The organism is Methanomicrobium antiquum (assembly GCF_029633915.1).
GTDB lineage: Archaea > Halobacteriota > Methanomicrobia > Methanomicrobiales > Methanomicrobiaceae > Methanomicrobium > Methanomicrobium antiquum.
This window is the reverse complement of record NZ_CP091092.1, coordinates 1151430-1209100: the sequence shown is the minus strand read 5'-3', so window position 1 is coordinate 1209100 and position 57671 is coordinate 1151430. Positions and strand designations below refer to the sequence as shown.

Below are 57671 nucleotides of genomic sequence, written 5' to 3'. Positions count from 1 at the left end.
CAACAAGAAAAATCCGATGGAAGAGGTTGATGACGACTTTATCCAGGAGAAGTTAGCCCCTGTTCTTCCGGAAATTGATCCACTGCTGTTTAGAAAATATATTGCATATTCAAAGAGGAACTGCTTCCCGCTTCTAAGAAAGGAAGCCAAAGAGAAACTCATTGCGTATTACTTAAGTTTAAGAGACATGGCGTCTGATAACAGTAAGCCCGTTCCTGTAACTGCAAGACAGCTTGAAGCGCTTGTGAGACTTGCGGAAGCCAGTGCAAGAATCCGCCTTTCAGATGAGATTGATGAGTCTGATGCCGAGAGGGTCATACGCATTGTTGACAGATGTCTTCGCGATGTTGCATACGATCCTGAGACCGGCAGTTTTGATATTGACAAACTGGTAACCGGCATTCCAAAGCAGAGGCGTGACATCATCCGTGAGATAAAAGAGGCTGTTAAATCCCGTGCCGATGATAACGGCTATGCCCAGATTGACGATGTAATTCAGGTATTAATCCAGAAAGGGCATGAAAGAGATGATATCAGAAAGAGAATTGACGATCTGTTAAGAAACGGTGAGGCAATGGAACCGCGTCACGGTTTAATCAAGCTCATCTGATAGATTAAATATTACTTGCAAATATTTTTTGGTTCTTCTCCATTTTTCTGAAAGTTAGGACTATCCAAAAAGAGAAACAACTTAGAGAATAACCTCCAAATATGATGATATGTCCAATAAACATTACAAATGGAGGGAATGCATTTCTGCATTCACATCTATGTTCTCATTTGTGGGCTTTTAAGATTATTGATATGGAAGATTTCATCAGTTTCTTAGGTTACTGGCCTTGACTGGAAGACAATCAAAGATAATCGATTATTAGCAAGGGAGGGGACAGGCCCCTCCCTTAAACCCACCCCGCTTACGATAGGTCACCGGAGGGGGGCTAGGCCCCTCCGGTTCCCGGGGATATTGTGTACATCGCGACAAATCAATTCCAAATTAGGGTGATCAGAAATATGGCGAAGAGTCTATTTTTTTTGTTTCATTTATTTTTCCGTTTCATTTTTTTTAGTTTTATCACTGTTGCATTCCAGTATAATGTCCTGAAATTATTTTAGATATAGAAGTCAGGATACCAAAACAAATAATCTATAACTCACAAATAATTTCTCTATGGATAGCAAGGCACAGGCAGTATTTGAGGCAGGAATAAAACTGGGCGCACTTTATCACCAGTTTGTTGGAACACCAATATCTCCCAAAACTGCACCTTTGGTAGAAAAGACAATAAAAGAAGCTGTAAGCCTCCAGCCTTATGTTAAAGAGATTACGGTTTTAATAAATACAGATTTGATGGTTTTGAATTCTTTTGGATATAGTGAGCTTTCCGGAAAGATGTTTGATGTTAAAATAACAACTCAGGTTGAAGATTCGGTCTGTGTTGCAGGTTTAAAACTTGAAAATGAATATCCTATGATGAAGATTCTGGAACTCAGATGATTTTAAAAGACCTTTTTGTAACCGATGATCATATTCACATAAATCCTGTCAGTGGACGGGGAGCAAAAGCCGTAAAAGACTTTATGAATGCAGGAGGAACTCATATGTTCTGCGTTACCCTTCCGTCATGGTCTTTTGGAATTGTTCCTTTGAAAGGTAGTGATTTTAGAGAAGTTTTTGACATAAATCTCAGGGCATCAGAGATTGCATACGAAACCGGAGTGCGTGCATTTCCAATAATGGGTGTTCATCCGGCAGAGCTTACAAAACTTTGTGAATTAATGCCTCTTTTTCGTGCTGAAGAGATATTAAAAGAAGGACTTACTATTGCTTCTGAATATGTAAAATCAAATAAAGCGGTGGCACTAAAGAGCGGAAGGCCACATTATCCTGTTTCTGATGAGATCCGGGATGCATCAAACCGGATTTTAAAGCATGCACTTTCTCTTTCAAAAGACCTTGACTGCGCACTTCAGATTCACGCTGAATCAGGCCCGTGCACAGATATTTATGAATTGGCAAAGGATATGAACATAAATCCATCAAGGGTTGTAAAGCATTTCGCAACGCCTGACACTCCTCTTATGCCATCTTTGATTGCAAAGCACGAGGATATACCAAAGCTTGCAAAAATGAAGCGTGAATTTACAATGGAGAGCGATTATATGGACGATCTCTCCCGTCCCGGTTCTGTAATCGGTCCAAAATCTGTTCCAAGATTTACAAGAAGAATGCTTGAATCAGAAGAAATTACTATAGAAGATGCATTCAGAATCCACAAAGATACTCCTGAGAAGGTTTATGGCGTTGAAATAGACTAAAATCCATGAAAAAATTATTGGATGAAACATTAATCCAAAAAATTAAATTTTATTTTCATAATAACGTGCATGAAAAATTAGTTTCATGGACCTTTTTTAAACACTTTTTTTAAACTTTTTTCTGCACAGACATACATTAGTATTATCTATGAAAGCCAATATTATAGGCAATGTACCTTAAGATTTACAGGATAGACGGGATAGAAAAAATTGTTGCTGCCTGTGATCAGGAACTTATCAATAAAACAATAAGCGAAGGCGATATTGAAATAACAGTCTCTGATAAATTCTATGGCACAGATATAGCAACCGAAGATGAGCTGATAGGTGCCTTAAACAGAGTAAACAACGCCAACCTCGTTGGTAAACGTGTTATTTCAATTGCGTCAAAATGTGGCGCGATATCAGAAGAGAACTGTTTGTACATAAATGGAATTCCCCATATACAGATTCTGTAAATTTTAATTAAAAATTTGATTGTTATGGATATAAAACAAAATATTTGTCCAAAATGCGGCGGTCCAAGCGAGGCGGGCCTTTGCAACATCTGCAAAGCAAAGGAGCTCTCCTGGGTAACATATGATAAACGTGTCCAGTGTATTCACTGCCCGACATGTGGATCATTAAAACAACAAAACACGTGGACTGACTGTCATCTTGAGAGAGAAAAATTAATTGAAGAGATTGCTTTAAACGCAATTCATATTCACGAAGATGTATGTGCTATAAGTATAGTCTTTCGTTCATATGATCCAAGTCCGAACAGAACATCAGTTAACGTAAATATTCAGGGAAAGCTCTATGGAGTTTTGGTTGAAGAGGACTGCAGAATACTTATTCTCTGGTCAAAAGAGCAGTGCGACAGATGCAGCCGCTATTCAGGCGGATATTATGCCGGAACAATTCAGCTAAGAGCAGATGGGCGAAAACCTGATGAGTTTGAAAAGGACAGGGCACTTGCTATTGCCCACCGGCATGAGGAGGAGGTCCAGGAGATGGGTGAGCGGCTTTCATTCATAACTGAAGTCCAGGAGAACAAGGATGGGGTGGATATTATCATCTCAAGTCATAATCTGGGCGAGGCTATCTCCAAAAGCATAACAAAAGAGCTTGGTGGGAAAATTACAAGACATCCAAAGCTTGCCGGTGAAAAAGACGGAAAGACAATTTACCGTATGACATATCTTGTGCGACTGCCAAGATACCAGAAAGGTGATGTTTTTGAAGAAAAAGACCGATATTATGAGATAAGAGGCATTGATTCAAATCTTATCAAATATTTTGACCTGCAGGATGCAGGCATCAAGAATACAAAGGATGAGCCTAAAGGAAGGTTTATTGGGAATGTAAGGGATTCTGAATCAGCATTTATAAGTTACATAACTGGAGATACGGCAGGTATTCTTGATCCTAAAACATACGAAACAAAAGAGTGTATCATATATCCCTGGATTGAGGCTGTAGAAGGCGAAAGTGTCCGTTTTTTGAGGGATAATGAAAAAGAAAGAATTGTCTTTATAGGATAATCTCTGAATGAGAGATAAATCTTTATTTATTATCATCTGACTGATTTTTCTTTTTAATAAACAGGAAAAATTACTTTGTGGTTTAAATGAAATTTTATCTGAAATATTTACATAAAACAATTACATAAAACAATTACATGAAATATCTGTTTCATTGAAATGTTTATAGAGAAATGTCTGTCATCTGATATACCGGGAGTTTGTTTCAATGCGCACGAGAGTTATGCCAAAAGAATGTTTGAAAAGCGTAACCAAAGAGGACTGGGTGGACATAAACAGGCGGCCTTATGTTAAGGGAGATACTGCATGGATTCCTGTAAAGGATGGCTTTTTTTTTGACTGCATACTGGATAAAAAAAAGGGCTACCTTGGGCGCGGTTATCATATGGCCGGTGATATCGCAATTTTTCATGGTGACGTTCCTGACAAGAAGGATTTGGATGAACTTATCCGCTGGGAAAACCCGTCGTGCATTCTTCATATCCACAGTTATGAGGGTGTCAGAAGAATTCCAAAGATAAATGTGCTTTATGGAAAACCCAAAGAAATTTGCTTAAAAGAGAACGGGTGTTTCTTTATCTTCGATCCGTCAAAAGTTATGTTTGCAATGGGAAACCGTGAGGAGAAGAGGCGGATTGCAGAAATTGTGAAAAAAGGGGAACGTATTGCAGATATGTTCGCCGGAATCGGATATTTTACAATTCCTGCCGCTGTTTCAGGAGCAGATATTCATGCAATGGAGATAAATCCGGATTCTTTTTTATTCCTTAAGAGAAACATTGAAAAAAACAGAGTTGAAGAGAATGTTATCTCTGAATGTGGAGACTGCAGGGATCTTTTGAAGGGGGAGTATGACAGGGCTTTTATGGGTCATTTTGAGTCATATTCTATGCTTCCGGATATTTTGTCACACATGAAAAGAAATTCAACTCTTCATGTCCATAGTATAAATGATATCTCTGCTAAAATATCAAAAGAATGTAAAATAGCAGGGTTTAAGCCGGATATTTCGTTACACAGAGTAAAAAAGTATGCACCTCATAAATGGCATGTTGTGCAGGATGTGGTTTTATTATGAGCGGTAATATGCAGACTTTAAAAGGTAAAAAAATTGTGCTTGCGGTAACAGGAAGTATTGCCGCTGTAGAGGATATTAAGCTTGCGAGAGCGCTTAGGAGAAAAGGGGCAGAGGTATATGGTGTAATGAGCAGTGCCGCGTGTGGAATAATAAATCCCGATGCTCTAACGTATGCATGCGACAATGAGACAATTACAAAGATTTCCGGAATGATTGAGCATGTGAAATTCTGCGGAATCGGAGGATTGGGAGATGTTTTGTTAATTGCGCCTGCAACAGCAAATACAATCTGTAAAATTGCCGGAGGAATTGATGACACACCGGTTACAACCTTTGCGACAACTGCTATTGGAAGGGGCATGCCTGTTGTGATTGCGCCGGCAATGCATGAGAGCATGTACCGCCATCCTGCTGTTACAGAGAGTATTGAAAAACTGAAACGATGGGGAATTGTTTTTGTAGATCCATATTTATCTGAGAATAAGGCAAAGTTTGCATCGAATGACGAGATTGTAGCCGCGGTTGAAAGAGAGGCAGGGGATAAGCCTCTTTTTGGAAAAAAAGTCCTGGTGACAGCCGGACCCTGCAGGGAAAAGATTGATGATGTGAGAATTATGACTTCGCGTTCATCAGGAAGAATGGGTGTTTTGACTGCACTTGAGGCATACAGGCTTGGAGCTTTTGTAACACTTGTTCACAGCGGGGATGATGTGCCTCTGGTTGAAAACATTAAAACTGAAAGTGCAGAGGATATGAGAGAAGCTGTTCTTTTTGCTATTAAATCTCAGAGATACGACTATTATATAAGTGCCGCGGCGGTTTCTGATTACAAACCCGATGCATCTGATGGAAAAATTCCAAGCGGAGAGGAGATCTGCATAAAATTAAATCCTCTTCCAAAGATTCTTGATGAAGTTCTTTTAAATTTCAGCGGCATTGTTGTGGCATTTAAACTTGGTGAGGATTCGGTTTTAAAAGCAGAAGATATGCTTAATCGCGGTGTTTTTATGGTAGCCGCAAATGCTCCTGAAACAATGGGTGCAAAGACGGGAAAATATATTTTATGCACAAAGGCGGAAAAAACCGAAATCAGCGGGGATAAGGAAGAGGTAGCAAAAGCGATATGGATGAAACTTCTTTAGCATTTTGTCCCGGGCATATATCCGGGTGGTTTAAAAAAACCGGGAGTGAAAACAGTTTTTCCGGGAGTATCGGCGGAGGGATTGTAATAAGTGAGGGTGTTTTTTCAGAAGCCATAAAAGCTGATGAAACTGTCATAAATGTTTGCAGAATTGACAGGACAGGGAATTTAATTTCTTGTGATGTCGGCTCTCCTCCGATTGAGTATGCACTTTTAAAATTAGGAATTTCTGCTCAAATCACAACTAAAACCATTCTTCCGGTTGGTGCGGGTTTTGGACTGAGTGCGGCCTCGCTTCTTTCATCAATAAAGGCTGTTAATGAACTTTACAGCCTTGATATCTGCGATGAGGAGATTGCACAAATTGCTTATGAAACCGAAATAAAATTCAAATCAGGTCTTGGAGATGTTTCGGCATGCACCGGCGGCGGATATATCTGCCGTAAAAGCCCGGGAATGGCCGGTGAGATTATCAGAAGGTATGATATGGACAAGACCATTTCTGCAATCAGTTTTGGTCCTCTGGCAACTGATAAGATTCTAAAAGACAAATATATAATGGAAAAAATATCATCTGCATATAATGAAATCTGTCCGGATACTCCTGAGGATTTCTTTAAGGCATCCCGTGAGTTTGCAGAGAGATCAGGCCTTGTATCAGAAAGGGTAAGAGAAGTTCTTAATGAATGCAGTTTAAGAGAAATTCCTGCTTCTATGACCATGCTTGGTGAAGGAGTGTTTGCCTACGGAGAAAAAGCTCCTGCAATCCTTTCAAAATTTGGAGAAGTATATCTGATGAAAATGTCAGATTCAGGTTTTTCATTCAGAAACAGAAGAGAGTAACATGATACCTAAAGATCATCCCCGTTATCACTCGCTTGTCAGAAGAGAAAATATTGCAAATGCGGCATTGGCCGGAATTGTTGCAATGGAGGGCGTTGGAGCTCATGGGAGAGGAGAAGCGTTTGACTATCTTATTGGTGAAAAGACTACAAAAAGCGCTGAATTAGCAGAAAAAACTGCCGCCGCTTTATTTTTAACTGCCAAAAAACCTGTTCTGTCAGTCAATGGAAACACAGCGGCACTTGCGGCGGATTTAATTAAGGATTTTCAGCAGGCAACAGGTGCACTTGTTGAGGTAAATTTATTTCACAGAACAGAAGAGAGGATTGAAAAAATTACAAGACTTCTGGAAGAAAAGGGAGTTTTGGTTCACAAGGGCGAGATTAAACGCCTTTTGCCTCTCTCACATGACAGGGCGCTTTGCAGTGTTGACGGGATTTACTCTTCAGATGTAATTTTGGTTCCATTAGAAGACGGCGACAGGTGCGAAGCTCTTGTCAGTATGGGAAAGACAGTAATTGCGATTGATTTAAATCCGCTTTCAAGAACTGCCAAAACTGCTTCGCTTACAATTGTTGATGAACTTACAAGAGCCCTTTTAACTATCACAAATGCCTGCAAAAGTCTCGGTGAAGATGAGATAAACAGACTGGCCTGTGATTTTTCAGATAAAAAAATACAGAATAAAGACATACTGGATAATGCGGTAAAAGACATTTTGGAGAATCTGTCAGATGCTTTGGATAGAAAAGTACAGGCCTGAAAAGTTTGAGGATATATACGGGCAAAAAGAGGTAATTAATCATATCCGCAGATTTGCCGAGGATAAAAACATACCTCATATGCTTTTTTTTGGCCCTCATGGAACAGGAAAGAGTGTTTCAATGGAATGCCTTGCAAGAGAGCTTTATAGTGAAGATTCAGGAATTAATTTAAGCATAATTCCGGCAGGAACACTATTTAATCAGGGCAGGGCATGGCTTGAGAGTGAGGAGAAATTCAGCCATTTATACCAGAAGGATGAGAGTGTAATCAACAATTTTAAGCATATTGTGAAATGGTATGCTTCTATGAAGCCGTTTGATGCTGATTTCAAGATTATTGTCTTTGAGGATGCAGGTGAACTTTCATTTGATGCACAGGCGGCTCTAAGGAGGATAATGGAGAGGTACAGTAGTACCTGCAGGTTTATTCTTATTTCAAGGCAACAGACTGCAATTATTCCTGCTATTGCATCAAGGTGCCTCCCGCTGTTCTTCGCGCCGGTTGAAACTTCAGATATTATTTTAATTTTAAAAGATATTCTTCAAAAAGAGGGTGTACTGCCCGGAGTTGTATCTGATGATGATCTTGAAATAATTGCTGAAATCTCAAAGGGCGACTGCAGAAAGGCCATTACATATCTTCAGATTACAGTTTTAAATGATGGTGTCCTTGATTCATCAGAAATTACCGGTTCTGAAACTACAGATATTTCGACATCGCTTTTTTCATCTCTTATGCGAAATGAATTAAGAAAGTCCTGTGAAATTGCTGAGATGCTCATGATAGATTACGGTCTGTCCGGAGATGAAGTAATAAAAGAACTCTCAAAAGCTGCAAGGCGCGAATATAATGATAAGCGCATTGCAATTGCTCTTTCAGATGCAGACTATAAGCTTTGCAGTGCAGGTAATGAATTTATCCAGATTAACGCACTGCTTGCAAGAATTATTGCGGAGGTATTTAACTGACTAAAGTTGCGACCCATTACGATCAGGTTGCTGATGTTTATGACAACCAGTATGATCAGAGACAGGGCAGAATATATTACGGCCATATATGTACAAATGTTTCAAAAAACCTTCCAAAAGGTGCAAAACTTCTTGACCTTGGTTGTGGCACCGGCCTTTTCATGCGTAATTATCTCAAAACCGGCGGTGAGGTAATTGGGATTGATATCAGTTCAGGTATGCTTAAAAAAGCTAAATTAAGAAATGATTCTGAGGTTGCTGTGGGAAATGCTGAAAAACTGCCATTTAGGGATGAGTCATTTGACTGCATTTCAAGCATTCTTGCATTTTCATACCTTCAGAATCCGGATTATATGCTTGAGGATGCATTTCGGGTGTTAAAGCCGGGCGGCGCAATTTCTCTTTGTACACTTGGGAGAAATATCTTTACGGCAATTGTTCCTGCGGCTTATAAGATAGGTGAGAAATTAAAGGTTTCAAGAGTTGGCTGTGGCAGTTTTGGTGAGCATTACTACTCAGAGGATGAATTATACGGGCTTTTTTCAGATGCAGGATTTGTTGACGTTTCTGTAGAGAGACGCTCTTTTGCCCATGTTGATTTAAAACCGCCTCTTTATTCGATAACCAAAAAAATTGAGCCTATTGTAGAGGACAAATTTCCCTATCTTGCTTTTAATATATGTGCCAGTGGAAAAAAGCCGGAATAATAAAACCTGTATAAAACCTGTATAAAAACGATATAAATATGATATAAATGTGGTATAAAACCCACATACAACAGAAATAAAGATCTATTAAATAAATTTTTTTGCTTTTACAAAAATTTTCATGAAAAAAAATGCCTCATGTAAAAGTATCATCTAAATCCCAACATGTTTTTCTCTAAAAGTATAGATTATTGATTAAAGTTATTTTGTTATGATAAATTCTTCTTTAAATGCTCAATTACCCGTATTTTCTTCTCTACTGCGGCATCGGCCGCGGCTTGCACACGCAATTTCATCTCTTCGAAGTTGAGTTCAGGTTTGTCTGCCACTTTTTTGACCGGAGTATATGCAGACTCCCTGAAAGCCGGAACAAAGTCTTTTAACTCTCCGTTAACAAGCAGTTTTGAATCAGAAGGACCTTCTGTGACATATCCTATTTTTTTCATTAAAACGCCTGCTTCTGAGACAACTTTAATAATATCTTCTGCCACATCAGGCGGTGCTACAACAAGGAGTGCATCAAGTGAAACTCCAAGGTAGTCAATCTCAAGTGCATCAAGCATTTTTAAGACCTCAGGCTCTACAAGACTTCTTAAGTTCTCCTCTTCGATTACTATGCGGCATTTTGCTGTTTCTGCCATCTCATAGACATCACCTCTAAGACCTCCGTTTGTGACATCTGTCATTGAGTGAATTTCGTTTAGGACATCACTTATCAAAAGCGCTTCGCATGCTTTTAAAAATGACAGATTGATTGTTTTTTCTACAACTTCGGAGAATCCTGAATAAATTGCAGCGGTTGCAATCGTTCCTCCGCCTGCACCTGTTGTCATTAGAAGAACATCGCCGGGTTTTGTTGATGATCTTTTCGTTAAATGATTTGCAACACCTACACAGCCGACACAGCCGGTCATCCGTTCTCCTATTACCATGTCGCCGCCGATCCTAAGAGTTGATCCTGAAACGAGCGGGATGTTCATCATATCACTTACAACGGAGATTCCTGCGGTATAATCAAATATCTTTGCGACATCTCCGTCATCTGCGACATGAATGTCAGATATGAGTGCAACAGGTTTAGCACCCATTACATATGCATCTCTTAGTGTAGCACGTGTTACATGAAACCCTGCAAGAAATGGAAAGTCTGAGAGCCTTGAGTGCATTCCGTCAACAGTTGTTATGATATATTGTCCGTTTGCTTCTACAACACCTGCGTCATCCATCTCGTCAACACCGACACTGGCATTGCTTTTGCCAATAATCTTTGGAAACTGGCGGTGGGCAAAAAAATCTCCTGTTCCTCTTGAGCCTACACCGAATTCTCCCATTCGCACACCTGATTTTTGATAATCAAAGTAGTCGCCTGTGTGTCCTGAAGAATTTTTGACCTCCAAAATTACAGCTTTTGCAAATTCGGATGCATATTCAGGAGTACATTTTTTTATTTCAAGTATATTTTCAACAAGCCGTTTTATTACAGCTTCTTCATCCGCACCTGTAGCAAGACCACGCCGTGCGAATTCTTCGACATCCATACATTATTGTTGCCTGTCATATACAAAAAAAGGTGCTGAATTTTGTTTGTAAATTTTTTTCATATTGTGTATTTTTTAATTTTTTATTTTCAAATTGTGATTTTTTTATATTGTAATATTTCTTTGATTAATTTCAACATGAATTAAGAAGATATGATGAGGTATGAATTTCTCACATATGCCCTGTGCATGCACTATTGCCGGTTCTGATTCGGGTGGAGGCGCAGGGATTCAGGCTGATTTGAAGACATTTGCGGCACTTGGTGTATGGGGATGTTCGGTTATAACCGCAGTTACGGCACAAAACCCCGAATCTGTTAAGGGTATATGGAATATGAACAACAGTGCTGTAGCCTGTCAGATGGAAGCAGTAATGGAAGATTTTAATATTTCAGCTTTTAAGTGCGGAATGCTTCCGTCATCTGATGTCATAAAAGTAGTATCTGATTGCCTCCCGGACGATGTGCCTTTTGTCCTTGATCCGGTGATTGTTTCAACGAGCGGAAAAGCTCTTTCGGATGACAGCGCATTTAATGCGTTAAAGAATTTTTTAGTTTCCAAATCTACGCTTATTACTCCTAATATCCCTGAATCATGTGCACTTTCAGGATTTGACAGAATCGAAGATACTGAGGATCTGATAGCGGCGGGAAAAATTATCCTTGATATGGGTGCCGGAAATGTTCTTTTAAAAGGCGGACATATGGGAGGTAAAGTCTCAGAAGACCTTTTATTGTCTGAATCAGGAATTATCAGATTTTCTGCTGAGAGGATGCCTTATGATGTTCATGGTTCGGGGTGTTCTCTTTCTTCAGCAGTGACAGCCGGACTTTCAAAGGGACTTTGCATTGAGGATGCATGCAGGGAGGCTAAAATATTTATCAATTCGGCTATAAAACATGCTTTTATTTCCAAAAGCGGGCGGCATAGCATAAATCCTCTTCCAATAAATCTATTTTTATCAAATAATAACAATTATATCCCAAAAAATCAGAATTAAGAAAACTGGTAAGATGTTGGATAAAGTTGATAATTCGATTTTGAGTGAACTTGCAAAAGACGGCAGAACGTCTATGGCAGAGTTGGGGAAGAAGCTTAATATTGCCCCCTCAACAGTTTTTAAGAGGATTGAAAAGTTAAGATCCAGTGGTATTATTCAGCGTTTTACAATTGTTGTTAATCCCGAATTTTTCAAGAATTCAATTATTGTTTTTTTGACAATCGCTGTTGATCCTCTTCAAAAACCTGATGTTGAGCACTATCTTTTAAGAATGGATCATGTGTTGGAAGTCTATGAAACTCTTGAACCAAGTGATTTTATAGCGAAAGTGCGTGTTCATGAGATTGCCGAGCTTAAATCTGATATTCTGATACCTTTAAGTGAGCTTTCAGGAGTCAGAGAGATAAAACCGATTTTGACTGTTAAGAAAGTAAAAGAGCAGTTTTGGAATATGGAGGAGTACGATTTACATGGATATTGAAGTTTTGCAGCACATTCTTGCTATAATTACTCTTGGACTTGGTGCGGCGCTTATAATTTATCTTTTTGATGCATACAAAACACTTAAGCAAAAAAGCCTGCTTCTTTTGATTTACGGTCTTTTTATTCTGATTATAGGTGTTGTTCTTCCGGATATTACAGGGATTTTAGCGGCAGATATATTCTGGCAGTTCTGGTCAGCGCTTTTCTCCCGACTTTTAATCATCATAGGAATATGCGTTATAATATATTCGATTGTAAGGGGGTAAGAGCTAATGGCTGATACCCGCTCCTTTGCACGAGACTGGCAGCTTTTAAAACTTTCGCGTGACTGGAAGCCTGCAGACAGGTCTGGAGAAATATTAAACCGGCTGATACAGGACCACGATACTTCTGTAATTCAAAAGATAGAAAAAATAGTTGCTGATATCGGGAAAAAGGATGCTGAGGAAATCTTAAGAAGAATGCACTCCATGATGGAGATGAGTACAATTCTTGAGGGTGTTTTGTTGGTTTCGGGTATGATTTACGAGACTGAGAAAGAAAATGGTATGAAAAAAATAATGATTAAAAAAGAGATGAAGAGTTGTTTTTCAGAAGGTATTTCAGATTCAGGAATAAGCGCTGTTTATGTTAAAAGTTTCATAGAAGCACTTGTGCCTGATATAGAAATTACTGATAAGGGAGATCATTTCACATTATTTATAAAGTAACCTTATAATTCAAAAATAAACTCCTATTTTTAAGTAAACTCTTAGTTAAAAAGAAACTTATATTTTTAAAGTATACTTATATTTTTTTGGATTTTAAATTCATTTGTTGTTATTTATTTGTTGTTATTTATTTGCTCTAAAAGTCAAAAATCAAGAAAATTAAGACTTAGGATCCTGTTATCGCCAATTGCTTCAAGTACTCTGTAAAGGGTTCTTTCACTAAATGATTCCAGATCAAATATTTCAAGAACTTCGTCCCTGTTAATCCATTCATGAGCTTTTTTAATACTGAAGTTCTTACTCAGTTTGTAACTAACAAGTGCTTTGACTAATTTGTTGATGTCAATTCCATTGCGCTTATGTTTTCCAATAATATCAGAGAAATTCAGGATGTTGTATAATCTATAAATTGCTGATATGGTACCAATAGGAAAGGATATATTTTCATTCGGCACAATTTCATAGGTTCTTAGTTTGGTCTGCATTTTGGTCAATTCAAACTTAACTAAGAACACACTTATTATTTTGCACTGGCAAAGTCAGGTTAGGATTTAAGATTAAAGCTTAGGACTTTCATTGTTTTTGGTGTGATGACCATTGGTAATATTTGGGTTTTCGGGCATGTTATGAAATTCAGAATTCCAAAACGATTTTTCATTCTTTCTATGTGATATCGTTGGCATCATGCAGGTTTTTAATGAGGTTTTATTATGAAAATCTCGTTGTGATTTACAAAAAAAGAATGATTTAGATGAAAAATTTCATCAGACATCTGTTTTTTTTATATTTTTGTAAAATCTCATTAATTATTTAGAAATTATTCAGCAATCTTTTATTTCTCGTGGGGGTGATTTTTGAAATAATATTTCGTGCAAATACATTATATTATCTGTATCAGTATATTTTCAAAATGACTCACAATGTATTTAAATATGAGAATGGGATATAATGATGTTAAACTTATTAGATTGCGTGGACCTTTTAGTGGTACACACGCATTTTAGGTGATTTAAATGAGATTTACAGAAAATGAAGAGGCAGTATCACCGGTTATCGGTGTTATCCTCATGGTCGCAATCACTGTTATTTTAGCAGCAGTAATTGCAGTATTTGTGTTTGGTCTTGCAGGCGATCTTGAAACAAGCGCACAGAAGGATGTTACAGTAAAAACAGGAACAAATGCAGATGGAAATGTCACATACACTGTCTTTGCCGGCGCAGATGTTAGTAAAATAACAGCAATTGAATGGACAAATGGAGTAGGATCTGAAGGTGACAACTCCACAGATGGTCCTTCAGGAACTCCTGCTGTAATTATAAAAGTAGGTGCATTTGGAACTACAACAGCTCCAAAAGCTGACGGACCTGTGACATTCACAGCAATATTTACTGACGGTTCATCACAGGTTGTAGCAACAACCAACTAAATTAAATAAATTTTTATTTTTAGCTTTTGCAATTTTAATCAGTATTTATCATAGCTATTATAACAAGTTCTAAATCAAGAAAATACATGAATTTAACATTTTTCTTCAAAAAACCAAACCCAATTCCTGTTTTAAAAAATTGTTTTACTGTTCAAGATATTCTTTCAAAAGAGAAACAGCCTCACGCTCCTTATCGCCGCCGCACTTCTTGGCAATTCCAATGTCATAATCTATAATTGCCTTTAACTCGGAAGAGTGGTTCATCACATAGCGTGTTGCATGAACAGTTGCATCTATTATGCAGTTAAAGCCGCGGTTTACAGGATGGAGCATAACATCAAAAACCATCTCAGTTAAGGGTGAGAGTTCAAAGATGCAGGACTCATGTGTTGCCGTTAAAAGCTCTGCCTTGAAAAGAATGCAGGCCTCGGCGTCTTTAAGCCTGAAAAAAGAAATATCCTCAAATGACTCTTTAACAAAAAAATCATCTGATAAATCCTCAAAGGCAGTCTTCACATACAAAACCGGATCAAATACAAAATTCGCCGTCAGCAATTTTGTCCCAAGCACATTCTCCAGAGTGTGCGACCCCCTGAAAAGAACTGTCTTCAAAGGCCCGCCGCGGCTGATAATTCCTATCGGAGCGGCATTTGGCCTGTAAACCATATTAGGATTGTCGGGAGAAGTGGCAGGAGAATTTTTTTCCGTGATTTTTTCAACCGAAAATGTCGTTGCAATAATCTCGTTTATGCCTTCTCCTAAAATATATTCGCCTAAATGTCCCATTTCCAGCCCTCAATAAGTGCGATAAATATTCCTGCGATAATAATATCAGCAGTCGAGCCCGGATTTATACCTTTTGAAAGACATATCCGGTCAAATTCTTCAACCGAAATTTCACCCGATAATACTTTACCTGCAGTTTTCATTGTCCACAAAGACGCATCAGCACCTAATTTTTTCGCAACAAAAGTATCTTCATTTTCTGCTAAAAGTTTCATGTAAGCATCAGAAATTGCGTTTTTTCCCCTGCCGGAGTTTAATAAAAAGTCTGCTGTTTTTCTTGTAAGTTTAAATCCTGATATCCACTCATTCGAAACCATATCGCATTTTGATGAATATTCCATAACATCATAAAGAGTCATTTTTTTCTCGCGAAGTATTTCAACCGATTTTGGATCAGAGACATCCATATCATCAGAATCATTCATACGAACACTTGTAAGCGAAAATGCCTGATAAAACAAAACTGCATCAAAAACAGATGTACTTTTAACCAACTCTGTTGCACCTGTGATTCCTCCTCCGGCTATTAAGGGAATCAGTAAAATAAAAGCTCCAAAATGGGTGTTTCCACCTGAGTGAGTATTTGTAAGAGAGACTGCCTCATATATAAGACTGCCAAGTCCTCCTTTTTTTTCATCCTCTGCAAGAGAGGGAATATTGAAAGAGGGAGCATTAATTGTATTATCGGTTTTAATATGAGGGGATTTTTCATCAACAGATCTGGTATAAGATACTGAATCTGAAAAAAATAATGAGTCAGAAGAAAAATTTTCAGAGTATTCGTAAAAATTTTCAGCCTTTTCAAATGCAGGTTTAACTAAAATTGCAGAAGCTAAAAAATGCTCAAGCCAGGTATCGTCATAATCATGACGTCTGTCAACATTACCAGGCTTAGTCTCTGCACAGACCTCAAGCATCATCGCAATCTGTGCAAGCTCACTAAGGCATTTATGCTTCATTTTTTTCATCAAATACTTTTTTCATGATCTCTTTGGAGAGATGGTGTTTAAGCCGCATATACTCTGAATGTGAAAGGCCCACACGCTTTAGCGACATGTCGCGAAACATACAGGGAGTCGAGCTCTTACAGCACCATGCAAGGCTTCCAAAGCATGTGCTGTCGCCGGATGCAAGCGGAGTATCTTTTACAAGTGAAAGTTTTAAGTCATTAAATTCCTTTGGAGACATGCCTATTCTTTTCAGAGCCGGAATTAAAGCACACTGCTTAACAGGCATACAGCAGAATGTAAGGCTTCGGATGTCTCCGCCGCGGCACAGCTGTTTTGGTGAATTGTACCAGCCGGACTCATCAGCATAATCTTCAATTGAGACAAAAAGACTCTCTAATGTCTTAGGATCTGAATTTCTCGCAAGCGAAATCATATCAGCGCCGTGAGAAAACATGTCCTTTACCTTATCATAGGTATCCATTGAATTATTGGCAATTATCATCAAAGGACAACTGTTTCTTATCTGACGGATTTTTTCATGCCCGAAATCCATCAAATCAACATGGATAATATCAGCGCCTGCCTTCCAGATAATACGTGATAATTCTGCATCATCGTCATTGACACCGGCACGTATTTTAACGGAGACTGTGGCACCTGCTTCCTTAAGCGCCCTTATTATATCTGATAAGGTGTCGGTGTTTTTCAATAGGTATTCTCCTGCACCGGCGTTTATCATAGGCTCCTGGCGGCAATGTGCATCTATTTCATATATTACGCTGTTTCCCAGTGCAGAATAAATACTTAAAAAAGCTTCAGGTTTTGTTCCGCGAAGATTAATGCCTGGTATAACATCGGTTCCTGTAAATTTTGAAACCTGTTTTTTTAATTCTTCTGCCGGATCGTCATATTTAAATTCCTGACGACCTTCTTCTTCCATCTTAATACTGGCATTCATAGAAGGCTCGTCTATTGAATATCCTCCTATAAATGCAATGCCGATATAGTCTTTTATAGACATTGCATAAGAGGCATCTGTTATACCTGCCATTGAAGCAAGGGCGATTGGTGTTTTTACTGTACGATTATTAATTCGTAGTTCGTACCTGGAATCTGAATCCATCATTCTTCCGTATCTGTTTGTAATAAACTATCTAATTCCTTTGGGTATAAATTTAAAAGCTCATACCCTCCTGAACATCTCTTAAGCTCGATACCTTTCTGGAAATCATCAAATGAGATTCCCGGTTTACTTTCACGTATTTTCATAATTTCAGACCAGGATAAAAGGTATGCCTGATTGGAACATCCTCGTCCTCCCTTAAATTCGACTGCTAAAAAACCTTTTCTGCCGGTTTTATTGGTAAAATCCCAAATGGCGTCAATCTGGTGGACATTATCCTTGTCCTGATGAAAATGCTGTGAAAAATAAATTTTTTTTCCTTTTATTGATTTACATTCTATTGCAAGATAATAGCGCGGATCAAGAGAGTCAACCAAAACATCCACATATTGTGTGTTGAATTTGGATTGTTTCAGTCTGTAAGCATATCCTTTTAGATTTTTGGTTTCAAAAAAATCATTAAGGCAGTGCACTATATCTCTTTCAAAATCACTCATTAGCCATTAATTATAACATTTTAAATGTCAAAAAAGAATCGGTAATTATTTTATTGATAATTGTTGTACATTGTATGATATGGCAAAGATTGGATTCTTACTTGTCGGTCACGGCAGTACAAAACCATACAACAAACAGCTTATTGAAAAAACTGCAAAGTTAATTTCAGAAAAGGAAAGCGGTTATATTGTTAGATGCGGATTTATGGAGAACAGCACCCCTTCAATTCCGGAAATTCTTGAAGAGTTCAAAAAAGATGAACTTGAATCAATGGTTGTAGTTCCTCTGTTCCTTGCAAGAGGTGTTCATATTGATGTTGATATCCCGGGCATTCTTGGAATTGAGGAAGGCGGGCATAAAGGAACATTTGAAGCCAAAAACGGAACTGTCCCTCTTGTGTTTGCAAACCCGATTGGCGACAACCCTATGCTTGCCGATTTGATGATTGCCAGCGCAAAGCAGGCATTTGATGAATATCTCTGATTAAATTATCTTTTTTATGTACATACTGGTGCTTGACGCAATTCACGGCGGATTAGAGATTGCACATCACCTTGAAATTTTAGGCCATAAGTGTGATGTGGTTGACATTTACAGGCATGAATGTGGAATTTCAGTAGAAACTGCAAAAAAAAATGCCCAAAATAAAATTTATGATCTGATTATAGCACCGGTTCACACTTCTCCTGATTATACTCTTTTAAACTGTTCAAATACTCCTGTAATTTCCCATCATAAAGCTGTAGGAATGATTATTGATGGCTCATTTTGTGGAGGTTTTGAATATAAAAACAACAAAAAGGCTATTGAAAAAATCCCTGATAGCGAATGTAAGAATAAAATTTTAGGCAGAAAACCGCATCTTAGCATTGAAATAACAGGCGCAAGGGGAAAGACTACAACTGCATTTGCACTTACATATGTATTGCCCAAAAAAGGCATTCTTCATACATCAAAAGGAACAGTAAAAATTCCTGAGGATGAAATTTTATACAAAAAAAGCATCACTCCGGCATCAGCAATAAACCCGGCACTTCTTGCCTTTAATGAAGAAAGGTGGCTTGTTTGTGAAGAATCACTTGGAGTCTCCGGATTTTCAGATATCTGCATATTGACATCTTCTGAGGATTATCCGATTGCCGGCAAAAAGAAAAGTGCTCTTGATGAAAAGATTAAATCACTAAAGAAGTGCAGAAAGGTTCTTTTAGCCCCGGGTGTTTCCAAAACCGTGAAATCCTGTATGAAAAATGCTGTTTCTGCTGAGGATTTTGTAAGTCTTGATGGAGATAAATGTTCATATTCATACTATGACGAAGATGGGATTAATATCAAGGGCTCCTTTTCAAATCCGCTTTTATTGGTTGAAGGTTATAAAGAGGCTTTGATTACTGCCGCGGCTTTAGGGTGCATTCTTGGAAAAAACCCTGCCCGTCTTTTTAATTTCATTCCGGTCGAGGGCAGAATGTCTGTTTCAAAAGATGGACAAAGGCTTATAATTGACAATTCTAACAGCGGCGCAAACAAAATGACTGCAGTTATGGCGGCTCTTCATGCCCGTAAATTATCCGGAAAAAAGTCAAATCAAATATCAGATAAAATATCGGATGATAAATCAGATGAGAAATCAAAAAAATTAGAACTGACACTTGTCATAGGAATAGAAGCTGAAAATATCTGTGAAGGATTTAGTTTGGACGATGTGGCTTTTGCAATAAATGAGATAAAACCACAATGTGCAATAATTGTTGGAGATTCTCTAAAAGATATAAATGATAAAAATTTCAGCGATATTCCCATTTATTTTGAAAAAGACTTAAAATCCGGGAAAAAAAAAGCTATTGATGTAACAGAGGACTCTGACTTAAACAGCATAGTTCTTTGTGTTAAAACATGGAGGTAATAAGATATGGAATATATTCAGCCGCGACCAAGCTCCATTGTTGCAGGTCTTTATACAGTAAGAGACCTTGGTGTTGAGGTCGCAATCCTGCACGGACCGTCAGGATGCTCTTTTAAGCATGCAAGACTTCTTGAAGAGGACGGATTACGAGTCCTTACAACATCGCTTGGTGATAATGAGTTTATCTTCGGCGGACAGGCTGTTTTGGAAAAAGTTTTGAAATATGCTGAAGAGGAGTTTAAACCAAAGAGAATGGCTGTTGTCGGAACATGTGTTTCGATGATTATCGGTGAGGATATGGAAGCGGCAATTGAGGATTCGGGAATTAAAACACCGACAATTGCAGTTGATATTCATGCAGGATTTAGGGAAAACATTGACGGTGTTATAGCCGCATTAAAACCCGCGGCTGATGCGGGCTGGATAAGTGAAACCGAACTGGACAGGCAAAAAGAGCTTCTTTCTGCCGCAAATATGGTTGAGCGGCTAAGGGGCGCCGCATACAAACCCTATGTACAGCCGCAAAGAGGTGATCTAAAACACCTTGTTGCAAAAAGGCTTGTTGAATGTATAAAATCCGGACAAAAGGGCATTGCTATAATGAATGCAAAAAAAGAGACTGCCTATATGTTTGCAGATGCTCTGACAGCGCTTAAAGAGACCTGCCCTGACGCTGATATAAAATATATTGCAAATCTTTCTGACAGAGGGTTGTTAAAGGTCAGGAGAGATGCCAAAAACATTGCTGATGGGTTAAAAAACGCCGGAGTGGATGCTTTGTATATTGGTGCTCTTGATGAATACGGTGCAAACGGAGAAAGGCTTGGTGAAGCAATAAAAGAATTAAAGCCTGACTTTGCACTTATAGCAGGTGTTCCTCATGCAATTCCGCCGGAGTATTTAAAAGGAATTGAGGTATTTTCGGTTACAAATGGTCCCCGGCAGGTTGAACCTTTAAAGGAATTCGGGCATACCCATGTTGTTGTTGAAGTGGATCTTCATCCAAAAACACTTGGTGTCAAAAAGATAGTTCCAAGTGAATTTGGTGATGTTCTTAGGAGTTTTAAATGAAAAGTCTTCTGATATCTGGTGACAGATCAGGAAGCGGAAAAACAAGTATTACTCTGGGAATATGTGCCGCTCTATCACGTGATAATGTTGTCCAGCCTTTTAAGGTTGCAATGGACTATATTGATCCTTCTTATTTAACAGGCGTTACCGGGAGGATGTGCAGAAACTTAGATAGTTTTGTAATGACACCTGAACAGATCTTATGCTCTTATCAGAATGCCTGTATTGGCGCTGATATTGCAGTTATAGAGGGAGTAAGGGGACTTTATGAGGGTTCTGATGCAATCCTGGATACAGGTTCGACTGCAAGTGTTTCCAAGATGCTTGATCAGAATGTGATTTTAGTAGTAAATGCCCAGAGCATTACAAGAAGTGCCGCCGCAATTGTCAAAGGATTTTGTGCATTTGACCCTGATGTTAAGATTAAAGGTATTATTTTAAACCAGATTATAAGTGAAAAACACAAAGAAAAGGCAAAAACTGCAATTGAGACAACAACCGGTATTCCTGTTATAGGCGCAATTCCGCGAAGTGAAGAGATGAAGCTTACTATGCGCCATCTTGGTCTTGTGCCGTTTCTTGAGGGAAAAAATGATGCTGAATTTTTAAGCCGTGTTAATAAAGTTGCAGAAATAATTGAGCGGAATATCGATATGGATGCTCTGCTGGAGCTTTCAAAAGAAGAGTCTGTGCCTTTAAATAAGCCTTTAATGTTTGAAAAAAAGAGTGCTTCTGATGTAAAAATCGGAATTGCCGTTGATGAGGCATTTAATTTTTATTATAACGACCTCTTTGAGATTCTCCCCGCGCTTGGGGCTGAAGTGGTAAGGTTCAGCCCTGTCCATGACAGACTGCCTGATGCTGACGGATATATCTTCGGCGGCGGCTATCCTGAGATGTTTGCAGACGCTTTAGAGAAAAATACATTGATGCGTGACGCGGTTGTTGAGGTTTCAGAAAACAATGTGCCGATATATGCAGAATGCGGAGGCCTTATTTATCTCACAAAAAAACTGACTCTTAAAAAGGGCTGGAACAATCTGGAGTCAGATGTCAGTTATGAGATGGCCGGCGTTTTTGACGGGGAGACAAGAATGCCAACACGTCGTGTCATCGGATATGTTAAGGGAGAGTCGGATTCAAAGTGCCCGCTTGGCAAATCTTCGTTTTCAGGGCATGAATTTCATCACACTGATGTAATTCTTCCCTCTGACACTCATTTTTCATACAGGCTCTCACGCGGGCTTGGCATACGTGAGAATCTTGACGGGGCGCTTAAAAATAAAACACTTGCATCATACACACACTTACATCCGACAGCATCGTTTGAGATGATCAAAAACTTTGTAACCGGTTGCAGAAGCAAAAATTAGTTATCTTTAAGAGATAACATAAATTTCATGATAATTTATATGGACGGTGAATACCTTCCAAAGGAAGAGGCGAAGGTATCTGTTTTTGATCACGGTCTTTTGTATGGAGACGGTGTTTTTGAGGGAATAAGAGCATATAACGGAAGAGTTTTCAGATTAAACGAACATTTAGACAGACTCTATGATTCTGCAAAGACAATTGATTTGGATATTGGGATGACCAAATCCGCGATGGAAGAGGTTGTTTTGGAGACTCTGAGACGTAATGAACTTAAAGATGCATATATAAGACTTGTTGTCACAAGAGGTGTGGGAGACCTCGGACTTGATCCACGAAAGTGTCAGAAACCAACAATATTCGTAATTGCGACCGGTTGGGGAGCAATGTATGGAGATCTTTATGAGAAAGGTCTTAAGGCAATTACAGTTTCTGTCAGGCGAAATCCTGCTGATGCACTGCCGCCAAATGTAAAAAGCCTGAATTATTTAAATAACATTCTTGCAAAGATTGAGGCAAACTACAAGGGTGGGGATGAGGCAATCTTTTTTGATACAAACGGGTATATCGCAGAAGGTTCAGGAGATAATATCTTCATCGTTAAAAACGGCGTTATTCTGACTCCGCATACTTTAAACAATTTAAGAGGCATTACAAGGCTTGTTCTTTTGGAAGTTGCTGCAGAACTTGGGATACCTGTTCGTGAACAAAACCTTGGGTACTTTGATTTATACTCAGCTGATGAGGTTTTGGTAAGCGGTTCTGCGGCTGAGATAGCACCTGTTACTTTAATTGACGGAAGAAAAATAGGTACTGGAAAGCCGGGTCCTGTTGCATCCCAGCTTATTGCCGCATTCCAGACAAAGACTCAGAATGAAGGCAAAGAAATTTATAAGTGAAAAAATCCTTTATCTGTGGATATTATTCACAGGAAATTTTACATGAAAGTTACTTCGTAACTTACATGAAACCGGTGCATGAAATATAATTTCATGGACGTTTTTAATGAAAGGATTTTTAAAATCTTAATATTTTTTTAATTTGGATCCTAAGTTTGCCACATCACTAAAATTCATTGTATTGTGCAAGAATTAAATTTGACAGTTCCAGGAATTTTTGAAAATTTTACCAAAAATAGCATCATTTTGGGCTTAAATTCTAAATGACTTTTGCATTATAAAAATAAATTGATGTTTTGTATGCAAATATGTCCCAACTGTCAAATTCAATAAAGATTATTTTTGATATTTTTGGGAATAATGCACTTCAAAAGACCAAGTGGCAAAGTCAGGTTGGATAATAAGTTCTCATCTTAGAGATGAATTTTATTCTGAAAAGTATTTTTTCAACCTAAGAAATGAATTTTATTCAGGAGTTATTCTTTTGGTTTAAGAATGTTTTTTATTTTGAGGATTTGGATTTAACATGAAATTTACTTCGTAACTTTCATGTAAAGGTCAGATTCATTTGATATTACAGGAGAATCCTTCGGTGTCTTTTGTAATTTTGAATCTTCCAATCAGATGCCAGCCAAAAAAACAGGCAATTCCGACAGCAAGATTGATTAAGCCAACACTTAAAATGAGATTATCTCCATTTAATGATACAAGAATCATTCCTAAACTGCCAAAGACAAGGCCAAAGCAGTTTATCAAAGCTGATGCAGAACCGCTGTCCTCCATTTGCTGTTCAAGCATCATGTAAACTCCTGATGGTCTTACACAGCTTCCCATAAGAGATGCAGGAAACAGGGCAAGTGTAAATATCAACGGGCTTATATGTCCAAATATTACGACAAGTGTGCCTCCGAGTGCAAGAATAATAAAGCCGGAACTGATTATTGATTTTCTGGAAAATGATCGTGACAGTCTGATGTATAAAAACGGCCCTGCTATAAGAGCCAGGGCGTTTATTGCAAAATAAAAGCTGAATAATTGTTCTGATAAGCCGAATTCATTTACATATATATATGAAGAATCCGCGATGAATGCAAGCGATGCTGTGCTTACAAGAGAAAATACAATTAATAGTGACGCAAATCCTGGATTTTTTAATACATGTCCAAGTCGTGTTATTGATTTTGCAACTGTTCCTTTGTATCGTGAAGATTTTGGAAGGGTTTCTTCCATTAAAATTCCGCCGGTGATTGAAATGATTCCTATTCCTGCAAGGGCATAAAATAGTCCCGGCCATGATGTGTAGGGAAGCATAAAAGCGCCCAGAACCGGTGCTAATGCAGGTGAGATTACAACCATTGACTGAACTATTGCTAATACCGACTCTCGCTTTCTTCCTTCATATACGTCCTTTACCATCGCTGTTGCAACAGCCGCCGCGGCGCTTCCGCCGACTGCCTGAAATATTCTTGAAATTATTAATTGCCAGATATCTGATGAAAGCGCACATGCAAAACCTGCGGCGATATAGATTGAAAGTCCTGCAATAAGAACCGGCCTTCTGCCGTATTTGTCGCTTAAAGGTCCCCAGAATAGTAGCCCTATGCTGAAAAAAACGAAGAATAAAATCAGTGTCAGATTTGTCAGGGTTACTGAAACCTGAAAGAAGTCTGACATTTTAGGAAGTGCCGGAAGGTAAAGATCGGTTGAGAGAGGAACAAATGCAGATAGAAGAATGATTAGTGCAAGAAGCCCTTTATCGCCTAAGTATTTTTGTTTTGATTTTGATTTTAAATCAGTGATGCTTTTTTTTGACATTTATCTCATTTTATCTCTTCTTCTTTTGTCTCATCCGGTTTTTGGATTCTTTTTTTATTGTCTTCTTCTTTTGTCTCATCCGGTTTTTGGATTCTTTTTTTATTGTCTTCTTCTTTTGTCTCATCCGGTTTTTTTGTATTCTTTTTTTATTGTCTTCTTCTTTTGTCTTATCCGTTTTTTTGTATTCTTTTTGTTTTTATTGTCTTCTTTTTAGTTTTTATCCGGTTTTTGACATTATTTTGTTCTTTTTAGTTTAATTCTGCTTAGTTTTATTCGGTTTAGTTTTGTTTGTATATTATTTTGCTTTTGTCTTATCTTCAGTTGGTGCAAATTTGTTTATTTTAGGATTTTAAGTGGTGATATGGAGTCTTTTACAATTTTTTTGATTGCCGTTTAATGAAAATTTAATGTAAAATAGGGTGTCTTCATTATTTTAATTTTAAAAATTCAAATCAAAACGTATTTATTCTAAACTCGCAAATATAGTAGAGCAATCATTCAGGCAATGATTCACCTGCTGATATAGTGTAGGGGCCAATCATGCCGGCCTTTCACGCCGGCGACCGGGGTTCAAATCCCCGTATCAGCACTCTGTTTTGAAATTGAAATATTTCTTTTAAAAATTGAATATTCAGGTTAAAATCAGAATATTTCTTTTAAAATTGAAGTATTTTGATATTTTTTTAATTAGCTATATGTAATCAGGATGCATCCGGCCACGCCTAACTACAACCAGATACACCTGGGCAGACTTACGTTATACAAATGAAAATAAAAGACTCAGTGAGTAAACAAACATTGCCACATGGAATAAAGGCAGTGCCTTCATTGCCGATTTTGCGATAGCTATTGCTTTCGCTTTTTCTTTTACCTCTCCTTCTCTTTCTTTTTCTCCTTTTCCTTTTCCACGGATAATTATCAGATTTGCAATTAAAAGGAAAATAAAACCAAATATTAAACCTGCCTGGCTTAACAATCCAAGAAAAGAGGCTAAAAATATAATTGTAATGCCGTTAAGAACTGTGCAGACTATAACCCAGATAACTGCTTTTTTAACTCCATAAAGCACTGGAATTGTCTTCATACCTCTGGCAAAATCGTTTTTTAGATCCGCAAGATCATTTACAACAAGATGCCCGATAGCATATGTGTACAAAAAAAGAAAGCAAATAAAGGCTGTAAAATCCGGCATTCCGGCAACAAGATAACCTGCAACCAAAAAAAGGGCTAGATCAGTCCGCCCTACAAGCTGGGCAACAGGAAATTTCTGATTTCGCTTCTTTACCTGATAAAAAACCTCTACTGTATTGCAATAAACCATGATTAGAATAACAAACAGAGAATGCGGAAAGGGAAGTAGAAGAGACAGAAAAAAGGCAGTTAATGCAAGCAGGACAAAAAGTATGAGTCCGTTTCTGGCTGGAATTAAACCCATAGCAACAGGTCGTGTTTTAAAAGGCCGCCAGTAATTTGTCATACTATTTTCAATATCTTTTGTGTCATAAAATCTGTCAACATAGTCGTTTAGAACCATTCCTGCTTCAAAACCAAAAAGACCAATGAGAGCGGCGATTATAAGATATGTCCATGAAAAAAAGCCATATGTTGTAAAAGCAAGCATTGTTCCGGAACAGAAAAGCAAAGGCCAGATTATTGCAAAATGCAGTCTTAAAAGATCACTATATGCACGGATATTTGGGCTGTTTCTTAAAAATCCTGTTGATTTAGACTGCATACCAATTCATTAAGTCTGTTAATATTTCTTCCTTTTGAAAAAGAAAGAATTTTTTCAACCGAAAATTTTCTTATAGCTTTAAAACATTTAAAAAAAACAAAAAAAAATGCATCTAAATAATTTTGAGATAACACAGTATTCATACACAATTAACAAAAAAAATTAATTTAATCATCAGGATAATTATCCACGATCTTCAGGTAAAATATCTAAACTTATATTTTTAAGAATCTTAATTAAAGATCCTTAATTAAAAACAGCTTATCTCCGGGCCTTACCAAAGAGGGAATTTTTATACCGCATCGCTCACCTTTAGATACCACTTTAACAGATTCATGATTAATCTGAATCTCTTCTACAACTGTGTACTGCGCAGGAGTGGTTTTTCCATAAATCAGTATTTTATCCTTTAATTTCAGACTTCCTGAGCGTATCAGAAATTCTGCGACACCTGCCTTTTTGTAATAATTAACAACATCGCCAAGATATTCTTTTGATTCTTTTGAATCAGGGCCGGGGCTTATCCAGTCTTTTTCAAGGCCTTTGTAAAATCCTTTTGAAAAACCGCGATTATATGCAGTTTTCAGCTCCTCTTTTAGCTCTTCAGCCATAAGAGGTGTATACGTTCCTGTCTCTATTGCAGATAATGCTTTTTTGTAGCAGGATACTGTCTTTTTTACATATTCAGGAGGTCTTATTCTTCCCTCTATCTTAAAAGATGATATTCCTGCATTAATCAGTTCAGGAAGTATTTCAATAGAACACAGATCTTTTGGGCTTAAGACATAATCATGCCCTAAAATGTATGAATTCTCTTCATCCTCAACATCTGTAATCTTATAGAGCCTCCGGCATGGCTGGATACACCTGCCCCGGTTGGCTGATTTTAGAAACACCGCTTCTGATAAAAAACACCTTCCTGAGATGCTCACACACATTGCGCCATGGATAAATGCTTCAATCTCACAGTCAAGCCCGTCTGATAAAGACTGTTTACTGATTTCTGAAATATCAGAAATTGAGCATTCTCTTGCAAGAATAATTCTTTTTGCACCAAGTTTTGCATAAAATGAAAATGCCTTATAATTTGAAACGCCTGCCTGAGTTGATATGTGGATTTTCAAACCCGCCTCTTTTGCCATCTCAAATACTGCCATATCCCAGCAGATTACTGCATCAACTCCTGCGTTTTTGGCGGTATTAATCACTGTTTTTAACTTTGGAAGTTCGTTATTGTAATATATTGTATTAAGCGTCAGATATCCGGCTTTTTTATTCTCATGCAGATAATTCATTACTTTTTCAAGTTCGCTGATCTCAAAGTTTCCGGCATTATCACGCATGTTCATATTTTTTACGCCAAAATAAACAGCATCCGCGCCGCTAATAACTGCGGTTTTCATCGCTGACCAGTTTCCGGCAGGTGCTAGAAGTTCAGGAGCTTTCATAGAGTTGTGGATATTTTGGTTTTTTGTCTCATTAAACTATTTTTTGTGATGCTTTTATTCATGAAAACAACTTCTGCTGCAAATACTTAGCCTCTTCTTCTTCTGCTGTTATCTCCCATGCACCAACTGTTTTATTATATTCTTCAAACTTCGGGTTGAATAAAAGGCCGTTCACACCGTCTTTTAACCCGGCAACAACATTGCCGCCGGTGAAAGAACCGCCCAGATATTCTGAAATGCCATTATAAACAACCGTATCCACCCACTTTACCGCTGATGCAAGCACAAATCCCGGGCCGAGTGGGGACTGGTCTGAGTCTGTGCCGATGATATACAAACACAAAGTGTCATTAGCCAGATTAAAAGCACCCATATTGGAGTAACCGGCACACATAAAGAGAACATCTGTCCCGTTTTGGTACATCAAATCTGCAATCCGGCGGGTCTTCTCAGGATCATTGAATCCTTCCGTTGAGTTTTGGTTAACATATGCATTTTCAACAGTCACATCCGGGTTTATTGAAAAGACACCGTCACTATAACCTCTAAGAAATGTATCCAAAACATCAGACTGCATCCCCATAATAATGCCAACACGTCCTGTATTTGTCGCCGATGCGGCAAGCACACCTGATAAGAAACTGTCTCCGTAGGATGTTATCTCATACGACCTGAGATTTTCAGACCCTATTCCCGACTGATCAATTGCAAGGAAGAAAATATCTTTGTTTTCATCGGCTAACTCCCGGGTAAAGTCTGCATACTGAAATCCAACCGTTATTATCAGACCGGGCCTCTCAGCTCCGCTGCTGTTTTTGAGAATCGCCGGAAGGCTCTCATAATCAAGCGGCGTGAATTCCCTTATGACAATGCCAAAGTCGTTCTGTGCTTCCAAAAGGCCCTTATATGCCGCATCAGTATATGAAAGATCGCCTTTTTCTGATCCGTACACGATATATACAGCCCCGGCTGTGGGTTCTCCCGGCACTATGCTTGCCGAAATTAACACTGCAGGAATAATGACTGCCGCGATAATGACGCAAAATACAATGTATTTTCTATTCATGGATTTACACTCAGTTATGATTGGGGGCAGTTACGCCGTTTAAACCTCTGTTGTCTGAATTTGACCTGAAAGATATAAAATTGAAAAAAAACATGTTCATGCAAAACTTATACTGCATCCGATCTCAAAATTCATCCACCACTGAAAGGAGATACTGCATGAATTGATCCAGTGCCTTTCGTGTTCCCTCCCTTGCCCTTTTAGTATCCTGGTAACCTATTGTGACCGTCATATGCCCCCGGAAAGTACTGGTGATAAAACATGTGGAAGGCATGTAACATCCGGGGAAGCAGACATAGGCATCGGTAAGCCCTTTAATATCCGGCAGGGCTATAGTCCCGGGATTTGAGATGAAGATATCCGCAAAGCCTGATTTCTGCAGAGTTGCTATCTCCTCGACCATCTGGTGAATATGCCTGCCCTCCGGGTCGCAGGCCCTGTCCATTATGGCCTGTTCACTGATGCCGATGGATTTCTCCTTTAGCAGTGTTGTTTCTCTGATCACACGGGGAAGAGTATCTTTCATCCCTTCTCCCATCCTGCGATCAAGAGAAAAAGAGATATTGACGGCCTGGTTGCTCATCACCCGCGATCCGTCCTTTAAGTACTGACGCAGGTTGACGGGGAAAAAAACGTCAACAGGCCCCATATGACCTGTTAAGTCACTCATTGACAGGAAGTATGCCGCCATCACAACATCATTAATACTCCCGCTAAGCTCACGGGTCCGGACACGAATTGCCTCCATTACCTGAGGGTTTACGCATTCCCTGTGAAAATTTGAAGGCTCAGAGGAAGTGCCAAAAGGATCGGGCCACAAAGGATTAACCACTTTAAGATCCTGAGATACCGGCTGTCCGTGCAGATCGGCTCTGCCGGTCCAGAGTGTGTCACGCTCAGGAATCTCACCATTTACAGGACAGATACTGCCGGGTTTTTGGTATTCCTGCAGAAGCTGGGACATAAGAGTGTGAAGACCAAACGCATCAGCGGCAGCATGAGCGAGGTTGACGATGATAACATCTCCCAAAGGTCTTCTAAGCAGTCGTACGCGAAACTGCAGCGGACCGTAAGGATCAACCGGCCCGATGACATGGGAATAGTATTTATCAGTGCACTCCTCCACAGACACAAAAGGATATCTGACATCCTCGGCTGTCTCCCAGATTGCCGGGCCATTTCCCCGGATAAGCCGGCTGCGAAGAACAGGATGGGCCATGAGACATGCCTGGGCAGCCTCCTGAAGAGCGGTGGGATCAATTCTTCTGTCAAACTCCATTACACCACAAAGTGTGGCATCCCCAATGAGCCTGATTGAATCTGTGAAAAGGTCAAGGGACGAGGCCTCACAGGTGTACATACTCAAATCTAAAACCTCCGGATTTATAAATCCGTATCATTTGGCGATTATTCCGGCTCAATTCCAGAATTTCTGTGTCCGGGAAAATTATTTCGGGATACTACACTCCGAAGAGAAAGGAAAGGTATTCATTACCCTGAAACATTGAGAATTCTTTTCGATATAATTCCCCTCCTAATATCTCTGCTAAATATTTTGCAGTCTCTGTTTTTCCAACACCAGAAGGTCCATAAAAGAGAATTACAAGTGTTTTTTCTACTTTACCATATGTTAGAAGGGTTAAGACTTTTAGCAATTTTTTTTTACTTTTTCTTGCCCAATAATTCTCTTTTCAAAATTGGAGTAGATCTCATATATTTTACTCTCATCTATTGATGGATAGGAATAAACTTCATCCGTGGTAATTTCCGAATAGGAATTATTAAGTAAATCAGCTATATGTTTTGGAGTATTTTGAAGGAATAATTTATTGATTTTCAATGAGGAAAGAAACTCATCAAAATTTAATATTGCATGTTCTTTTACACTTGAATATTCATCTGAATAAGAAATTAAGTGACCTATATCAATTTTTATTTTTTCTTCAATTTGGATTATTTTTTCTTCTTCATCTTCTTCTTCAGGCTTTGATTCAGTTTTATGAATCATTGTTACTTTTTTAATTAATTCATCCGTTTTCCTTATTGCAACTGAAAGAGTAGTCCGAGTCTCTTTTTCCTTAATTTCTTTTTCAAGAAGTTCCTCAAACCCTTTTTTAGGGCCATAATAAAGAAAGATTTTATCCATTATTGTTCAATTCCTGCTAAAATTACATCATATACATCAATAAGATTCATTTCTTCTTTATCAGGACTTAATGAATTATCATCTTCCTTTTGTGGCAACTAATTCATAATACCCCCTTACTTTTTCTAGGATTTCATCGATTTTTTCTAAATTTACTGGGGTATCCTCAATCTTTAACATTCCAAAATAGGGAGTATACATTTTAAGATAGGCTATAGATTCTGGATATGCTTTTAATTTATAATCCTTAATTTTTTCAAAAGAACCCCCTAATTCAGCATCTCGTGTAAAATCAGATAAGATGGTATTTGAAATGTATTTCTTCACAACAGATTCTCCAATTATAATCTCAAACCTGCATTAAGAGGCTGCTCATCGGTAAACACAGTGTGCACGGGACTTCCCGGAACGGGGAACACTAAATGCCTTAAAAAATTATTTTCAGAGGCTGAAAGCTGGGCAGACAGTATTTTTGCTCTGGTCTGATATTGAAAATATCAGCCCTGAATCATTCACTGATTGCAGTAAGCTTTTGACAAAACGGGGGAAATGAGAAATTCTTTTGCTCTTTTTAATAAACTTCCTTTTAATACAGCACCCCCCTCCTAAATCCTTAAGTTAGAAAAATGTGCATATCATACACAAAATAAGTTGGAAAAATGTGTACGGGAAACACATAATTAGTACTTAAGCATACATAAGCAATAATATGAAGCGGTTCATTTACGATACTTTACTCGAATGGAAAGAAAAGGGGGATCGTAAACCTGTCATTATTGAAGGAATTCGCCAGTGCGGGAAAACCTGGATATTAAAGAATTTTGGAGATGCGGAATTCAAAGATGTCGCTTATTTCAACTTTGAATATGATGACCGTCTGCAAAAGATATTCGAAGGCGACCTGAATGTTTCAAGAATTATCAAAGACCTTGGCATTCTGAGGAATAAATCCATTAATCCTGGAATAACTATCCTCATATTGGACGAAATCCAGATTTGTCCACGTGCAATAACATCTCTCAAATACTTCTGCGAAAACCTGTCCGAACTCCACGTTGCTGCCGCCGGTTCCCTTTTGGGTGTAGCTGTTGCACAGATGGGAAAAAATGTCTCATTTCCGGTTGGAAAAGTGCAGATGCTTAAGATGTACCCCCTTAACTTCCCGGAATTTCTCCTGGCAAAGGATGAAGAGCTTCTTTACGAATACCTGAATAATTTATCTCTGGATGAAGAGATATCCGATGTATTTACCGGCAAACTGGAAGAATCATATCGTGAATACCTGATTACAGGAGGTATGCCGGAAGTTGTCAGTTCATGGTTAAAGAACCACGAAATCGGCCTTGTAGAGACAATACAAAACGACATTCTCAGTAATTACGAAAAGGATTTCGTCAAATATGCATCCGTATCCGAATTTCCAAAACTTTCCCTGATTTGGAATGCAATTCCTGCACAGCTCGCAAAGGACAATCAGAAATTTATATTCTCCCACGTAAAGTATGGAATGCGTGCCCGTGATTTGGAAGATTCCCTTCAATGGCTTATTTCAGCAGGACTCATCTATAAGGTCGAAAAAATAGAGCGGCCCTACATTCCGGTTACAACATATGCAGATAATACATACTTCAAGATTTATTTCTCTGATGTGGGACTTTTACGCAGAATGAGTAAATTTCCGGCAGATGTTGTTTTTGACACTTCTTCACTGACCGCCGACATGCGTGGGATTTTAACGGAAAATTTCGTGTTGACAGAAATTATTTCAAACAATTTCCAAAGAGCCTTTTTCTGGAAATCCGGCGGGATTGCCGAGGTTGATTACATCATACAGGAAGGCATTGATGTAGTCCCTATCGAAGTTAAATCAGCAAGAGGGACTCGATCAAGAAGCCTTGGCGAGTACAGGAAAAAATACAGCCCCCGTGTTGCTGTCAGAACCAGTCTAAACAATATTGCCAGGCATTCGAATGAATACGGGGAGATTTTAGAGATTCCACTATATCTTATCTGGAGACTAAAGGCATATCTCTGAGGATTTTTAATTGGGGAAGTATTATTTCTCAGGTATCAGGCTGCCTAAAAAAGTCGAATATAAATCATCCAAAGACTAATACAAGCCTTTTTTCCCAGAAGAGTCACTGGACTCAACTCTGGAGGATTCAATTCATGGGGACCCAACCCCGGTAGACTCAAACCTCGAATACTCCTTCGGGATGATTAGTTCAAATATTACTCCTCTGCCATACTCCCCCGTTTCACTAATCTTTATATGTGTAATTTCCAGGATTTCCCTGCTGATGTACATTCAGTATTTGTTTTCCTTTCGGAGTTCTTAAAAACTGGAACACTCATTTTTCTTTTTCTGCAATTATCCAAAAGGAATCTAATTTTTATGCAAATCTGCATAAACTCAGTATTTTCGTAAAATCCTGAATTTTCGTAAATATTATCTTAACTGCTATTCTAAAACTTAAGAGTCAGCTATGAAGCCCTCGAAATCCTGCATAAAATATGCAATAACTTTTACCCTCCTGGTAACAGCCACTCTTGCCTTTACAATATCTGCAGGCTGCACAGAAACAGAATTGCAGTCTGTGGCTGTTTCTGCCGCGACTGAAACAAAAACACCTCAATCCGCCTCCACCTGCTCTTCCGGCTCTGCCGCACAAATATTCAGCGACCAGGAATTCGCTTTTCAGTTCCTAAGAACAATCGGCGCTTCATATTCAGGAGAAGCTGATATCGGCGAATGCCTTAAAACAGCATCCAGAATAGACGAAGGAGATTTTGAGAGCTGGTACAGCGAATGGAAAAAAACAGCGGATGCAATCAGAAATATAGGAGATGAAAGTCTCAGGGAAGGGCATAACCGTACAGCAATGAATGCTTATTACCGGGCTGCAACATACTACCGCACAGCAGAGTTCTTCCTGCATGGAAATTCAACGGACTCCCGCATCGTTGAGACGTGGGAAAAAAGCAGAGAAACATTTCGCGATGCACTCGCACTCGATGATGTCTCATACGAGATTGTAAGCATCCCGTATGAAAATACAACACTACCGGGGTACTTCTATAAAGCAGATAATTCCGGCACACCTCATCCGCTCCTAATTGTTCAGACAGGCTTTGACGGCTGCCAGGAAGAGCTTCATACATATGTGAATGAAGGAATAAAACGCGGATACAATGTCTTAACATTCGAGGGGCCTGGACAGGGCGAAGTGATACGGATTCAGCATATTCCGTTTCGTTACGACTGGGAGAATGTCATCACGCCTGTCGTTGATTATGCAGTAAGCCGGCCCGATGTCGATGAAAACAGGATAGCACTCTGGGGAATTTCCCTAGGCGGCTACCTTGCCCCACGCGGCGCCGCATATGAAAGCAGGATTGCAGCGCTCATTGCAGACCCCGGCACATACGACGTCGGAGAAAATCTCCTTAGAAACCTGCAGGAAGAAGGAGCGGATGCGAACATGACAAAAGAAGACCTAAAGGAATGGCTGCAGACAGACCCGGCTGAGTTCAACGATGCCATACGGGATGCAATGGCAGAGAGTACTGGCACTCGCTGGATGAACGAAAACGGAATGTTCGTCTTCAATGCCGGCTCCCCTGCACAGTTCTGGGCAAAATGGATGGATTTTTCACTCGCGGGAATCGCCGGGGAGATACGCTGCCCGACTCTTGTCTGCGCCGGTGAAGCCGATAGCTTAGACAAAGACGCGATTCAGGCAAAAGAGCTTTATGACAGCCTTGCCTGCGAGAAGGAATTCATATTATTCCAGGACGAATACGGTGCCGGGTCGCACTGCCAGTTCGGGGCGTTCGGACAGTCTTTCGGTGCCAAATTTGACTGGCTTGATGATAAAATGGGTATAAATCAATAAAGAAATAGGGGATTATACGATAATCCCTCTTGTCTGTCATCTCTCAAGACTGAAGGTAAACGGCTCTGACATAATAAGATCACGGGTTTTAAGCGTCTGGTTATTTATCGGGCCGTCTTTTAAGAAATATTTAACAGTCATTGTCCTGTTGGTTAAATCAGTTACAACCCTCCACAAAAGCCTGTCAACAGTTTTGTTACCTGCATCAGCATTTGCCTCAACTTGTTTCAATGCCGCCCATGCGTCATCTGTCGTGAAATCTCCTTCATGACCGGAAATATAGTTATGAAGTTTTGCACTTCTCAGGTAATCGTCATGAGGATCATCAGGATTTTCCGGTTGACACAGGCTGATGTCAGGACGGAGGTGAATAGCATAGTTTGTAATCGGAACAGGAGTGTCCTGGTAATCTATAAAAATAATATCACGTGTTTCGTTATCAAACTCTACAATTGTCGCGTCTCCGGAATCGTCGCATATAAGGAAGTGCTGGCCCATATACGGCATAAAAACCTCTGTCTCTGACAGCTGCTTTTTTGCTTCATCAACCGTTGCACAATGCTCTAGGATTGATCTAAGCACCTGCATAAAATTCAGTCCTGTACTCGTTGATCCGGCGAGGTCATCCAGGGGATCGTTATAAGTATCTCCGTCCTGAAGAGACGCAACGTACAGTCCTTTTTCATTTATTCCGTCAACGATACCGTTGAGGAGATCCATGGTCCCCAATACCAGACTGGCATATCCTTCATCAGGATATATCTCGACAACATGTACAAGTGTTCCCATTTCACTAACGATTGTGTCTTCGAAGTTTCCATCTTCAATACCGGTAAATGCATCTAAATCAGGGGTATAATCCCATTCCATATTCCTGCCTACAATTGCATGGCCGTCCTTTGTTGATGAAGGAGGAAAATAAAGAGCGGAACATGAAGGATAAAGTGATATATATATAGGAAAACTGGCATCATAGCTGTAATCGTCTTCACTGAGCTGATATGCCTTCTTTATTCCAAGCATCCGCTCGTATAAAACATCGTCATAACTTTTGATGTACTGCTCCTTTTCCTCTCCGTATTTTATGTCAGCGAAAGGCAAAAGGAATGAGTCAAACTCATCTATGCCGGCTTTCCCAAGCTCATATCCTATCTCCTCCTCTGTTCCTCCACGGACTGTTACATGGATTACGTCCATATACGTGCCGTTTTCCTTTTTTAAAAGATGATTCACAGTTGTTTTTGCACCGGAATCATCGGGCTGTGCAAAAAGGGCAAAATTGCCAATAAAAAGTGCAATAATGAAAAGAATTATCACAAGTATTGTCAGAACGGCCGATTTCATTTACAATATTATGATTATATTTCGTAATAACGGTGCTGATAATAAGATTCCACTCTCCTAAAACCCTGAGGCCCTAAATTCAAATACAATACTCCCTAAGAATAAATTATCCAAAAGAAGAGAAAAAATGCTTTTTATTGCAATGGCGAAATTCAAAAAAGAGCTTTCAAAGGAAGTAATCGAACATAATATGAAAGATATCGAAACGGATGCAAAAGAAAATATCTGATATACAGGCATATGATGGACGCTTGGAAAATATGACAATGTGGTCATGTTCGAGGCGCCTGACAAGAAGGCCACCTATGAATATGGTCTTAAAAAGAGCTGACAGGATGGACATCGAAACCCTGTTGCCGTCCCTGCAGACGCCTCAAATCCGTTCGGGATACTACAATTAACAAACGGCATGCAAACTTTTATCTGCGATGAAGCTTTTAATAATAAATGTCGGTTGTATCAACCGGAGGATTAATCTTTTGGAAAAGAAGGATATAGGATTGGTTAGATAAATACAGGTCCTTCTTTTCAAATTTCACTAAACCTGATTGATTTTTTAGTTTTGACAAAAGGAAAAAATATTCCATGAGTCTCCCACTTTTGAATGTAATATATCAGTCTTTACATTCTCTCTCATTATTTACTTGAACTGTTAATTTAAAAAAAATGAGATTTGCAGAGAGATTTCCCGGATTATTCAAAGCAAAATATTTACTGCCTTTTTTTTAATGTCAAACACCAGCATCCTTCCTGATGATAACATTTATTCCAGTCATTTCTCTGTCTCCAAAATCAAAAACAGCTTATCCCCGGGTCTGACAAAAAACGGCACTTTAATCCCGCACCGCTCACCTTTTCCGGCTGATGATACTTGATAATTTAAACAATCATATAATATTCATGATTTCATGAATAGATGGATTCAGTTCAAGATATTTTGTCTGTGCTTTCAATTTATTTTAATTTGAAGAAAAATCAAAAGGTTGATTTTTATTATCTTATCAATTCAGTCAAGGATTAGTTTTCCGGGTATAAATATAAGATAAGGCTCCTCCATGCCGTTTGCTTTTGCACTTTCAGCAAATAGCGAATAGATTTCATCCATTATTGTCTCATTGACAGGAATATCAGGATCCCACCAGATATAAAGCCCTCCAAAACAGGTATTCTGTCCACATCCGGTGACAGGTCCTCCATTAATTGACTCGTACTTATCGAAGTATTTATCTTACGGTCTGATGAGATTCCAGTTGTCACGGTCATAATATATTATTTTCGACCAGTTCCCGTATTCTTTAAGGATTTTCTGGCTGGAATAGCCGGTACATCCTGGTTTTGTCAAATCTATCCTTGGATCCATTTCAGGTTGCTTAGTGATATTTATGAGATTATCTCCATCAGGTACATCCCGACCGGTTTCACCATAAATTATGGTCATGATAACAGCCACCAATAATATCGCAAAAATCAGTCCTGATAACAAAAAAATAGTAGATTTTTTCATTTTCACCTTATTACAATTGACAAACAGCATGCAAAATACATCTTTTTCTACGTTAATTTAGTAGATACGGGCCGCATTGGCCGGTAAAAAAAGGATCAGTCAGGGAGGTTTTGTGTAAAACTTTTATCCCTTCGGCCCGCTCCTTTCATTGTTTTTTCACTGGATTTTTTCAAAAGTTTTTGGCCTAAAAAAGATTCTCTGGCCGCCTCCCGGTTGATAATTAATTATACGTAGACATAATTCTTACGCCACGATCGTCTACATGTCAGAAGGAGAGATGAAACATCTCTCACATTGGATAATCAATAAAGTCTGATTACACAAAAGAGGCAGGGTAAAATATTTCATCATTTCCAAGGTAATTTTGCTGTTAAATTAAAAAGCCAAAAAATAGCATGGAAGAGACAGACCTGTTACCTAAATAACACATCTATTTCCGGGATTCATGCCTCAGGGAAGGACTGCCCTTCTGCCTGTCTGCCATATGGCATCGAAAAGTGGATCTGCTCGATGAGCCATTTATCATCAGTGTTTCGAAGAACCATAGTGGATCTGCCTTTGACAGTCTGCTTCTCCGACCCGGAGACTGTAAATACAATGGCACTTTGAGTCATTACCCAGGCTACCTTTCCTTCGCCGTTGATTTGCGTCTCACTGAATACCACTGATTCAACATCCGCCTGGATCATATCGCGTTTTATCTGCCGGGCAAAACTCTCATGGTTCTTTATTATTTCGTCCGGCCCGCTGCCGAATCCACAGATGCCCGGAGAAAATATATTCATCATTCCATCGAAATCCTTTGTTTTATAGGCGGCTGCATATGCTTCCATCGCCACCCTGACTTCTTTTTTTTGTGCTTCTGTCAGACTCATGATAAGTGGTTATCTATTTTGGATGTATTTGGTTTTTTTCCTCATCTACATGCATTATTTACCCATCAAGTTGTCTGGCTGGAAATAATCTTTTGTCCAGCCGTTGTCTTCATAAAGAAACGCACCTTTCAACAATTCTTTCTCTTTTTCTGCGATTTAATTTGCAGTCTTGCGGAAATAGAAGTGGCGGAAGATGCGATCAAAATTAGTAAGGTAAATATCTGTAACACGAGTATCCACATTGATCAGAAACATTTTTTTCATTGTTTTCCCAGACTAAAGGCTTCAAAAAGTTTACAGAATCTCTACATATCAGCGGATCGTCAGAGAATGGATCTATCAGCAGTAACTTGTTGTGGACATGAAGATCATTAAAAATGATCCATTAAGAATAAATAAAATTCTTCAAGAAGACCATTTATATTTTGGTCAATCCAATCTTTATACTCGCAAAGTGCATTCGGTTTTATTTCCATATTTAAATATTCAATTGTATCAATTCTACTTAAGATATGAGAATCAGTTGAAAGAAAAATTGTTCGTGGTAGATGTGCTCGATGATTTAAATAATTTCTAAAGTTTTGAATATCCTTATATTTTGGATCATCTTTTGTATTCTCAATTATTTTATAAATTGTTTTGTCTTTTAAGAAATTATATAATGATTTTTTATCTTTTATTTTATGAAAAGAGACATTACCATCTTTTAAATTGTTTAAGGGAATTCTAGATGGATCCAAATGAGAACATGCAGCATATAGAGCATATGCATAGCAATCAAAAAGTGATAAACAGCAAGTGAAAAATAAATAAATTGTTTCATCCTGAAGAAATCTGTAATTTATTGGTTCTACAGGAGGTGTATCCCCATATTTCAAAGTTATGTCAAAGTACCTTTTTTCCTGAGTTTTTGATGAAATATATCTGTATTCAAATCCATGCAAAGCCCGACCAAATTCAATACTGCAAAATTTATTTTTCGTATCAAACAACTTACTGCCATTATAAGTGTCTTGAATTTTCTGTATTTTCTGAAAAGGAAATTGATTTCGATCAATATTTGGGACTGCATCTATCATATCATTAAATTAACTAAATTCCTCATTATTTTTTTGGTTCTCTAAAAATCAAAACATATATCTTTGAACAATGATTTCATAAATCATGATTTTTTTTAATTTTATTGAACCTCAAATTCACTCCCTTGTCAAAAGTTGAGCAATTGCATGTTCCGGCTCCTTTTCCAGTATAGGAACTTCCGGCGTATAAATTGATAATTATCTATATCGATAAAACAATCAGACTAAAACCTGACAAGATAAAAGAAGTTGAAGAAACTCTTATAAGAATTATCAGGAATTAAATTTGGATATGAAAAAAATGACTGTTATTTTCTGCATTCAATTAACGCTATCCTTAACCAAAAACAGCTTATCCCCGGGTCTGACAAAAAACGGCACTTTAATCCCGCACCGCTCACCTTTCGCAACAGATAAAACATTCTTGTGATTTATCTGTATCTCTTTAATTATACTATATTCTGCAGGGGTTGTTTTGCCGTAGACAAGAATTTTATCGCCTGTCTTCAGGCTCCCTGAGCGTATCAGAAACTCTGCCACCTGAACTTTTTTATAATAATTGACAACCTCCCCGCAATACTCCTTTGTTTCTTTGGCAGAGGGACCAGGACTTATCCAGTCCTTTTCAAGACCCTTATAGAAACCTCCTGAAAATCCCCGGTTATAGGTTTTGGAAAGTTCTTCTTTTAATTCCATAGCAAGCTTAGGTGTGAACTCCCCCGAATCTATAGCATTCAAACCTTTTTTGTAGCAGGAGACTGTTGTTTTAACATAATCAGGCGGCCTGTTTCTCCCCTCAATCTTAAAAGAGCTGATTCCTGCCTTAATAAGCTCCGGCAGGATTTCTATAGAACAGAGATCTTTTGGGCTTAAAACATAATCGTGGCCTAATATATAGGAGTTATCCTCATCCTCAACATCAGTAATAGAGTAAAGCCTCCGACAGGGCTGAAGGCACTGGCCCCTGTTTGCGGATTTATGGAATGTATCGGCCGATAAAAAACACCTGCCTGACATGCTCACACACATAGCACCGTGAATAAAAGTCTCAATCTCACAATCAAGATTATCGGAATCAGCCTTTTTTCTGATTTCTGAAATGTCTGAAAGTGAGCACTCTCTTGCAAGGATTATTCGTTTTGCGCCTAATCCTGCGTAAAACTTAAACGCCTGATAATTTGAGACACTCGCCTGAGTTGAAATGTGAACAGGAATTCCTGCCTTGTTTGCCATATCAAGAACTGCCATATCCCAGCAGATTATGGCATCAACACAGGCTTCTTTGGCTTCCGCTATAATCTTTTTAATTTTTAAAAGCTCACTGTTATAAAAAATAGTATTTAAGGTTAGGTATCCTTTTTTATTATTTTCATGAAGATAATGCATGACGACAGGAAGTTCGCTTATCTCAAAGTTGCCGGCATTATCCCGCATATTCATATTTTTGATGCCGAAATAAACAGCATCCGCACCGTTTTCTACAGCTGTCTTTAAACATGACCAGTCTCCGGCAGGTGCAAGCAGTTCAGGTATTCTCATTTGATAGTGAACATTTTGGTTTATGTCTGATTAAAACTATTTTTTTTGAAGCATTGTTTCCTGCATCTCCCCCGCAGCTGTTTTTTCTATTTTCCAATGCATATCTGTCAGATATCTATAAATACCGATATCTCAACAACAACCATTATTGTATGTTCAAAAAAATCTCATATCGTCTGGGTATGGAAGGAGGCCTCCTAATAGGTATCTGTCTTGGGATATTTATCGCTGCAATTCTTATTTTATGTATGCTCCTGCTTCTGTCGCCAAATGCAACGACAGTCATTGTCGTGACTATGGCTCTAATCCTCGCCTCTTTACTGAGTTCAGGGATTGTGATTTGCATGCAGAAAAAGAGAAAAGAGTCTCAGGAGCAACTTTATTCCTGTCGCTACAGGAGTTCTCTTTATACTTATTGCAGGGATTGTGCCCTCAAAGAAGCTGGTAATGATTATTCTGTAAAAAAAGACGTTCCCGACAGATAACCATCACAATAGCTCACACAGGAGAAGAACATGATACTGCTAATCCTAAAATCTCCGGTTCAAGTCACAGATAAAAATGACTCAGCAGTAAGTGCTCTTATAGGAGTAATTCTCTTAGTTGCTCTGGTGGTTATTATGACTGCAGTAATCTCGGTTTTCTTCTTTGGCTTAATCGGCGATATGCACCAAAAGACTGCTTATGTCGTTGCTGAGGCAAAATATAATACACAATATGGTTATCCTCTGATTACACTATCCAATCGTGCCGGAGATACCGGCCTGCTTTCCGGTTCTGGCGATGGTTATCCCATTGCAGTTCAGATCACAACACCAGGTGGAAGCGTAACCGCCAGTCCATACCCTGTTGGTCTTAAATGGGCGCCTGGGACATACCTGTTCATTATCCGGACAGACGCCGGATATACGGTTACAGATGATCCAAACAAAATAAATGGAACACCTATGGCATTTCTGGGCAATGAGATCACTGTTAATATTATTGATACTGTCAGCGACGTACTTATCTACAGTCAAAAAATCACAATGTCTTCCGTAAACAATACAACCTCAATTTACACATCCACGGCAACTGTGACATCTACCCCAACAGCAACTGCTACAGCTACCGCAACCATTTCAACAAAAAAATTAATGATTATCTGGTCACCCGCATCAGATGGATATGCCTCTCTGTCACCGCCTGACCCGCTAGAGAATTCAAGAGGAATCAATATCCCTACCGGAAGCAGCAAGACAATTTACTTCATGCCAGATGCAGGAAAGGCAGTAGTGACTATAAAACTGGATGGTGCTACAGTTTATAGCGGGTCATCAGTTGGAGCCACCATTGAATATACTATATTAAATATCTCTGAGGATCACATCCTGAGAGCAACTTTTGGCTAGACCGATTTTTATCGGAAAAGGTCTTTTTTCGTACACTATGCATAGATTTTAGTAATATTATCTCTGTGTCAAAATTCGTCACATGTAAGATTGTGAAAGGTTCTCAGTGAAAATATAAACAGGGTAACCTAAAGAAACACACAGAAAAATATCTAAAATATTTATGCAACTTCATAAAATATAGGGATAGTATTATATTCTTATAAAATTATTTCAAGATATATGAAAAAGGAGAATTTATAATGTCCAAATCGCAAGAGAACATAGTTGAAATCAAATGCAGTGCAATCCAATCTATCAAATTTATCGAGAATTCCTTGGTAATTACCCCGGAACAACCTAATTCGCTCCCGCCTGATATTTCAAATTCCGGTGATATTTGGACTATTGATCTGAATTGCGGACGCAAAGGCGATAAATCGGTGGCTGAGAAATTTACCAATATATCAGGGGGAGGAGCGCATGTGTTTAGCCCTAACTCTACAAAAGACGAAAATCCAAGCCAGCTCAATTTTTATTTTGGTATCCTCGTGGAATTTAATCTCGAAGGAAAGAAATACATGATGAATTTATATCTCGGTCAAGGACATCAAGTTAGAAATAACTGGTGGATAGGTGGTAACTTTGTATTTCAGGGTAAAGGCTCCTGTATTTTGTGTATCGTAAGCTTACCCGACGGGATGATTGAGATGATATACAAGATTAAAGGCGGTGTCAGTGGTTTTGAGCTGAATTCCTGGCTAAACTGAGGGAATATTTTATGACCTGACAACACTAGGAGGGAGTAAAAACCAGGTGCAACGTAAACAATTCAATAGATCGAATGTTATCTGGTAATTAATCAGGATTAACCTAAATAATCCGTGCCTTGATTTATTCAGTCCGAGGGCATCCGGACTATCTGTGTGAAATGTGGGTGTGAATGCGATAAACTGGTAGTTGTGCAATTTATCAATATATCTGGAGGAGTAGCGCATGTGTTTAGCTCCTCCTCTAATACTGACAAAATTCCAGAAAAGCTCAATTTTTATTTTGGCATCCTCGTGGAATTTGACATCATGGGGAAAAGTATAATTTACAAATATAAGTCCTTTAGGCTATATTGAATATCAATTTTACCGGCATTTCTCTTAAAACCTAACTTTGCCAGTTAGAGTTCAATCCCCCTCAAGATACTGTCCACTATCTCTATTCGATTTTTTCAAATTTTTGTCAGGAAATAGAATTTGACAGTTGGCTATTTTACTACTTTAAAATCATGAAATGCCCCAGTCATAGAGTAAAATCTTCGTATTTATGGAGTCAAAATTCGAGTGAATGTACTTTTTTGTCTTTCTTTTCCACAAATCAATGGTAACTGTCAAATTCGATAATGATTTTTTTATGAATTTTGTAGATGTATGCTTCATTTCCGGGATTTCAAATCGAATCAGTGAAATAAAAAGCTGTGCAATAAATCCGATGATTAACGCACCATAAATGCTGTTATCTGTCCAGACTCTCAATGGTTTAATTTCAATTTCATTCTTTAAAGAGTGGAATATCTTCTCAATCGAGTCTTTTTTTCGATATGTATTTAGGGCCTCAACAAGTGTCAAATTCTTACTTGATTTCAGACAGAAAAATCCTTCTCTGCCAGTGATTAATTTATCTTCAAGGAGTTTTACAGCTTCATCCTCTGAAATTTGAACAAGTTTTGTCTGGATGGAATAATCAACATCAACAAGCAAATTATTTATACGAAACTTCTTAGGGAGTTTTTTATTTTTTTCAATACATTCCTGAATCGTTTTTGCTTCCTTAATCTGTTTCACAACTTTTCTCGCCCTGGATTCAAGTTGTTCTTTCTGAAGTTTCTTTGAAAAATAGAAGTAATTGATGCTGTTTGGTTTCACAATTTTAATGCCGCGAATGCCGGCTTCATCATCAATAATTTCAGGACTATATTCTTCGAATTTTGCAATTATCTTATCATCACTTTTGTTAAGCTTCTTTCCTGTGATATACTGCAGGTTATCGGAGCGAATCATCTGAGTATTATCAATGCTGTTTGCACCTTTGTCAAATATTACTAGAGAATCTTCTTTTAATCTATCTTTTACCTGAAGATACGTCTTTTTGAAATGTTTCTGATCGTTGAGATTTCCGGGTTCAACAGTCATTCCTATCGGAATATTGATTGGATTAGCCAGTTCAGCCAATCCAATAGTTATCTGTTTTTTGTCAGGTCTGTGATCCCGACTATATCCATATTTACCAAGTTCTGCTTTATTTCCGTGAAGAACTATACTGGTCCAGTCCATGTTGATGTCGGTGAGATCAAAATCATACCTATCAAAGATTCTATCCTGAATATCTGAGATGATTTCTTCTCTGTTTGCTCCGATTGTTTCAAGAAGACGATAAATCGTTCTTTCACTGAAAGAAATCAGGTTAAATATCTGCAAAACCTCTAAGCGATTTATCCATCCATGTGAGCGCTTGATGCTGAAATTATCAGTCAGCTTGTAACTGATAAGCGCGATAAGTAAATCATCGATACTTATTCCTTTTTTCTTATGCTTGCCAAAAATTTCTGAAAAATTAAGTATTTCATATAGTGTTTTGACAAGCAGGATGATGCCAATAGGAAAGGATATATTGTCATTAGGCTCAACTACATAGGTTCTTAGTTTTGTTTGCATGTTTGATCATTTGTAACATCACTAAGAACAGTCTTATTTCTTTTTAATTGGATTTTTGAGCTATTTATTCAAATCATTTGATTGGTACTTTATACGTAAGTGGCAAACTTAGGTTAAAAAGGAAATTACCGGACAATCTCTTCAACCGACGCAATCAGGAGATCAATTTCATGCATCGTGTTGTAAAGGCCAATGCTTGCCCTGACTGTCCCGTCCTTAAGTCCTAAAAAGTCCATCAGCGGATGGCAGCAGTGCTTTCCTGACCGGAGCATGATATCAGATGTTTCATCAAGCATCTGTGCAATCTCATGAGAATTTATACCTTCGACTGTGAAAGATACAACACCAATTCTCTTTTTTGGATTTGGGTTTACATACAACTGAACACCCTGAATTTCAGACAAACCATCAATCAGCCTCTTTGTCAGGGTTTCTTCATACTCGAAAATGTTTTCCATCCCGATTTTTGTCAGATAGTCAACTGCGGCGCCAAGCCCTATACCGCCTGCGATATTTGATGTTCCTGCCTCATATTTACGGTAGCCTGTCTCAGGAGTAAAGCCGTCAGCTGTTACAGACTCAACCATCCCGCCGCCCAAAAAGAGCGGCTCGATGTCGGCCTCCTTCATCCACAAAACGCCGGTTCCTGTCGGCCCGAGCATTTTGTGCCCGGAAAACACGAAATAGTCGCATCCAATTTCTGCGACATTTACAGGAATATGAGGAACACTCTGTGCACCGTCAACAAGGAGTTTTACACCATGTTTATGGCAGATCTCAGAAATTTCCTTAACCGGCGTTACAACTCCTAAGACATTTGATGCATGAGTCACTGCAACCAGGCGTGTAAAAGGAGTTATTTTTTCCTCAAGCTCTTTTAAGTTGGGCATATAGGAAGAGTCAATCCCGATAACATCCACTTCAACGCCGTATTTTGAAAGTGCCCTCCATGGTAGAAGATTTGAGTGGTGCTCAAGAACAGTTGTAATAACTCTGTCGCCTGGCTTCCACGAAAGTCCCATTGCAACCATGTTTATGGCTTCAGTTGTATTTTTTGTAAAAACCGTTACTCCTTTTTCTCCGCCGATGAACCTGGAGACTTTTTCATGTGCATGCCAGTATTTCTGAGAGGCAATCTGTGTCAGGCTGTGGACACCGCGACCGACATTTGAACGGTAATTGTGCTCAAAATCAACCATTGCATCAATAACCTGCTGTGGTGAAAAACCTGTTGCGGCGTTGTCCAGATATATGACATCCCCGAGAATTGAGAAATCATCCCGTATTTTTAAGATATCATAATTTAAATCTGAATCTGCTGAAAATTCTTTATTTTGAAAAATATTTTCAGGTTTTTTATCCTCTTTTTTAATTGTCTTAGATGAATTTTCCAAAATTTCGTTTGAACCTGTATTTTTTGAAAAATCAGAATCAATATTTTTCTCTCTTGCAGGTCCGGTCTTTAAGGTATAGTCATGATTTATTGCAATTCCTCTTTCTTTGCAAATTTCACGCATTTTAGGCGGGAGCGCCTTCCAGCGCCAAAGTCCCCAGTCTTTGTATTCGGGAGGATAACCTTTCTTATCAGACCACGACTCAAGAAAATCATCCCATTTTTTGGTGTAATCAGGATGAAGCACACGCATAGTTTCATATTCGCTTTCAAGCATTGAAGGACATAAATAACAGCCAATTCTTTCAAGACCCATATCATACAGCGGGTTTATCTTTTTATTCTGCCACCAAAGATAGAGGAAAACCTCAAATGCCCTCCAGCTCCTTATCGGAGATACATTAAGCTGAAGAGGGTTAGCGGGATTCTGACTTGTCTCACCAAGATCTGCACGATTCCATGATTCATACCAGCGGTTTCCCTGAATGGTAACGCAGGAGCCGATTCCGGACAGATAAACTTTCAGTGGATTTAGTTTAAGAAGTTTACAGCACCAGCGGTTGTCTTTTGCAGGCGGACCTGCCCTTTCAACCCCCTTCCAGAAATCCCCGCCTTTTTGGATAATTTCAACACCGCATGATTTTACAAAATTAATTGTTTCCGGAAATTCAAGCCCTGTATCAATGAAAAAAGCGTCTTTTATACCTGCTTTTTTGGCAAGATGAAGAATTGCTGTGCTGTCTTTTCCGCCTGAAAAAGATACATTGACAGTCGGGCGATCTTTCATGTGTTTTTTTATTGTTTTTATTGCGGTGTGCTCTAAATTTTTAAGATGATTTTTGTTTTTTGCTATTGCCTCTTTCCAGTCAGGATTTAAGGCCGGAGGTAAAGGTTCAACTGAAACAAGCTCTTTTACTTTTATTGTGCCGTCTCTTACAATCCCCGTTCCGTATTTTTTTCTGAATTTTACAATGTAAGTTCCGTTTTCGTAAGGGTTTTTAAGATTAACACGTTTGCCACCTATTCTTCCTTTATCTTTTGTATAGTCGGTGTCTGCGTCAATATCAATAATTCCCTTATCTGCATGACCAATGATATAAGGAATGCCATCAACAGCAATGTCCAGCCTGTGTTTTCTCTCAACCGGGTCAAACAAAAGCCAGCCGAACTTTACTCCGTTTATTATGACAAGCTCTGCTCTGTCATCTCCGCCGTATTTGTTGAGAAGAATAATTTTAGGAACCGGGACCTGCCCGTATTTTTCTAAAAGAAGCTCTTTTATTAATGTAACATCGGCTGACAGTGCTGGCCGAAGCTCAAATGGTTTTTGAAGCTGTATGCTTATTGATTCACTGCCACATGAACAACTCTTATTGATCAGCGGCAGATTACAATTCGGGCACCAGTATAGTATTTTTTTAACCGGAGGGTCACGTATCACATTAATAAAAGGGGGCTTTAGGGGTATAAGAGTAATGATTATTGCGACTTTTTTGCAGATTAGATTTTAAAATTTAAAAAATCTATTCGCAAATATTTTCGTCTCCTGAAAAGATGCACATCCGGTTTTCTTCTAATGAGATTAGTGTCATATTCCGCTCACGTGCAACATCACAGGCAAGAGATGTGACTGAGCCTGTTGTTGCGATAACCGGGATCTGCGCAAAGAGACATTTTCTGACTGTTTCAGCCGAGATACGGCCGCTAAATGAAGCAAAACACTCAGGGAAAAGACACTTTTCAAGAAATGCCTTTCCAATCGCTTTGTCAAGTGCGTTTTCTCGCCCGATGTCGCCTGCTACTGCAAGTGTTTTATCTTTTGTAAAAAGTCCTGCAAAGTATATTTCACCGGTCAGGTCTGTCTTCTCATATAATTTTATTATTTCTGACGCTTCCATAATTCTTTTTGAGGAAAAAGAAGTTCCTTTTGGTGCTGAAGGAATAGATGAATAATCAACAATTATTGTTCCTCCGCCACAGCCTGAGAGAACTGTCCTTTTGGTGAAAAGCATTTTTCTTGGGTTTAATGTTATGATGCTGACTCTGTTGCCTTCTTCAAAAACCGATTCAATCTCTTCTGCATTTTTTATTATCCCTTCAGTTAAAAGATAGCCGGCGGCGTATTCTGAAAGCAATTCTGGACTTACAACCGCCGTTGCCGCCTGCCTTCCGTTTACATACACAAAAACCGATGATTCTTCAGGAAGATTAACTTCGCAGGGAAAGGATTTTTCACCACTTATCTCTTTACAGCTGTATTTTTTATTCATCTTTTGTCATTCCCGATTTTGTTATTATGGGGGGATATTTATTCCGGGAGATATTTTTTTAATTTTTCCGGAGTTTATTTCCAGGTAGATTTACTAATATATTTCCTTACTTTATACACTGAAACTGAATACATTTCTTACTTTGAGTATATTTCCAGACATAAGTTCTGATACTATGTATACAGTAATTATTCAAATCCATGAAACATCAAGTGGTTTTCTCTTTGGAATTGCGTGTGGTGTGTAATTCGGATAGCCAAACATAAGTGCATTTGCAAATTTCCTTCCTTTAGGGATTTCAAGCTCCTTTGAAATCGGCTCATAAAACATTGCAGCGCCTGCAACAAACCCGGCCCAGCAGGAACCGACACCAAAAGCCTGTCCGGCAATCTCAAAATGAGATAGTGAAATGATTGAATCAACCTGTGCAAGAGGATTATTTTCAGGAACATGGGCAACGACAAGATGGGGCGCTCCGCGGCATATGACATCGTATCCGCTCTCCCATGCATCAATAAGTCCGGGCGCAAAACAGCTCATAGGATGAGGAGTATTTACAAGAGTCTTCATCCACTCAATGGTAAGCTCTGAAATTCTTCTGACCTTTTCTCTTTTATACACAACAGTCCACCCGACAGATTGTGCATTGCATCCTGATGGTGCGTAGCGGGCAATATCTAAAATATTAAGGATTATTTCACGAGAAACCGGATTTTTTTTGTAGCTTCTTATTGAGCGGCGTTTTTTAAGATATAATTCAATATCTTCTGTTGAAATTTCTCCTGTTCCCTTTAAAACAGGGTTTGACACTCCCTGCGGACTTCCTGCAAGAAGGGCATTTTCCGGGCAGAAAGCCTCACAGTGCCCGCAGTTAATGCACATGTTCTCAAGCTCTTTTGGAACATACGGGATTTCTTTATCCTCAGGCTGTATTATAATTCTTCCCGGGCAAATCCGGCTACAGGTGCCGCAACCCGTGCAGAGTTTTTCATCAACTGTTATTACCGGCATTATAAGATTCTCCTGCAACATCCTTTATTCATATTAAGAGATAACAATTTTTCTTTTAAGACATTCCCTTACACATTGCATGCAGACCGGATACATACACACTGCACGCCAAATCATTATATTATATACTTTTTAAAATTTATTCCAATGGATGTAGTGATAGAAAAGATAAGGCAGGAGCTTTTAGAAAAGGCAGACCCTGCGATTCGTGAAAGCTCTAAGAGATTTTTTAAGGAGGAGCCGAAGTGCTACGGGATGAAGACTGCCGATGTCACAAAAATTGCAAAGAAATACTGGAAGGAGATTTCTGACAGGCCTAAGTCTGAAATTTTTGAGCTCTGCGAAGAGCTCTATGAATCCGGATACATGGAGGAGTCATTTATCGTTTCAAACTGGACACAGTCGATGTCAGAGCGTTTTGAAAAAGATGACATCTTCGTCTTTAAGCTCTGGATTGATTCATACATCACAAACTGGGCCTCATGTGACGGATTTTGCAATCATGCGATCGGCGATTTCATAAAGAAATATCCTGAATATATTGAAGAATTAAAAATCTGGACAAAGTCAGAGAACAGGTGGATGAGGCGTGCGGCGGCGGTGTCTTTAATTATTCCTGCAAAGAAGGGTGAATTTTTAAAAGAGTCAATAGAAATTGCCGATCTTTTGTTTTCGGATTCTGATGACATGGTACAGAAAGGCTACGGGTGGCTTTTAAAAGAGCAGAGCCGCATTCACACAAAAGAAATTTTTGAATATGTAATAAAGAATAAAAAAAATATGCCCAGAACATCGCTTCGATACGCAATCGAGCTTATGCCAAAGAAGTTAAAGGCAGAGGCGATGAAAAAGGACTGGTGAAAAAATTTATATGAAAGATACTTCGTAACTTACATGAAACAGTTAGCATGAAATATAATTTCATAAACGTTTTTTAAGTAAATGTTTCAGGCACTCCTTTGAATCAGATAAAATATGGAATGAATCATATAATTCAAAAATCCTGATAATTATCTGGTATTTGCCGAAAATTCATCAGATTTCTCTTGCAATTGAACAGAAATACATATTTCCATGAAATCTTACAAATGTTCTTGACACATCCACATCGAATATTTTTCCATCCTTTTTGGCGTGAATTGATATGATTCTCTCTTTTTTGCCCGGATGTGCTTCAGCCCACATATTTCTCCATTCTTCAGGTAATATTGAAGGGTTTATGTCATAAACAGATTTTTCTCCGAAATCTTCTTTAGAATACCCCAGAAGTTCTCCTGCAGTTTTGTTTGCTTTGTAAACAGCTCCTGAATCATCAAATAAAATGATTGAATCTGAAGCATTGTCAAACGCAAATTGTGTGAATAAGAGCTCTTTTTCAATCTCCTCTTTTTCGGAGATCACTCCCAGGAGTCTTTTGTTTACCTCCTGAAGCTCTTTTGTCCTCTCCTGAATTAACCTTTCAAGATTGTCATAATACTGTCTTAACTGAACTTCGCTTTTTTTAAGATCTGTTGTGTTTCTACCGATTGCATGATAACCGGAAATTTCTTTATTATCATTGAAAATTCCTCTGAAAATCCAGTGTTCAAAACCAAAACTTCCGTCTTTTTGTATTGTTTTAATGTCAATTGACCCGGAAGGGTTTTGTGGTGAAAGTGAGGATAATACATTTTTTATCTTTTCACGCTCATCCGCCTGAAACATCGGTATAAATCTTAGGCCGCAGAGTCCTTCAAAACTTCTTCCAAGATACCGGCAGAAAGCTTCGTTTACAAAAGTAATTAGAAGATCAACATCTGTATGTACAATAAATTCTGTCTGATCTGATGTTATTGCCTCATACTGTTTTTTGCAAATGAATAGCTTATCTTTCGCCTCAAAAAAATCTGTATTGTCCTGAATCAGAATTGCACAGCCTGTTTTTCCTGAATCTGTAATTATTGGAATAAACCTGATTGAAAAATAGTATTTTTTTCCTAAAATAAAAGTTTCTCTTTTTAAATTGGAATTTTTGCCGTTTACTGCTTCTACTGCACTTTCAATAAATTCATTATCTTTAAAAATGTGATAGGGCAGGTTTTGTATTTTCTCACCGTACATAACATCAAGCGGGCATTTGAACAAATCAAGAGCAGGTTTTGTTACCATTAAAATTTCCTGTTTTGAATTTATAATTATGGCAGGGCCCTCTTCAAATCTAAGAAGTGAGGATAACGGCATCCTCTGCACTAAAAAATAATTTTTTGCAGTTCCGCTTTGTTTTTTGTCAATATCTCCCTTAATTCTCATCATATCCAGATATTTGGCGCATGTATTTCTATGCATATGCAGTGCATTAGATATTTCTGTTATGTTAAGTCCTAGAGGGAATTTTTTCAAAAGTTCTTTAATATGAATTATATCCTGAAATTCCTGTTGCATTTTATTATTATCACTATATGTGTCCATATTCATATGCACTGCATATATGTGGTGCATAAGTTACATTTATACCTGTTCAATGTAAAATTAAGTTGAAACGCACTGCATATCTTTTTTGCAAATTTTGTCAAAAAAGAATGTGCAGGAAAAACATTCTACATGATTAATCATGAAGGAGGTAAAAAATGAGTGAAAACTTCGATGTGAAACTGGATAACAAATCTCACCTTCCTGAATACTCATACATTGACAACACATGGATGGGAAGATATGAACCGGCTTACCGCAGGTTTTTAGATGATCCTGAGAGATTCTGGAGTGAAATTGCACATGAACTGGACTGGATAAAACCCTGGGACAAGGTTCTTGAATGGAATCATCCTTATGCAAAATGGTTCACCGGCGCAAAACTAAATATCACCTGTAACTGTCTTGACAGGCATGTTTTAGGCGATCGAAGAAACAAGGTCGCTTTAATCTGGAGGGCAGAAAACGATCTTGAAGAACGCGTAATGACATACCGTCAGCTTCACACACAGGTGATGCGTTTTGCAAATGCTCTTAAAAATCTCGGCGTTAAAAAAGGTGATAAAGTCTGTCTTTACATGCCTTTTGTTCCAGAGCATGTTGTGGCAATTCTTGGATGCGCAAGAATCGGTGCAGTCCACACAATTGTTTACGGCGGTTTTGGAGCAGATGCTTTAAACAGTCGAATCCGTGATTCTAAAGCCAAAATTGTAATAACTGCAGATGTTAGCTACAGGCGTGGCAAGGCTATAATGCTAAAATCAATTGTGGATGAAGCAATAACAAACGCACCAAGTGTTGAAAAAGTGATTGTCCTTCGCCGTTCTAACCTGAATGTCGAGCTTATACAGGAAAAAGAGGTTGATTTCTATGAAATAATGGAACAGGCAGAAAATTATTGTGAGCCTGAAGAAATGGACTCTGAAGATCCCCTCTTTATCCTGTATACATCCGGAACTACAGGTACCCCAAAGGGCGTAGTTCATACATGCGGCGGTTACATGGTTGGAACATATTATACTACAAAATATGTCTTTGACATGAGGGATACGGATGTTCACTGGTGCACAGCTGATCCTGGATGGATAACAGGCCATAGTTATATTGTCTATGGTCCGCTTGCAACCGGAGCTACAGTCCTTATCTCAGAAACTGTTCCTGATTACCCTGATCCCGGAATCTGGTGGAAGATTATAGAAGATATTGGTGTTACAATCTTTTACACAGCTCCGACATCTATCAGGATGTTTATGAAATACGGGGAGGAATGGGCTAAAAAATACAATCTGGACTCATTAAGAGTTCTTGGATCTGTAGGAGAGCCTCTAAATCCTGAGGCTTTTGAGTGGTATTATCGAAATATCGGCAAATCAAAATGTCCTATAATCGATACCTGGTGGCAGACTGAAACAGGTATGCACATGATTGCAACGCTTGTAGGAGAAAAGATGAAGCCCGGATTTGCAGGAAAGCCAATCCCCGGAATTATTGCTGATGTTGTTGACAAGGATGGAAATCCTGTAGAGCCGGGAATAGGAGGTATTTTGGTTATTAAAACACCCTGGCCTTCAATGATGAGAACTATTCATAATAATGACGAGCGTTACAGGCAGTACTGGAGCGGTGCAGGCGGATACTACACAGCAGGGGATTTAGCTGTAAAAGATGAAGAAGGCTACATCATGATAATTGGAAGGGCAGATGATGTGATAATCGTTGCCGGGCATAACATTGGAACAGCTGAAGTTGAAAGCGCCCTTGTTGCACAGGAACCTGTTGCAGAGGCCGCTGTTATAGGAAAGCCTGATGTATTAAAGGGTCAGTCAATCAAGGCATTTGTAACACTTCGTGTCGGATATGAGCCTGGCGAACAGCTCAAAAACGATCTAATCTACAACGTCAGAATGAGCCTTGGACCAATTGCAATGCCTTCCGAGATTGAGTTTGTAGATACACTTCCAAAAACAAGAAGTGGTAAAATAATGAGACGTGTCTTAAAAGCAAAAGAAATGGGCCTTGATCCAGGTGATATCTCAACTCTGGATGAATAACTCAATTTTTTTTGTTTTTGTAAATTATTAATTGGTAATCAAAAAGTCAGGTGAAAGTTTGTGGAAAATATAACATTATTTAAACTTCCGGCTGAGAAAGGCAGATGGGTTCTTGTAGTTCTTGGTCTTTTGATAAATCTCTGTCTGGGCAGTATTTATTCATGGAGTGTCTTTGTAAATCCGCTGATGGATTATTTCACAAACACTCTTGGTCATGATGTTTCAGCAAATGAAATTCTGATGCCTTTTTCAGTATTTTTGGCGTGTTTTGCAATAGCAATGCCTCTTGCCGGAAAATACATTGAAGAATGGGGTCCGAGAAATACAGCAATAGTTGGTGGAATACTTACAGGCACGGGCTGGATTCTTGCATCAATGACAGACTCTGTTGGAATGCTCTACATAGTTTATGGCATAATCGGAGGAATAGGAGTTGGAATAGCCTATGGAGTTCCGGTAGCAGTTGCCGCAAGATGGTTTCCGGACAGACGCGGACTTGCAGTCGGACTTGCAGTGCTTGGATTTGGATTTTCAGCATTTCTTACTGCAAATGCGGCAGATTTTTTAATAAAGGATTTCGGCGTTATGAATACTTTCAGAATATTTGGAATCGCATTTATATTTCTGATTGTTCTTTTCGCACTGCCACTCAGATTTCCTCCATCAGGATGGATGCCTCCCGGTTATGTGCCTCCTTTAGATAAGGATGGTGAATACTGTGAATGCACCAGAGATAATATGCTTAAGACAAAGACTTTTTATGGCCTTTTTATATGCTATTTTATCGGCTGTACAGCAGGACTTATGGCAATATCAATTGCAAAACCGGTTGGAACAGAGATGGCAGGAGTAGCCCCGGCGCTTGGTACATTGCTTGTTGGATTCTTTGCAATATTCAACGGGTTTGGAAGACCTTTTTTTGGTTCTTTATCTGATCGTTTAAATCCGTCAAATACAGCAATAATATCCTTTGTGTTGATTGCTGTGGCATCATTTGCAATATGGTTTTTGCCATCAGTTCCGGTATATATAGTCTCCTTTGCATTACTTTGGGGATGTCTTGGCGGATGGCTGGCTATAGCACCAGCCGCAACTGGCAGATTTTTTGGTACATGTGATTATCCCCGCTGTTATGGTGTGGTTTTTCTTGCATATGGTGCCGGTGCTCTGGCAGGCCCGCAGATTGCAGGGTTTATCAAAACGACAACAGGCGGATATGCTGATGTGTTTTTATTAGTAACAGTTCTTTCACTAATAGGAATTGCGATAGCCGGTTTATTCATGAAACCACAGAAAAATGACAGTTTGAAAAAATAAGAATTTAAAAATTGGGAATCTGAAATTTATTGAAATTTGGATAATTTGCCCTTAAAGCCAAATCTTTTTTTTTTGAATAATTTATTAATCTTTACTATGCATCTACTTTATGAATATCATTATTTCTTTAATCATATGATAATCTTGTTTTTTCATCAGCCAATGTTGGAGCAATCAATTTTTCATAAAGTTTTGAATCCCATGTTTTTAAATTTCTATGCGTTTTGTAATATTTTTCAGGAATTGGATGTGTACCGATAACAACTTCCAAACCGTATTTCTCACCTATAAAATCTTTAAAATATTTAATTCTCGGACATGGCGGATATCCAACAACCATTCCTGTCGCAAGATGAATCACTTCAGCACCGTTCTTTTTCATCTCTTCCGGTGCATATTCAATATTTCCGCCAGGACAACCGCCGCATGAAGTATAACCTACAATCTCTGCTTCTTTTCCTTCATATATACTAAATGCGCCTTCCCTGTTATGAAAAGATCTCAGACATTTACCTCCTGCACATGTGCTGTAGCGATCGCAGATAATTATACCAATTTTTATTTTTTCACTCATAATTACACCCATTTCATGTTGATTCATAAAGAGTTGTTCTTTGAACAAGTTTTCTTCCGCAGTCTTTTACGATTCTTTCCATATCAGTTGGACTTAAGTATTCGGTATCTGATGCACCGGCTTCTTTAGATATGCTTTCTTCATACATCGTTCCTCCAAGATCATTTCCGCCAGACATTAACAGAACCTGTGCTAATTTCCTGCCGGTTTTAACCCATGAAACCTGAATATTATCAAAATTATCAAGATAAAGTCTTGAAACAGCAGTCATTAAAATATCCTCACGTCCTGTGGCACCTGCACGGGCTTTTCCGGCCATATATATGGGTGTGTTTTTATGGACAAAAGAAAGAGGAACAAACTCTAAAAATCCGCCTGTATCATCCTGAATATTTCTTAAAATGTCTAAATGCTCTATAACATCGCAGGGCGATTCTGTATGGCCGTACATAATGGTTGCAGTTGTTTTTATTCCAAGACTGTGTGCTTCACGAATTATTCTCTCCCATGTTTGTGTATAAATTTTCCCGGGACATATCTTTTTTCTTATATCATCTACTAAAATCTCCGCGGCGGTTCCGCACATTGAACCAAGACCTGCTTTTCTCATACGGGTAAGCATTTCAATAGTTGAAATTTTGCTTTTTTCTGCTCCGTACCAGACCTCCATTGGATTGTGTGCATGTATATGAATATCAGGAGCGGTTTTTTTAATCAGCGACAGGATTGAAATGTATGAATCCGCATCAAAATCAGGATGAAGTCCTCCAACACTGCAGATTTCTGTAACTTTTCTTTTCTTTGCAAGGTTTACTTTTGCAGTTATTTCATCCCTTTCAAGTGTAAATAGATCTGTAGCTCCTGGCTTTCGACAAAAACTACAAAACCCGCAGGAATTGATACAATTGTTTGTAAAATTAAGATTCTGGTTCCTGACATATGTAACATAAGGGCCTTTTTTTTCTTCCCTTTTTAAATCAGCGGC

Annotated in this window: 57 protein-coding genes and 1 tRNA gene (2 of these 58 cut by a window edge); 32 read left to right on the top strand and 26 right to left on the bottom strand. The window is 38.6% G+C overall.

Annotation, left to right across the window (positions count from 1 at the left end; translation table 11 throughout):
• The 11 genes from L1994_RS06045 to L1994_RS05995 form a co-directional block, all read left to right on the top strand.
• Window positions 1-610, top strand: the 3' portion of a protein-coding gene (locus L1994_RS06045; RefSeq protein WP_278100778.1) for a minichromosome maintenance protein MCM. It extends 1538 nt beyond the left edge of the window; only the last 610 of its 2148 coding nucleotides appear in the window; its start codon lies off the left edge, out of view; it ends in the stop codon at window positions 608-610.
• A gap of 558 nt (window positions 611-1168) precedes the next feature.
• On the top strand, window positions 1169-1495 hold the full coding sequence (locus L1994_RS06040) for a dihydroneopterin aldolase family protein (RefSeq protein WP_278100777.1): 327 nt from the start codon (window positions 1169-1171) through the stop codon (window positions 1493-1495).
• Window positions 1492-2316 carry a TatD family hydrolase gene (locus L1994_RS06035; RefSeq protein ID WP_278100776.1) on the top strand — a complete coding sequence of 275 codons (825 nt, stop codon included), beginning with the start codon at window positions 1492-1494 and terminating at the stop codon, window positions 2314-2316. The genes L1994_RS06040 and L1994_RS06035 overlap by 4 nt, the downstream gene beginning before the upstream one ends.
• A gap of 170 nt (window positions 2317-2486) precedes the next feature.
• Window positions 2487-2774 (top strand): DUF424 domain-containing protein, encoded by a 288-nt coding sequence (locus L1994_RS06030; protein ID WP_278100775.1) that lies wholly within the window; start codon window positions 2487-2489, stop codon window positions 2772-2774.
• 24 nt (window positions 2775-2798) lie between these two features.
• On the top strand, window positions 2799-3842 hold the full coding sequence (locus L1994_RS06025; protein WP_278100774.1) for a 60S ribosomal export protein NMD3: 1044 nt from the start codon (window positions 2799-2801) through the stop codon (window positions 3840-3842).
• Window positions 3843-4050: 208 nt separating this feature from the next.
• Window positions 4051-4920, top strand: a complete 870-nt coding sequence (locus tag L1994_RS06020) for a class I SAM-dependent methyltransferase (protein WP_278100773.1) — start codon at window positions 4051-4053, stop codon at window positions 4918-4920.
• Window positions 4917-6062, top strand: coding sequence for a bifunctional phosphopantothenoylcysteine decarboxylase/phosphopantothenate--cysteine ligase CoaBC (gene coaBC / locus L1994_RS06015; protein WP_278100772.1), 1146 nt, complete (start codon window positions 4917-4919; stop codon window positions 6060-6062). The genes L1994_RS06020 and coaBC overlap by 4 nt, the downstream gene beginning before the upstream one ends.
• Window positions 6044-6904: a pantoate kinase gene (locus L1994_RS06010; RefSeq protein WP_278100771.1), complete on the top strand. Its 861-nt coding sequence runs from the start codon at window positions 6044-6046 to the stop codon at window positions 6902-6904. The genes coaBC and L1994_RS06010 overlap by 19 nt, the downstream gene beginning before the upstream one ends.
• A gap of 1 nt (window position 6905) precedes the next feature.
• Entirely contained in the window at window positions 6906-7667 is a 762-nt protein-coding gene (locus L1994_RS06005) for a 4-phosphopantoate--beta-alanine ligase (protein WP_278100770.1), read from the top strand.
• Window positions 7639-8637 (top strand): AAA family ATPase, encoded by a 999-nt coding sequence (locus L1994_RS06000; protein WP_278100769.1) that lies wholly within the window; start codon window positions 7639-7641, stop codon window positions 8635-8637. Before L1994_RS06005 ends, L1994_RS06000 begins: the two co-directional genes overlap by 29 nt.
• Window positions 8634-9344 (top strand): class I SAM-dependent methyltransferase, encoded by a 711-nt coding sequence (locus L1994_RS05995; RefSeq protein WP_278100811.1) that lies wholly within the window; start codon window positions 8634-8636, stop codon window positions 9342-9344. Before L1994_RS06000 ends, L1994_RS05995 begins: the two co-directional genes overlap by 4 nt.
• A 209-nt stretch (window positions 9345-9553) precedes the next feature.
• On the opposite strand, the gene L1994_RS05990 is transcribed toward L1994_RS05995, so the two are convergent.
• A complete protein-coding gene (locus L1994_RS05990; protein ID WP_278100768.1) occupies window positions 9554-10882 on the bottom strand; it encodes an AIR synthase-related protein in 1329 nt (442 codons plus the stop codon).
• A gap of 163 nt (window positions 10883-11045) precedes the next feature.
• On the opposite strand from L1994_RS05990, the gene thiD reads away from it, so the two are divergent.
• The 4 genes from thiD to L1994_RS05970 are packed head-to-tail and all read left to right on the top strand — an operon-like array spanning window position 11046 to window position 13075.
• The gene (gene thiD / locus L1994_RS05985; protein WP_278100767.1) at window positions 11046-11882 is read left to right on the top strand and encodes a bifunctional hydroxymethylpyrimidine kinase/phosphomethylpyrimidine kinase; all 837 of its coding nucleotides are present in this window, start codon (window positions 11046-11048) and stop codon (window positions 11880-11882) included.
• A 13-nt stretch (window positions 11883-11895) separates the two neighbouring features.
• Window positions 11896-12363: an Lrp/AsnC family transcriptional regulator gene (locus tag L1994_RS05980; protein ID WP_278100766.1), complete on the top strand. Its 468-nt coding sequence runs from the start codon at window positions 11896-11898 to the stop codon at window positions 12361-12363.
• Complete coding sequence (locus L1994_RS05975) at window positions 12353-12631, top strand: hypothetical protein (protein WP_278100765.1); 279 nt, start codon at window positions 12353-12355, stop codon at window positions 12629-12631. Before L1994_RS05980 ends, L1994_RS05975 begins: the two co-directional genes overlap by 11 nt.
• Before the next feature lie 6 nt (window positions 12632-12637).
• A complete protein-coding gene (locus L1994_RS05970; protein ID WP_278100764.1) occupies window positions 12638-13075 on the top strand; it encodes a hypothetical protein in 438 nt (145 codons plus the stop codon).
• A 143-nt stretch (window positions 13076-13218) separates the two neighbouring features.
• On the opposite strand, the gene L1994_RS05965 is transcribed toward L1994_RS05970, so the two are convergent.
• Window positions 13219-13560: a hypothetical protein gene (locus tag L1994_RS05965; RefSeq protein WP_278100763.1), complete on the bottom strand. Its 342-nt coding sequence runs from the start codon at window positions 13558-13560 to the stop codon at window positions 13219-13221.
• Between the two features lie 528 nt (window positions 13561-14088).
• Here L1994_RS05965 and L1994_RS05960 point away from each other — a divergent pair.
• The gene (locus tag L1994_RS05960) at window positions 14089-14502 is read left to right on the top strand and encodes a type IV pilin N-terminal domain-containing protein (protein ID WP_278100762.1); all 414 of its coding nucleotides are present in this window, start codon (window positions 14089-14091) and stop codon (window positions 14500-14502) included.
• Window positions 14503-14646: 144 nt separating this feature from the next.
• Here L1994_RS05960 and L1994_RS05955 read toward each other — a convergent pair whose 3' ends face one another.
• Genes L1994_RS05955 through L1994_RS05940 form a run of 4 tightly spaced genes read right to left on the bottom strand, consistent with a single transcriptional unit; the run spans window position 14647 to window position 17858 of the window.
• Window positions 14647-15288: a DUF447 domain-containing protein gene (locus L1994_RS05955; protein WP_278100761.1), complete on the bottom strand. Its 642-nt coding sequence runs from the start codon at window positions 15286-15288 to the stop codon at window positions 14647-14649.
• Window positions 15276-16247 carry a triphosphoribosyl-dephospho-CoA synthase gene (locus tag L1994_RS05950; protein WP_278100760.1) on the bottom strand — a complete coding sequence of 324 codons (972 nt, stop codon included), beginning with the start codon at window positions 16245-16247 and terminating at the stop codon, window positions 15276-15278. Before L1994_RS05950 ends, L1994_RS05955 begins: the two co-directional genes overlap by 13 nt.
• Window positions 16237-17364, bottom strand: coding sequence for a methanogenesis marker 9 domain-containing protein (locus L1994_RS05945; RefSeq protein ID WP_278100759.1), 1128 nt, complete (start codon window positions 17362-17364; stop codon window positions 16237-16239). Before L1994_RS05945 ends, L1994_RS05950 begins: the two co-directional genes overlap by 11 nt.
• The gene (locus L1994_RS05940) at window positions 17361-17858 is read right to left on the bottom strand and encodes a Holliday junction resolvase (RefSeq protein WP_278100758.1); all 498 of its coding nucleotides are present in this window, start codon (window positions 17856-17858) and stop codon (window positions 17361-17363) included. The genes L1994_RS05945 and L1994_RS05940 overlap by 4 nt, the downstream gene beginning before the upstream one ends.
• Window positions 17859-17937: 79 nt before the next feature.
• Between L1994_RS05940 and cfbA the strand changes: the two genes are divergently transcribed.
• The 5 genes from cfbA to ilvE are packed head-to-tail and all read left to right on the top strand — an operon-like array spanning window position 17938 to window position 23100.
• Complete coding sequence (gene cfbA, locus L1994_RS05935; RefSeq protein WP_278100757.1) at window positions 17938-18342, top strand: sirohydrochlorin nickelochelatase; 405 nt, start codon at window positions 17938-17940, stop codon at window positions 18340-18342.
• 16 nt (window positions 18343-18358) lie between these two features.
• Complete coding sequence (locus tag L1994_RS05930; RefSeq protein ID WP_278100756.1) at window positions 18359-19759, top strand: coenzyme F430 synthase; 1401 nt, start codon at window positions 18359-18361, stop codon at window positions 19757-19759.
• 6 nt (window positions 19760-19765) lie between these two features.
• Entirely contained in the window at window positions 19766-20830 is a 1065-nt protein-coding gene (gene cfbD / locus L1994_RS05925) for a Ni-sirohydrochlorin a,c-diamide reductive cyclase catalytic subunit (RefSeq protein ID WP_278100755.1), read from the top strand.
• Window positions 20827-22203, top strand: coding sequence for a Ni-sirohydrochlorin a,c-diamide synthase (gene cfbB, locus L1994_RS05920; protein WP_278100754.1), 1377 nt, complete (start codon window positions 20827-20829; stop codon window positions 22201-22203). The genes cfbD and cfbB overlap by 4 nt, the downstream gene beginning before the upstream one ends.
• Window positions 22204-22230: 27 nt before the next feature.
• Window positions 22231-23100, top strand: a complete 870-nt coding sequence (gene ilvE, locus L1994_RS05915; protein WP_278100753.1) for a branched-chain-amino-acid transaminase — start codon at window positions 22231-22233, stop codon at window positions 23098-23100.
• 564 nt (window positions 23101-23664) lie between these two features.
• Here the strand turns inward: ilvE and L1994_RS05910 are convergent.
• Window positions 23665-24915 carry a multidrug effflux MFS transporter gene (locus L1994_RS05910; protein ID WP_278100752.1) on the bottom strand — a complete coding sequence of 417 codons (1251 nt, stop codon included), beginning with the start codon at window positions 24913-24915 and terminating at the stop codon, window positions 23665-23667.
• Between the two features lie 516 nt (window positions 24916-25431).
• Between L1994_RS05910 and L1994_RS05905 the strand changes: the two genes are divergently transcribed.
• Window positions 25432-25504: transfer RNA gene (locus tag L1994_RS05905), tRNA-Glu, on the top strand.
• Between the two features lie 168 nt (window positions 25505-25672).
• Here the strand turns inward: L1994_RS05905 and L1994_RS05900 are convergent.
• The 7 genes from L1994_RS05900 to L1994_RS05870 form a co-directional block, all read right to left on the bottom strand.
• On the bottom strand, window positions 25673-26650 hold the full coding sequence (locus tag L1994_RS05900; protein WP_278100751.1) for a UbiA family prenyltransferase: 978 nt from the start codon (window positions 26648-26650) through the stop codon (window positions 25673-25675).
• Between the two features lie 236 nt (window positions 26651-26886).
• The gene (locus L1994_RS05895; RefSeq protein ID WP_278100750.1) at window positions 26887-28098 is read right to left on the bottom strand and encodes a U32 family peptidase; all 1212 of its coding nucleotides are present in this window, start codon (window positions 28096-28098) and stop codon (window positions 26887-26889) included.
• A 58-nt stretch (window positions 28099-28156) separates the two neighbouring features.
• The gene (locus L1994_RS05890; protein ID WP_278100749.1) at window positions 28157-29164 is read right to left on the bottom strand and encodes a BMP family lipoprotein; all 1008 of its coding nucleotides are present in this window, start codon (window positions 29162-29164) and stop codon (window positions 28157-28159) included.
• Window positions 29165-29288: 124 nt separating this feature from the next.
• Window positions 29289-30524 (bottom strand): hypothetical protein, encoded by a 1236-nt coding sequence (locus L1994_RS05885; RefSeq protein ID WP_278100748.1) that lies wholly within the window; start codon window positions 30522-30524, stop codon window positions 29289-29291.
• A gap of 100 nt (window positions 30525-30624) precedes the next feature.
• Window positions 30625-30819 carry an AAA family ATPase gene (locus L1994_RS05880; protein WP_278100747.1) on the bottom strand — a complete coding sequence of 65 codons (195 nt, stop codon included), beginning with the start codon at window positions 30817-30819 and terminating at the stop codon, window positions 30625-30627.
• Window positions 30813-31310 (bottom strand): hypothetical protein, encoded by a 498-nt coding sequence (locus L1994_RS05875; RefSeq protein WP_278100746.1) that lies wholly within the window; start codon window positions 31308-31310, stop codon window positions 30813-30815. Before L1994_RS05875 ends, L1994_RS05880 begins: the two co-directional genes overlap by 7 nt.
• 78 nt (window positions 31311-31388) lie before the next feature.
• Complete coding sequence (locus tag L1994_RS05870) at window positions 31389-31637, bottom strand: DUF6414 family protein (RefSeq protein ID WP_278100745.1); 249 nt, start codon at window positions 31635-31637, stop codon at window positions 31389-31391.
• A 382-nt stretch (window positions 31638-32019) separates the two neighbouring features.
• On the opposite strand from L1994_RS05870, the gene L1994_RS05865 reads away from it, so the two are divergent.
• Together L1994_RS05865 and L1994_RS05860 are read left to right on the top strand one after the other, a co-directional pair.
• Entirely contained in the window at window positions 32020-33345 is a 1326-nt protein-coding gene (locus L1994_RS05865; protein WP_278100744.1) for an ATP-binding protein, read from the top strand.
• A gap of 451 nt (window positions 33346-33796) precedes the next feature.
• Window positions 33797-35206, top strand: coding sequence for an alpha/beta hydrolase family protein (locus L1994_RS05860; protein WP_278100743.1), 1410 nt, complete (start codon window positions 33797-33799; stop codon window positions 35204-35206).
• Window positions 35207-35242: 36 nt separating this feature from the next.
• Here the strand turns inward: L1994_RS05860 and L1994_RS05855 are convergent, their stop codons facing one another.
• The gene (locus L1994_RS05855; RefSeq protein WP_278100742.1) at window positions 35243-36550 is read right to left on the bottom strand and encodes a C45 family peptidase; all 1308 of its coding nucleotides are present in this window, start codon (window positions 36548-36550) and stop codon (window positions 35243-35245) included.
• Window positions 36551-36759: 209 nt separating this feature from the next.
• Here L1994_RS05855 and L1994_RS05850 point away from each other — a divergent pair, with 209 nt between their 5' ends.
• Both L1994_RS05850 and L1994_RS05845 read left to right on the top strand, forming a co-directional pair.
• Window positions 36760-36951, top strand: coding sequence for a hypothetical protein (locus L1994_RS05850; protein WP_278100741.1), 192 nt, complete (start codon window positions 36760-36762; stop codon window positions 36949-36951).
• A gap of 327 nt (window positions 36952-37278) precedes the next feature.
• A complete protein-coding gene (locus L1994_RS05845; RefSeq protein ID WP_278100740.1) occupies window positions 37279-37425 on the top strand; it encodes a hypothetical protein in 147 nt (48 codons plus the stop codon).
• Between the two features lie 353 nt (window positions 37426-37778).
• On the opposite strand, the gene L1994_RS05840 is transcribed toward L1994_RS05845, so the two are convergent.
• From L1994_RS05840 to L1994_RS05825, 4 genes are all read right to left on the bottom strand, one after another.
• Window positions 37779-37988, bottom strand: coding sequence for a hypothetical protein (locus L1994_RS05840; RefSeq protein ID WP_278100739.1), 210 nt, complete (start codon window positions 37986-37988; stop codon window positions 37779-37781).
• Between the two features lie 509 nt (window positions 37989-38497).
• Window positions 38498-38929, bottom strand: a complete 432-nt coding sequence (locus L1994_RS05835) for a nuclear transport factor 2 family protein (RefSeq protein WP_278100738.1) — start codon at window positions 38927-38929, stop codon at window positions 38498-38500.
• 371 nt (window positions 38930-39300) lie between these two features.
• Window positions 39301-40008, bottom strand: a complete 708-nt coding sequence (locus L1994_RS05830) for a hypothetical protein (RefSeq protein WP_278100737.1) — start codon at window positions 40006-40008, stop codon at window positions 39301-39303.
• A 321-nt stretch (window positions 40009-40329) separates the two neighbouring features.
• Window positions 40330-41547 (bottom strand): U32 family peptidase, encoded by a 1218-nt coding sequence (locus tag L1994_RS05825; RefSeq protein ID WP_278100736.1) that lies wholly within the window; start codon window positions 41545-41547, stop codon window positions 40330-40332.
• 152 nt (window positions 41548-41699) lie between these two features.
• Here L1994_RS05825 and L1994_RS05820 point away from each other — a divergent pair, with 152 nt between their 5' ends.
• From L1994_RS05820 to L1994_RS05810, 3 genes are all read left to right on the top strand, one after another.
• The gene (locus L1994_RS05820; RefSeq protein WP_278100735.1) at window positions 41700-42032 is read left to right on the top strand and encodes a hypothetical protein; all 333 of its coding nucleotides are present in this window, start codon (window positions 41700-41702) and stop codon (window positions 42030-42032) included.
• 30 nt (window positions 42033-42062) lie between these two features.
• Entirely contained in the window at window positions 42063-42938 is an 876-nt protein-coding gene (locus L1994_RS05815; RefSeq protein ID WP_278100734.1) for a type IV pilin N-terminal domain-containing protein, read from the top strand.
• A gap of 242 nt (window positions 42939-43180) precedes the next feature.
• On the top strand, window positions 43181-43687 hold the full coding sequence (locus tag L1994_RS05810; RefSeq protein WP_278100733.1) for a hypothetical protein: 507 nt from the start codon (window positions 43181-43183) through the stop codon (window positions 43685-43687).
• A gap of 507 nt (window positions 43688-44194) precedes the next feature.
• Here L1994_RS05810 and L1994_RS05805 read toward each other — a convergent pair.
• From L1994_RS05805 to L1994_RS05790, 4 genes are all read right to left on the bottom strand, one after another.
• Complete coding sequence (locus L1994_RS05805) at window positions 44195-45622, bottom strand: IS1634 family transposase (protein WP_278098696.1); 1428 nt, start codon at window positions 45620-45622, stop codon at window positions 44195-44197.
• 125 nt (window positions 45623-45747) lie between these two features.
• Window positions 45748-48456, bottom strand: a complete 2709-nt coding sequence (locus tag L1994_RS05800) for an aminotransferase class V-fold PLP-dependent enzyme (RefSeq protein WP_278100732.1) — start codon at window positions 48454-48456, stop codon at window positions 45748-45750.
• A gap of 82 nt (window positions 48457-48538) precedes the next feature.
• Entirely contained in the window at window positions 48539-49285 is a 747-nt protein-coding gene (locus tag L1994_RS05795) for a formate dehydrogenase accessory sulfurtransferase FdhD (protein WP_278100731.1), read from the bottom strand.
• Window positions 49286-49477: 192 nt separating this feature from the next.
• Window positions 49478-50296 carry a nitroreductase family protein gene (locus L1994_RS05790; RefSeq protein ID WP_278100730.1) on the bottom strand — a complete coding sequence of 273 codons (819 nt, stop codon included), beginning with the start codon at window positions 50294-50296 and terminating at the stop codon, window positions 49478-49480.
• 147 nt (window positions 50297-50443) lie between these two features.
• On the opposite strand from L1994_RS05790, the gene L1994_RS05785 reads away from it, so the two are divergent.
• On the top strand, window positions 50444-51157 hold the full coding sequence (locus tag L1994_RS05785; RefSeq protein ID WP_278100729.1) for a DNA alkylation repair protein: 714 nt from the start codon (window positions 50444-50446) through the stop codon (window positions 51155-51157).
• Between the two features lie 174 nt (window positions 51158-51331).
• Here the strand turns inward: L1994_RS05785 and L1994_RS05780 are convergent, their stop codons facing one another.
• Entirely contained in the window at window positions 51332-52744 is a 1413-nt protein-coding gene (locus L1994_RS05780) for a PAS domain-containing protein (RefSeq protein WP_278100728.1), read from the bottom strand.
• Window positions 52745-52902: 158 nt separating this feature from the next.
• Here L1994_RS05780 and acs point away from each other — a divergent pair, with 158 nt between their 5' ends.
• Entirely contained in the window at window positions 52903-54795 is a 1893-nt protein-coding gene (gene acs, locus L1994_RS05775; protein ID WP_278100727.1) for an acetate--CoA ligase, read from the top strand.
• A 60-nt stretch (window positions 54796-54855) separates the two neighbouring features.
• On the top strand, window positions 54856-56112 hold the full coding sequence (locus L1994_RS05770; protein ID WP_278100726.1) for an L-lactate MFS transporter: 1257 nt from the start codon (window positions 54856-54858) through the stop codon (window positions 56110-56112).
• A gap of 127 nt (window positions 56113-56239) precedes the next feature.
• Here L1994_RS05770 and L1994_RS05765 read toward each other — a convergent pair whose 3' ends face one another.
• The gene (locus L1994_RS05765; RefSeq protein WP_278100725.1) at window positions 56240-56686 is read right to left on the bottom strand and encodes a CGGC domain-containing protein; all 447 of its coding nucleotides are present in this window, start codon (window positions 56684-56686) and stop codon (window positions 56240-56242) included.
• A gap of 13 nt (window positions 56687-56699) precedes the next feature.
• Window positions 56700-57671: the 3' portion of a 5-amino-6-(D-ribitylamino)uracil--L-tyrosine 4-hydroxyphenyl transferase CofH gene (gene cofH, locus L1994_RS05760; protein ID WP_278100724.1), read on the bottom strand. 150 nt of this gene lie beyond the right edge of the window; 972 of the gene's 1122 nt are visible here — the last part of the coding sequence; the start codon falls outside the window, past its right edge; its stop codon occupies window positions 56700-56702.

What these genes read in the sequence shown, in the direction of transcription:
- L1994_RS06040 (WP_278100777.1), top strand. Translation starts at nt 1,169, where the DNA reads ATGGATAGCAAGGCACAGGCAGTATTTGAGGCAGGAATAAAACTGGGC.
- L1994_RS06035 (WP_278100776.1), top strand. Translation starts at nt 1,492, where the DNA reads ATGATTTTAAAAGACCTTTTTGTAACCGATGATCATATTCACATAAAT.
- L1994_RS06030 (WP_278100775.1), top strand. Translation starts at nt 2,487, where the DNA reads ATGTACCTTAAGATTTACAGGATAGACGGGATAGAAAAAATTGTTGCT.
- L1994_RS06025 (WP_278100774.1), top strand. Translation starts at nt 2,799, where the DNA reads ATGGATATAAAACAAAATATTTGTCCAAAATGCGGCGGTCCAAGCGAG.
- L1994_RS06020 (WP_278100773.1), top strand. Translation starts at nt 4,051, where the DNA reads ATGCGCACGAGAGTTATGCCAAAAGAATGTTTGAAAAGCGTAACCAAA.
- coaBC (WP_278100772.1), top strand. Translation starts at nt 4,917, where the DNA reads ATGAGCGGTAATATGCAGACTTTAAAAGGTAAAAAAATTGTGCTTGCG.
- L1994_RS06010 (WP_278100771.1), top strand. Translation starts at nt 6,044, where the DNA reads ATGGATGAAACTTCTTTAGCATTTTGTCCCGGGCATATATCCGGGTGG.
- L1994_RS06005 (WP_278100770.1), top strand. Translation starts at nt 6,906, where the DNA reads ATGATACCTAAAGATCATCCCCGTTATCACTCGCTTGTCAGAAGAGAA.
- L1994_RS06000 (WP_278100769.1), top strand. Translation starts at nt 7,639, where the DNA reads ATGCTTTGGATAGAAAAGTACAGGCCTGAAAAGTTTGAGGATATATAC.
- L1994_RS05990 (WP_278100768.1), bottom strand. Translation starts at nt 10,882, where the DNA reads ATGGATGTCGAAGAATTCGCACGGCGTGGTCTTGCTACAGGTGCGGAT.
- thiD (WP_278100767.1), top strand. Translation starts at nt 11,046, where the DNA reads ATGAATTTCTCACATATGCCCTGTGCATGCACTATTGCCGGTTCTGAT.
- L1994_RS05980 (WP_278100766.1), top strand. Translation starts at nt 11,896, where the DNA reads ATGTTGGATAAAGTTGATAATTCGATTTTGAGTGAACTTGCAAAAGAC.
- L1994_RS05975 (WP_278100765.1), top strand. Translation starts at nt 12,353, where the DNA reads ATGGATATTGAAGTTTTGCAGCACATTCTTGCTATAATTACTCTTGGA.
- L1994_RS05970 (WP_278100764.1), top strand. Translation starts at nt 12,638, where the DNA reads ATGGCTGATACCCGCTCCTTTGCACGAGACTGGCAGCTTTTAAAACTT.
- L1994_RS05965 (WP_278100763.1), bottom strand. Translation starts at nt 13,560, where the DNA reads ATGCAGACCAAACTAAGAACCTATGAAATTGTGCCGAATGAAAATATA.
- L1994_RS05960 (WP_278100762.1), top strand. Translation starts at nt 14,089, where the DNA reads ATGAGATTTACAGAAAATGAAGAGGCAGTATCACCGGTTATCGGTGTT.
- L1994_RS05955 (WP_278100761.1), bottom strand. Translation starts at nt 15,288, where the DNA reads ATGGGACATTTAGGCGAATATATTTTAGGAGAAGGCATAAACGAGATT.
- L1994_RS05950 (WP_278100760.1), bottom strand. Translation starts at nt 16,247, where the DNA reads ATGAAGCATAAATGCCTTAGTGAGCTTGCACAGATTGCGATGATGCTT.
- L1994_RS05945 (WP_278100759.1), bottom strand. Translation starts at nt 17,364, where the DNA reads ATGATGGATTCAGATTCCAGGTACGAACTACGAATTAATAATCGTACA.
- L1994_RS05940 (WP_278100758.1), bottom strand. Translation starts at nt 17,858, where the DNA reads ATGAGTGATTTTGAAAGAGATATAGTGCACTGCCTTAATGATTTTTTT.
- cfbA (WP_278100757.1), top strand. Translation starts at nt 17,938, where the DNA reads ATGGCAAAGATTGGATTCTTACTTGTCGGTCACGGCAGTACAAAACCA.
- L1994_RS05930 (WP_278100756.1), top strand. Translation starts at nt 18,359, where the DNA reads ATGTACATACTGGTGCTTGACGCAATTCACGGCGGATTAGAGATTGCA.
- cfbD (WP_278100755.1), top strand. Translation starts at nt 19,766, where the DNA reads ATGGAATATATTCAGCCGCGACCAAGCTCCATTGTTGCAGGTCTTTAT.
- cfbB (WP_278100754.1), top strand. Translation starts at nt 20,827, where the DNA reads ATGAAAAGTCTTCTGATATCTGGTGACAGATCAGGAAGCGGAAAAACA.
- ilvE (WP_278100753.1), top strand. Translation starts at nt 22,231, where the DNA reads ATGATAATTTATATGGACGGTGAATACCTTCCAAAGGAAGAGGCGAAG.
- L1994_RS05910 (WP_278100752.1), bottom strand. Translation starts at nt 24,915, where the DNA reads ATGTCAAAAAAAAGCATCACTGATTTAAAATCAAAATCAAAACAAAAA.
- L1994_RS05900 (WP_278100751.1), bottom strand. Translation starts at nt 26,650, where the DNA reads ATGCAGTCTAAATCAACAGGATTTTTAAGAAACAGCCCAAATATCCGT.
- L1994_RS05895 (WP_278100750.1), bottom strand. Translation starts at nt 28,098, where the DNA reads ATGAAAGCTCCTGAACTTCTAGCACCTGCCGGAAACTGGTCAGCGATG.
- L1994_RS05890 (WP_278100749.1), bottom strand. Translation starts at nt 29,164, where the DNA reads ATGAATAGAAAATACATTGTATTTTGCGTCATTATCGCGGCAGTCATT.
- L1994_RS05885 (WP_278100748.1), bottom strand. Translation starts at nt 30,524, where the DNA reads ATGTACACCTGTGAGGCCTCGTCCCTTGACCTTTTCACAGATTCAATC.
- L1994_RS05875 (WP_278100746.1), bottom strand. Translation starts at nt 31,310, where the DNA reads ATGGATAAAATCTTTCTTTATTATGGCCCTAAAAAAGGGTTTGAGGAA.
- L1994_RS05865 (WP_278100744.1), top strand. Translation starts at nt 32,020, where the DNA reads ATGAAGCGGTTCATTTACGATACTTTACTCGAATGGAAAGAAAAGGGG.
- L1994_RS05860 (WP_278100743.1), top strand. Translation starts at nt 33,797, where the DNA reads ATGAAGCCCTCGAAATCCTGCATAAAATATGCAATAACTTTTACCCTC.
- L1994_RS05855 (WP_278100742.1), bottom strand. Translation starts at nt 36,550, where the DNA reads ATGAAATCGGCCGTTCTGACAATACTTGTGATAATTCTTTTCATTATT.
- L1994_RS05850 (WP_278100741.1), top strand. Translation starts at nt 36,760, where the DNA reads ATGCAAAAGAAAATATCTGATATACAGGCATATGATGGACGCTTGGAA.
- L1994_RS05845 (WP_278100740.1), top strand. Translation starts at nt 37,279, where the DNA reads ATGTCAAACACCAGCATCCTTCCTGATGATAACATTTATTCCAGTCAT.
- L1994_RS05840 (WP_278100739.1), bottom strand. Translation starts at nt 37,988, where the DNA reads ATGACCATAATTTATGGTGAAACCGGTCGGGATGTACCTGATGGAGAT.
- L1994_RS05835 (WP_278100738.1), bottom strand. Translation starts at nt 38,929, where the DNA reads ATGAGTCTGACAGAAGCACAAAAAAAAGAAGTCAGGGTGGCGATGGAA.
- L1994_RS05830 (WP_278100737.1), bottom strand. Translation starts at nt 40,008, where the DNA reads ATGATAGATGCAGTCCCAAATATTGATCGAAATCAATTTCCTTTTCAG.
- L1994_RS05825 (WP_278100736.1), bottom strand. Translation starts at nt 41,547, where the DNA reads ATGAGAATACCTGAACTGCTTGCACCTGCCGGAGACTGGTCATGTTTA.
- L1994_RS05820 (WP_278100735.1), top strand. Translation starts at nt 41,700, where the DNA reads ATGTTCAAAAAAATCTCATATCGTCTGGGTATGGAAGGAGGCCTCCTA.
- L1994_RS05815 (WP_278100734.1), top strand. Translation starts at nt 42,063, where the DNA reads ATGATACTGCTAATCCTAAAATCTCCGGTTCAAGTCACAGATAAAAAT.
- L1994_RS05810 (WP_278100733.1), top strand. Translation starts at nt 43,181, where the DNA reads ATGTCCAAATCGCAAGAGAACATAGTTGAAATCAAATGCAGTGCAATC.
- L1994_RS05805 (WP_278098696.1), bottom strand. Translation starts at nt 45,622, where the DNA reads ATGCAAACAAAACTAAGAACCTATGTAGTTGAGCCTAATGACAATATA.
- L1994_RS05795 (WP_278100731.1), bottom strand. Translation starts at nt 49,285, where the DNA reads ATGAATAAAAAATACAGCTGTAAAGAGATAAGTGGTGAAAAATCCTTT.
- L1994_RS05790 (WP_278100730.1), bottom strand. Translation starts at nt 50,296, where the DNA reads ATGCCGGTAATAACAGTTGATGAAAAACTCTGCACGGGTTGCGGCACC.
- L1994_RS05785 (WP_278100729.1), top strand. Translation starts at nt 50,444, where the DNA reads ATGGATGTAGTGATAGAAAAGATAAGGCAGGAGCTTTTAGAAAAGGCA.
- L1994_RS05780 (WP_278100728.1), bottom strand. Translation starts at nt 52,744, where the DNA reads ATGGACACATATAGTGATAATAATAAAATGCAACAGGAATTTCAGGAT.
- acs (WP_278100727.1), top strand. Translation starts at nt 52,903, where the DNA reads ATGAGTGAAAACTTCGATGTGAAACTGGATAACAAATCTCACCTTCCT.
- L1994_RS05765 (WP_278100725.1), bottom strand. Translation starts at nt 56,686, where the DNA reads ATGAGTGAAAAAATAAAAATTGGTATAATTATCTGCGATCGCTACAGC.